43 protein-coding genes, 2 tRNA genes, 3 rRNA genes, 2 pseudogenes and 1 riboswitch are annotated in these 50,843 nt (G+C 50.9%); of the genes and pseudogenes, 28 read left to right on the top strand and 22 right to left on the bottom strand.

Translation table 11 applies throughout. From position 1 onward, the window contains the following. Window positions 1-117: 117 nt before the first annotated feature. The 8 genes and pseudogenes from C7W93_RS25520 (at window position 118) to C7W93_RS20740 (ending at window position 3,778) form a co-directional block, all read left to right on the top strand. The gene (locus tag C7W93_RS25520; RefSeq protein WP_370446496.1) at window positions 118-273 is read left to right on the top strand and encodes an IS66 family transposase zinc-finger binding domain-containing protein; all 156 of its coding nucleotides are present in this window, start codon (window positions 118-120) and stop codon (window positions 271-273) included. Further along, window positions 266-337 (top strand): annotated as a pseudogene (locus tag C7W93_RS25515) (hypothetical protein); the annotation flags it as partial. The gene C7W93_RS25520 and the pseudogene C7W93_RS25515, both read left to right, overlap by 8 nt. After that, window positions 324-464 (top strand): hypothetical protein, encoded by a 141-nt coding sequence (locus C7W93_RS25330; RefSeq protein WP_255419211.1) that lies wholly within the window; start codon window positions 324-326, stop codon window positions 462-464. The pseudogene C7W93_RS25515 and the gene C7W93_RS25330, both read left to right, overlap by 14 nt. A 1-nt stretch (window position 465) precedes the next feature. Next, window positions 466-516 (top strand): annotated as a pseudogene (locus C7W93_RS25325) (hypothetical protein); the annotation flags it as partial. A 35-nt stretch (window positions 517-551) separates the two neighbouring features. Next, the gene (locus tag C7W93_RS25320) at window positions 552-1,286 is read left to right on the top strand and encodes an IS66 family transposase (RefSeq protein ID WP_255419203.1); all 735 of its coding nucleotides are present in this window, start codon (window positions 552-554) and stop codon (window positions 1,284-1,286) included. Between the two features lie 145 nt (window positions 1,287-1,431). Then, window positions 1,432-1,827, top strand: a complete 396-nt coding sequence (locus C7W93_RS20750; RefSeq protein ID WP_161539841.1) for a transposase — start codon at window positions 1,432-1,434, stop codon at window positions 1,825-1,827. Next, window positions 1,824-2,171: an IS66 family insertion sequence element accessory protein TnpB gene (gene tnpB / locus C7W93_RS20745; RefSeq protein ID WP_108438191.1), complete on the top strand. Its 348-nt coding sequence runs from the start codon at window positions 1,824-1,826 to the stop codon at window positions 2,169-2,171. Before C7W93_RS20750 ends, tnpB begins: the two co-directional genes overlap by 4 nt. A gap of 29 nt (window positions 2,172-2,200) precedes the next feature. Then, window positions 2,201-3,778, top strand: coding sequence for an IS66 family transposase (locus C7W93_RS20740; protein WP_108438190.1), 1,578 nt, complete (start codon window positions 2,201-2,203; stop codon window positions 3,776-3,778). A 152-nt stretch (window positions 3,779-3,930) separates the two neighbouring features. Here the strand turns inward: C7W93_RS20740 and rrf are convergent. The 6 genes from rrf to C7W93_RS20710 all read right to left on the bottom strand — a co-directional run bounded on the left by rrf (window position 3,931) and on the right by C7W93_RS20710 (window position 10,767). Next, a 5S ribosomal RNA gene (gene rrf / locus C7W93_RS20735) occupies window positions 3,931-4,043 on the bottom strand. Between the two features lie 177 nt (window positions 4,044-4,220). Then, window positions 4,221-7,096, bottom strand: a 23S ribosomal RNA gene (locus tag C7W93_RS20730). Between the two features lie 355 nt (window positions 7,097-7,451). Beyond that, window positions 7,452-7,527, bottom strand: a tRNA-Ala gene (locus C7W93_RS20725). A gap of 9 nt (window positions 7,528-7,536) precedes the next feature. Then, window positions 7,537-7,613 (bottom strand) — tRNA-Ile (locus tag C7W93_RS20720). Between the two features lie 131 nt (window positions 7,614-7,744). Then, window positions 7,745-9,277, bottom strand: a 16S ribosomal RNA gene (locus tag C7W93_RS20715). Together the 16S, 23S and 5S rRNA genes with 2 tRNA genes alongside form the textbook arrangement of a ribosomal RNA operon. A gap of 527 nt (window positions 9,278-9,804) precedes the next feature. Continuing rightward, window positions 9,805-10,767, bottom strand: coding sequence for a methyltransferase domain-containing protein (locus C7W93_RS20710; RefSeq protein ID WP_108442101.1), 963 nt, complete (start codon window positions 10,765-10,767; stop codon window positions 9,805-9,807). Window positions 10,768-11,169: 402 nt separating this feature from the next. On the opposite strand from C7W93_RS20710, the gene C7W93_RS25180 reads away from it, so the two are divergent. From C7W93_RS25180 to C7W93_RS20695, 3 genes are all read left to right on the top strand, one after another. Further along, window positions 11,170-11,673, top strand: a complete 504-nt coding sequence (locus tag C7W93_RS25180) for a ComF family protein (RefSeq protein ID WP_225869953.1) — start codon at window positions 11,170-11,172, stop codon at window positions 11,671-11,673. A gap of 13 nt (window positions 11,674-11,686) precedes the next feature. Next, complete coding sequence (gene trmL, locus C7W93_RS20700; RefSeq protein WP_108442100.1) at window positions 11,687-12,169, top strand: tRNA (uridine(34)/cytosine(34)/5-carboxymethylaminomethyluridine(34)-2'-O)-methyltransferase TrmL; 483 nt, start codon at window positions 11,687-11,689, stop codon at window positions 12,167-12,169. Window positions 12,170-12,272: 103 nt separating this feature from the next. Then, the gene (locus C7W93_RS20695; protein ID WP_108442099.1) at window positions 12,273-12,746 is read left to right on the top strand and encodes a copper chaperone PCu(A)C; all 474 of its coding nucleotides are present in this window, start codon (window positions 12,273-12,275) and stop codon (window positions 12,744-12,746) included. A 99-nt stretch (window positions 12,747-12,845) separates the two neighbouring features. Here the strand turns inward: C7W93_RS20695 and rfaE2 are convergent, their stop codons facing one another. Then, complete coding sequence (gene rfaE2, locus C7W93_RS20690) at window positions 12,846-13,325, bottom strand: D-glycero-beta-D-manno-heptose 1-phosphate adenylyltransferase (RefSeq protein ID WP_108442098.1); 480 nt, start codon at window positions 13,323-13,325, stop codon at window positions 12,846-12,848. Between the two features lie 146 nt (window positions 13,326-13,471). After that, complete coding sequence (locus C7W93_RS20685; RefSeq protein ID WP_108442097.1) at window positions 13,472-14,338, bottom strand: ferritin; 867 nt, start codon at window positions 14,336-14,338, stop codon at window positions 13,472-13,474. A 355-nt stretch (window positions 14,339-14,693) separates the two neighbouring features. Here C7W93_RS20685 and C7W93_RS20680 point away from each other — a divergent pair, with 355 nt between their 5' ends. From C7W93_RS20680 to C7W93_RS20645, 8 genes are all read left to right on the top strand, one after another. Next, window positions 14,694-16,031, top strand: coding sequence for an NAD(P)/FAD-dependent oxidoreductase (locus tag C7W93_RS20680; RefSeq protein WP_108442096.1), 1,338 nt, complete (start codon window positions 14,694-14,696; stop codon window positions 16,029-16,031). Window positions 16,032-16,046: 15 nt separating this feature from the next. Beyond that, a complete protein-coding gene (locus C7W93_RS20675; protein WP_108442095.1) occupies window positions 16,047-16,886 on the top strand; it encodes a DUF1365 domain-containing protein in 840 nt (279 codons plus the stop codon). Beyond that, window positions 16,883-18,136, top strand: a complete 1,254-nt coding sequence (locus C7W93_RS20670) for a cyclopropane-fatty-acyl-phospholipid synthase family protein (protein ID WP_108442094.1) — start codon at window positions 16,883-16,885, stop codon at window positions 18,134-18,136. Before C7W93_RS20675 ends, C7W93_RS20670 begins: the two co-directional genes overlap by 4 nt. A 77-nt stretch (window positions 18,137-18,213) precedes the next feature. Beyond that, window positions 18,214-18,771, top strand: a complete 558-nt coding sequence (locus tag C7W93_RS20665) for a chalcone isomerase family protein (RefSeq protein ID WP_225869952.1) — start codon at window positions 18,214-18,216, stop codon at window positions 18,769-18,771. After that, complete coding sequence (locus C7W93_RS20660) at window positions 18,768-20,024, top strand: MFS transporter (RefSeq protein ID WP_108442093.1); 1,257 nt, start codon at window positions 18,768-18,770, stop codon at window positions 20,022-20,024. The genes C7W93_RS20665 and C7W93_RS20660 overlap by 4 nt, the downstream gene beginning before the upstream one ends. 56 nt (window positions 20,025-20,080) lie before the next feature. Then, window positions 20,081-20,617 carry a DUF3833 domain-containing protein gene (locus C7W93_RS20655; RefSeq protein ID WP_108442092.1) on the top strand — a complete coding sequence of 179 codons (537 nt, stop codon included), beginning with the start codon at window positions 20,081-20,083 and terminating at the stop codon, window positions 20,615-20,617. A 67-nt stretch (window positions 20,618-20,684) separates the two neighbouring features. Then, the gene (locus C7W93_RS20650) at window positions 20,685-21,452 is read left to right on the top strand and encodes an SDR family oxidoreductase (protein ID WP_108442091.1); all 768 of its coding nucleotides are present in this window, start codon (window positions 20,685-20,687) and stop codon (window positions 21,450-21,452) included. Next, window positions 21,449-21,907 carry a nuclear transport factor 2 family protein gene (locus tag C7W93_RS20645; RefSeq protein WP_108442090.1) on the top strand — a complete coding sequence of 153 codons (459 nt, stop codon included), beginning with the start codon at window positions 21,449-21,451 and terminating at the stop codon, window positions 21,905-21,907. The genes C7W93_RS20650 and C7W93_RS20645 overlap by 4 nt, the downstream gene beginning before the upstream one ends. A 126-nt stretch (window positions 21,908-22,033) precedes the next feature. Here the strand turns inward: C7W93_RS20645 and C7W93_RS20640 are convergent, their stop codons facing one another. After that, the gene (locus C7W93_RS20640; RefSeq protein WP_108442089.1) at window positions 22,034-22,864 is read right to left on the bottom strand and encodes a PhaM family polyhydroxyalkanoate granule multifunctional regulatory protein; all 831 of its coding nucleotides are present in this window, start codon (window positions 22,862-22,864) and stop codon (window positions 22,034-22,036) included. Between the two features lie 328 nt (window positions 22,865-23,192). On the opposite strand from C7W93_RS20640, the gene C7W93_RS20635 reads away from it, so the two are divergent. The 4 genes from C7W93_RS20635 (at window position 23,193) to C7W93_RS20620 (ending at window position 27,465) form a co-directional block, all read left to right on the top strand. Next, window positions 23,193-24,347 (top strand): DUF3108 domain-containing protein, encoded by a 1,155-nt coding sequence (locus tag C7W93_RS20635; protein ID WP_108442088.1) that lies wholly within the window; start codon window positions 23,193-23,195, stop codon window positions 24,345-24,347. Between the two features lie 146 nt (window positions 24,348-24,493). Further along, window positions 24,494-25,207 (top strand): DUF3108 domain-containing protein, encoded by a 714-nt coding sequence (locus tag C7W93_RS20630; RefSeq protein WP_370446495.1) that lies wholly within the window; start codon window positions 24,494-24,496, stop codon window positions 25,205-25,207. A 163-nt stretch (window positions 25,208-25,370) separates the two neighbouring features. After that, window positions 25,371-26,072, top strand: a complete 702-nt coding sequence (gene queC / locus C7W93_RS20625) for a 7-cyano-7-deazaguanine synthase QueC (protein WP_108442086.1) — start codon at window positions 25,371-25,373, stop codon at window positions 26,070-26,072. Between the two features lie 169 nt (window positions 26,073-26,241). Further along, on the top strand, window positions 26,242-27,465 hold the full coding sequence (locus tag C7W93_RS20620; RefSeq protein ID WP_108442085.1) for a hypothetical protein: 1,224 nt from the start codon (window positions 26,242-26,244) through the stop codon (window positions 27,463-27,465). A gap of 99 nt (window positions 27,466-27,564) precedes the next feature. Here the strand turns inward: C7W93_RS20620 and C7W93_RS20615 are convergent, their stop codons facing one another. The 7 genes from C7W93_RS20615 to C7W93_RS20585 form a co-directional block, all read right to left on the bottom strand. Continuing rightward, entirely contained in the window at window positions 27,565-31,218 is a 3,654-nt protein-coding gene (locus C7W93_RS20615; protein ID WP_108442084.1) for an indolepyruvate ferredoxin oxidoreductase family protein, read from the bottom strand. Window positions 31,219-31,380: 162 nt separating this feature from the next. Further along, window positions 31,381-31,566, bottom strand: a complete 186-nt coding sequence (locus C7W93_RS20610) for a hypothetical protein (RefSeq protein ID WP_108442083.1) — start codon at window positions 31,564-31,566, stop codon at window positions 31,381-31,383. A gap of 112 nt (window positions 31,567-31,678) precedes the next feature. Continuing rightward, window positions 31,679-32,587, bottom strand: a complete 909-nt coding sequence (phhA, locus tag C7W93_RS20605; protein ID WP_108442082.1) for a phenylalanine 4-monooxygenase — start codon at window positions 32,585-32,587, stop codon at window positions 31,679-31,681. Between the two features lie 34 nt (window positions 32,588-32,621). Beyond that, complete coding sequence (locus tag C7W93_RS20600) at window positions 32,622-33,287, bottom strand: GNAT family N-acetyltransferase (protein WP_108442266.1); 666 nt, start codon at window positions 33,285-33,287, stop codon at window positions 32,622-32,624. 160 nt (window positions 33,288-33,447) lie between these two features. Beyond that, complete coding sequence (locus C7W93_RS20595; RefSeq protein ID WP_108442265.1) at window positions 33,448-34,737, bottom strand: multifunctional CCA addition/repair protein; 1,290 nt, start codon at window positions 34,735-34,737, stop codon at window positions 33,448-33,450. 88 nt (window positions 34,738-34,825) lie between these two features. Next, on the bottom strand, window positions 34,826-35,527 hold the full coding sequence (locus C7W93_RS20590) for a glutathione S-transferase family protein (protein WP_108442081.1): 702 nt from the start codon (window positions 35,525-35,527) through the stop codon (window positions 34,826-34,828). A 50-nt stretch (window positions 35,528-35,577) separates the two neighbouring features. Then, on the bottom strand, window positions 35,578-37,563 hold the full coding sequence (locus C7W93_RS20585; protein WP_108442080.1) for a lytic transglycosylase domain-containing protein: 1,986 nt from the start codon (window positions 37,561-37,563) through the stop codon (window positions 35,578-35,580). Between the two features lie 96 nt (window positions 37,564-37,659). Between C7W93_RS20585 and C7W93_RS20580 the strand changes: the two genes are divergently transcribed. Further along, a complete protein-coding gene (locus tag C7W93_RS20580) occupies window positions 37,660-38,283 on the top strand; it encodes a 5-formyltetrahydrofolate cyclo-ligase (RefSeq protein WP_225869951.1) in 624 nt (207 codons plus the stop codon). A gap of 113 nt (window positions 38,284-38,396) precedes the next feature. On the opposite strand, the gene metF is transcribed toward C7W93_RS20580, so the two are convergent. From metF to metK, 5 genes are all read right to left on the bottom strand, one after another. Then, window positions 38,397-39,236, bottom strand: a complete 840-nt coding sequence (gene metF, locus C7W93_RS20575; protein WP_108442078.1) for a methylenetetrahydrofolate reductase [NAD(P)H] — start codon at window positions 39,234-39,236, stop codon at window positions 38,397-38,399. Then, window positions 39,237-39,581 (bottom strand): phage holin family protein, encoded by a 345-nt coding sequence (locus C7W93_RS20570; RefSeq protein ID WP_108442077.1) that lies wholly within the window; start codon window positions 39,579-39,581, stop codon window positions 39,237-39,239. It abuts the gene before it with no gap. A 151-nt stretch (window positions 39,582-39,732) separates the two neighbouring features. Next, a complete protein-coding gene (ahcY, locus tag C7W93_RS20565) occupies window positions 39,733-41,196 on the bottom strand; it encodes an adenosylhomocysteinase (RefSeq protein ID WP_201747300.1) in 1,464 nt (487 codons plus the stop codon). Window positions 41,197-41,222: 26 nt separating this feature from the next. Then, a riboswitch (S-adenosyl-L-homocysteine riboswitch) is annotated at window positions 41,223-41,304 on the bottom strand. Window positions 41,305-41,478: 174 nt separating this feature from the next. After that, entirely contained in the window at window positions 41,479-42,474 is a 996-nt protein-coding gene (locus tag C7W93_RS20560) for an AI-2E family transporter (RefSeq protein ID WP_225869950.1), read from the bottom strand. Window positions 42,475-42,864: 390 nt separating this feature from the next. Then, window positions 42,865-44,022, bottom strand: a complete 1,158-nt coding sequence (gene metK / locus C7W93_RS20555; RefSeq protein ID WP_108442075.1) for a methionine adenosyltransferase — start codon at window positions 44,020-44,022, stop codon at window positions 42,865-42,867. A 310-nt stretch (window positions 44,023-44,332) separates the two neighbouring features. Between metK and C7W93_RS20550 the strand changes: the two genes are divergently transcribed. From C7W93_RS20550 to dapF, 3 genes are all read left to right on the top strand, one after another. Next, window positions 44,333-45,199, top strand: a complete 867-nt coding sequence (locus tag C7W93_RS20550) for a lysophospholipid acyltransferase family protein (RefSeq protein ID WP_108442074.1) — start codon at window positions 44,333-44,335, stop codon at window positions 45,197-45,199. Next, window positions 45,196-46,065, top strand: a complete 870-nt coding sequence (locus C7W93_RS20545) for a lipid A biosynthesis acyltransferase (protein WP_108442073.1) — start codon at window positions 45,196-45,198, stop codon at window positions 46,063-46,065. The genes C7W93_RS20550 and C7W93_RS20545 overlap by 4 nt, the downstream gene beginning before the upstream one ends. Before the next feature lie 63 nt (window positions 46,066-46,128). Continuing rightward, window positions 46,129-46,986: a diaminopimelate epimerase gene (dapF, locus tag C7W93_RS20540; RefSeq protein ID WP_108442072.1), complete on the top strand. Its 858-nt coding sequence runs from the start codon at window positions 46,129-46,131 to the stop codon at window positions 46,984-46,986. Between the two features lie 156 nt (window positions 46,987-47,142). On the opposite strand, the gene C7W93_RS20535 is transcribed toward dapF, so the two are convergent. Beyond that, a complete protein-coding gene (locus tag C7W93_RS20535; RefSeq protein ID WP_108442071.1) occupies window positions 47,143-48,843 on the bottom strand; it encodes a tetratricopeptide repeat protein in 1,701 nt (566 codons plus the stop codon). A gap of 647 nt (window positions 48,844-49,490) precedes the next feature. Here C7W93_RS20535 and C7W93_RS20530 point away from each other — a divergent pair. Further along, complete coding sequence (locus tag C7W93_RS20530) at window positions 49,491-50,660, top strand: porin (protein WP_108442070.1); 1,170 nt, start codon at window positions 49,491-49,493, stop codon at window positions 50,658-50,660. Window positions 50,661-50,843: the final 183 nt, after the last annotated feature.

The following is a 50,843-nucleotide window of genomic DNA, read 5'->3' as shown; positions in this document are numbered from 1 at the left end:
AGCTGAGTGCGAACGGGCCCTCCGGCAGGGAGCGCAAACAGCCCAAACGTGCATCGCTTCCACCGCAATTGCCGCGCATTGACATTTGCCATGAGCCAGATAATTTGACCTGTCGCTGTGGCTGCCAGCTGCAACGCATTGGCGAAGACATCAGTGAGAAAACTCGACTCTACGCCAGGCGTGTTCAGCGTCGAACGCCATGTTCGCGGCAAATGGGCTTGCGCGATCTGTGAAACATTGATTCCAGGCACCAGTCCCGGCGCAAGTGATTGACAAGGGTATTCCCACTGCAGCGCTGCTGGCTCAGGTGCTGGTGGCCAAGTATGCCGACCACACCCCTTTATACCGTCAAGTCAGTATCTTCGGACGCACCGGTTTATCGTTGCCACGTTTCGACGCTGGGTGCCTGGGTAGGTATTTTGCGGATTGCGCTTGCAGCCACTGGTGGATGCGCTGCGCGCTGAAATGCTGCGCGAGGAAGTTCTTCATGCCGATGAAACACCGCTGCCCATGTTAAGTCCGGGAAATAAGAAGACCCACCGTGGCTATCTGTGGGCATATGCAAGCACACGTTTCTCTTCCCTGCGGTCGTCGTTTATGACTTTGCCGAGAGTCGGGCAGGAGAACACGCCAGAAATTTCCTCGGGGACTGGAATGGCAGTCTGATTTGCGACGATTATGGTGGTTACAAAAAAGGGTTCCAGCAAGGCATTCTGGAAATTGGCTGCATGGCACACGCACGCCGAAAATTCTTTGATCTGCATATTGCCAATAAAAGCCAGATTGCCGAGCAAGCCTTGAAATTCTTTACGGCCCTCTACGATATTGAGCGGGAGGCTCTCACGTTCACGCCCGAAGAACGGCGGCAAATTCGTATGACGCGCGCAAAACCGATTGCCGACATGTTGCACGCGTGGATGCAGAATCAACGCCACCTGGTACTGGAGGGTTCCGCGATTGCCAAGGCACTGGACTACAATCTCAAACGCTGGAATGCGCTCGTTCGCTTCTTGGACAATGGCCACCTTCCCATCGATAACAATTGGATCGAGAACCAAATAAGACCGGTGGCAATTGGGAGAGGAAACTGGTTATTTGTTGGCTCCCTGCGTGCCGGGAAACGCGCCGCAGCGATCATGAGTTTGATTCAATCCGCCAAGCTCAATGGTCACGATCCGTATCTTTATCTTAAAGACGTGCTCACGCGTTTGCCTACCCAAAAAGCCAGCGACATATCCTCCCTTTTGCCGCACCGCTGGAACCCTGATCGGCCAGCCATCTCATAGCTGACATGATTAAACGTCGTAGCTGTCAAGGTGACTTCGCTGGTCGCTTAGTAAGCGTGCGCTCAAAACCGTCTATACCTAATCCTCAAATGTCCGCATGATTGCGTTGGAGGGTACAAATCGATTGTGCCCACAACTTCAAATTATGGACACAAATATTGAGTCGGTTACTCCCTCTAAGCGCAGTGGTTATCGGCAACATTCGATTGATTTCAAACGCATGGTGGTCGAACAATCCTTGATGGCTGGGGCCTCGGTGTCGCGGGTGGCGCGGGCCCACGATGTGAATGCGAACCAGGTATTTACCTGGCGTAAATTGTTTCGTGCAGGAGCCTATGAGATTGCCTCAGGCAAGTCCGTCAAATTGCTGCCAGTAGTTCTTGGCGACCCTCGGCAACCATCCCCTGCCAAGCCAGTCTTCACCACGGCCGTTACACCGACCGGCGTGATGGTCCTGGAAATAGGTAAGGCGCGACTTCGAGTCGAGGGCGTGGTGGATCCGTCTATGCTTTCCATGGTGCTGGCCCGGTTGCTGGCATGATCGGTTTGCCAGCAGGAACGCGGATCTGGATCGCAGCAGGCGTGACCGATATGCGTTGCGGTTTTAATGGGTTGGCAGCCAAGGTGCAAACGGCATTGGCCGATGACCCGTTTAGCGGTCACGTCTTCGTGTTTCGTGGCCGACGTGGCGATATTTTGAAGATCTTGTGGTGGACCGGCGACGGGCTGTGTCTGCTGGCCAAACGGCTGGAACGCGGCCGCTTCATCTGGCCGCAGGCAAGCGAAGGCGCGGTTTGTCTGTCGCAAGCGCAACTGTCAATGTTGCTGGAAGGGATCGATTGGCGACGTCCCGAGCGCACGCAACGGCCCCTGTCAGGCTTGTAAACATCGACGTCATTCGGTAAACTACGGGCATGTCAACGCCGCCCCACCTTCCCGACGATATCAGCGCTTTAAAAGCGATGATTACCGATCGTGATGCGGTCATTGCGTTGCACGGGGAAACGGTGGCGCAGCTACAGGACGCACTGTCCTCACATCGCATCGAAATCGAACACCTCAAGCTCTTCATCGCCAAACTCAAACGGCTGCAGTTCGGCCGCAAATCCGAGAAGCTGGACCGGCAAATTGAACAACTCGAATTACGGTTAGAAGATTTGCAGACAGAAGAAAGTGACGTTGCCAGCGCTGCCCCGGCAACGAAGCCAGTGCGTCCGAAGATACCACGCAAACCGCTACCGCCCCATTTGCCCCGGGACGAGAAGATCTATACGCCAGAGCATGCCGCCTGCCCCGATTGCGGTGGCGATTTGCGTCATCTCGGCAGTGACGTTGCCGAGCAACTTGAATTCGTCCCGGCCAGCTTTCGGGTCATCCGGCATGTGCGTCCCAAACTCGCTTGCACCTGCTGCGACTGCATCGTCCAGGCGCCGGCACCCAGCCGTCCGATTGCACGCGGTCTGGCGGGGCCCGGATTACTCGCCCATATTCTGGTGAGCAAGTTCGCTGATCATCTTCCGCTCTACCGGCAATCGGTCATCTATGCCCGGGAAGGTGTGGAACTGGATCGGGGATTATTGGCAGACTGGGTCGGTGCTGCCAGCAGCCTGCTGCGACCGCTGGTCGATGCGGTACGCCGTCATGTGATGGCAACGACCAAATTACATGCCGACGACACCCCGATCCCGGTACTGGCACCCGGCAATGGCAAGACCAAAACAGCCAGACTGTGGACGTATGTCCGCGACGACCGGCCATCGGGATCAACCGATGCCCCGGCAGTCTGGTTCGCTTACACGCCGGACCGCAAAGGTATCCATCCTCAGACCCATCTGGCGAAATTCGCCGGCGTTCTGCAGGCCGATGCGTATGCCGGATTCAACGCGATTTATGCAACCGGTCGTGTACAGGAGGCTGCGTGCTGGGCGCACGCGCGACGCAAATTCTTCGACTTGCATGCAGCACGGGCCTCGCCAATCACCACTGAAGCCTTGCGCCGCATCGGCGCATTGTATGAGATCGAAGCAAGCATACGTGGCAAACCGCCACAGGTAAGACAGGCAGTGCGCCAGGCGCAGTCGCGCCCGCTCATTGATGCGTTGGAAAGCTGGCTGCGGGCAAGTTTGTTGACGCTGTCGCGCAAATCCGATACTACTGCGGCGATCCTGTACGCCCTCAATTTATGGCCAGCATTAACCCGCTATTGCGACGATGGCAGCATCGAGATCGATAATTCGGCCGCCGAACGCGCATTGCGCGGTATCGCCATTGGACGACGTAATTATCTGTTTGCAGGCTCCGACAATGGCGGCGAACGTGCCGCCGCTATCTACTCGCTCATTGGGACGGCTAAACTCAATGGCGTCGATCCGGCAGCATGGTTGCGCTACGTCCTGACGCATATTGCCGATCATCCCGTCAATCAAATTGATGACTTCCTGCCTTGGAATCTGGCATCTAGGCTGGCGATCATATCTGCGCCAAAGCAATAGCCGCTGAAATGCGGGGCTGTCAATACGGCCTTTGAACGACGCTTACATATGAAGAATGGTGGTACCGGGACTATCGATCCGATTTCGATTCGATTTCGATTGCCCAAAGCAAAAACCCTCCCAGATTTCTCTGGGAGGGTTTTCTAATAAAAGCCTGACGATGACCTACTTTCACACTGGTTGCAGCACTATCATCGGCGCAAAGTCGTTTCACGGTCCTGTTCGGGATGGGAAGGGGTGGTACCAACTCGCTATGGTCATCAGGCATAAACTGTAGTGTCATATGTTCCCAATCGGGCAACACACAACGCAATCTAGAAGAAGTAAAGTTTTGTTTCATGTGTTGGGGTAACGAGGGTTTCGTTACCCCAACACTGGGTATGATTGCACTTTTCAGGCAAACACATATCTCATTAGCTTATATATAACCTGCTAAGGTTATAGGGACAAGCCGCACGGGCAATTAGTACTGGTTAGCTTAACGTATTACTACGCTTCCACACCCAGCCTATCAACGTCCTGGTCTCGAACGACCCTTTAGGGGAATCTAGTTCCCGGGAAATATCATCTCAAGGCAAGTTTCCCGCTTAGATGCTTTCAGCGGTTATCTCTTCCGAACTTAGCTACCCGGCAATGCCACTGGCGTGACAACCGGTACACCAGAGGTTCGTCCACTCCGGTCCTCTCGTACTAGGAGCAGCCCCCTTCAAATTTCCAACGCCCACGGCAGATAGGGACCAAACTGTCTCACGACGTTTTAAACCCAGCTCACGTACCACTTTAAATGGCGAACAGCCATACCCTTGGGACCGGCTACAGCCCCAGGATGTGATGAGCCGACATCGAGGTGCCAAACTCCCCCGTCGATATGAACTCTTGGGAGGAATCAGCCTGTTATCCCCAGAGTACCTTTTATCCGTTGAGCGATGGCCCTTCCATACAGAACCACCGGATCACTATGTCCTACTTTCGTACCTGCTCGACTTGTCAGTCTCGCAGTTAAGCACGCTTATGCCATTGCACTACCAGCACGATGTCCGACCGTACCTAGCGTACCTTCGAACTCCTCCGTTACACTTTGGGAGGAGACCGCCCCAGTCAAACTGCCTACCATGCACTGTCCCCGATCCGGATAACGGACCAAGGTTAGAATCTCAAACAAACCAGGGTGGTATTTCAAGGTTGGCTCCACGCAAACTAGCGTTCACGCTTCAAAGCCTCCCACCTATCCTACACAGATTGGTTCAAAATTCAATGCAAAGCTACAGTAAAGGTTCATGGGGTCTTTCCGTCTAGCCGCGGGTAGATTGCATCATCACAAACATTTCAACTTCGCTGAGTCTCGGGAGGAGACAGTGTGGCCATCGTTACTCCATTCGTGCAGGTCGGAACTTACCCGACAAGGAATTTCGCTACCTTAGGACCGTTATAGTTACGGCCGCCGTTTACTGGGACTTCAATCAAGAGCTTGCACCCCATCATTTAATCTTCCAGCACCGGGCAGGAGTCACACCATATACGTCCACTTTCGTGTTTGCATAGTGCTGTGTTTTTATTAAACAGTCGCAGCCACCTTTTTATTGCAGCCCTTTCACCCTTCTGGCGCAAGCCAGTCAAGCTACCGGGGCGTACCTTATCCCGAAGTTACGGTACAAATTTGCCGAGTTCCTTCTCCCGAGTTCTCTCAAGCGCCTTAGAATACTCATCTCGCCCACCTGTGTCGGTTTGCGGTACGGTCTCGTGTGACTGAAGCTTAGAGGCTTTTCTTGGAACCACTTCCGATTGCTTCGTGAATAAATTCACTCGTCTCAACCCCTTGAATTACGCTGCCGGATTTGCCTAACAGCCTTCTCTGAGCCAAAAACCGACTATTCCAACAGTCGGACAACCTTCCGCGATCCGTCCCCCCATCGCATCACACGACGGTGCAGGAATATTAACCTGCTTCCCATCAGCTACGCATCTCTGCCTCGCCTTAGGGGCCGACTCACCCTGCTCCGATGAACGTTGAACAGGAAACCTTGGGCTTACGGCGTGGAGGCTTTTCACCCCCATTATCGCTACTCATGTCAGCATTCGCACTTCTGATACCTCCAGCATCCTTTACAAGACACCTTCGCAGGCTTACAGAACGCTCTCCTACCATATCAATAAATTGATATCCGCAGCTTCGGTGACTGGCTTAGCCCCGTTACATCTTCCGCGCAGGACGACTCGATCAGTGAGCTATTACGCTTTCTTTAAAGGATGGCTGCTTCTAAGCCAACCTCCTGACTGTTTTAGCCTTCCCACTTCGTTTGCCACTTAGCCAATCTTTGGGACCTTAGCTGGCGGTCTGGGTTGTTTCCCTCTTGACGTCGGACGTTAGCACCCGGCGTCTGTCTCCCAAGCTCGCACTCATCGGTATTCGGAGTTTGCAATGGGTTGGTAAGTCGCAATGACCCCCTAGCCATAACAGTGCTCTACCCCCGATGGTGATACTTGAGGCACTACCTAAATAGTTTTCGGAGAGAACCAGCTATTTCCAAGTTTGTTTAGCCTTTCACCCCTACCCACAGCTCATCCCCTAATTTTTCAACATTAGTGGGTTCGGACCTCCAGTGCGTGTTACCGCACCTTCATCCTGGCCATGAGTAGATCACTTGGTTTCGGGTCTACACCCAGCGACTGAACGCCCTATTCGGACTCGATTTCTCTACGCCTTCCCTATACGGTTAAGCTTGCCACTGAATGTAAGTCGCTGACCCATTATACAAAAGGTACGCAGTCACGGAACAAGTCCGCTCCTACTGTTTGTATGCACACGGTTTCAGGATCTATTTCACTCCCCTTCCGGGGTTCTTTTCGCCTTTCCCTCACGGTACTGGTTCACTATCGGTCGATTACGAGTATTTAGCCTTGGAGGATGGTCCCCCCATGTTCAGACAGGATTACACGTGTCCCGCCCTACTTGTCGCACACTTAGTTCCACACCACCGATTTCATGTAAGGGGCTATCACCCTCTATGGCCACTATTTCCAGAGTGTTCCATTATCGCTGATGCTAAATCGTGCAGGCTGTTCCCATTTCGCTCGCCACTACTTTGGGAATCTCGGTTGATTTCTTTTCCTGTAGCTACTTAGATGTTTCAGTTCGCCACGTTCGCCTTGCATACCTATGTATTCAGTATGCAATACCCTAAAAGGGTGGGTTTCCCCATTCGGAAATCTGCGGATCAAAGCGTGTTTGCTCGCTCCCCGCAGCTTATCGCAAGCTACTACGTCCTTCATCGCCTGTAATCGCCAAGGCATCCACCATGTGCACTTATTCACTTGTCCCTATAACGTTAGCCTCTAGACGCGTTCACGTCTAAAAACCGGTTATAGGATATTACTTATGAGTATTACTTTAGCGTTTGCCGTATCCAAAGTGTTTTCGCAGTTGCATACTCTCGTATGCTCTTTTGAGAACTCTTTTAATACTTTTTGATTTGATACAATCATACCCATCCACAATGCTGTCGCACTGCGGACGAATCTTTACTTCTTCTAAATTGTTAAAGAACAAACAGCCAATGATCTTAAAAAGATCAAACCTAAATCGCGCCGCATCACGCTGTCTTACCCTGCGTAATACCTGACTTAGGTTTGATATTTCACCACGCTCAACCCCCGCTCTGGGAATCAAACAATATGGTGGAGGCTAACGGGATCGAACCGATGACCCCCTGCTTGCAAAGCAGGTGCTCTCCCAGCTGAGCTAAGCCCCCATAAACTTGTGGTGGGTCTGGTTGGGCTCGAACCAACGACCCCCGCGTTATCAACACGGTGCTCTAACCAACTGAGCTACAGACCCGCTTTGGATCAGTACTTCAGTAGTCAACGATAAACCCTCTATCGCACGCGCACCGCGCTCTACCTATAACTGTTCTTCTTTTAACTAACACACCGATAAGTGTGGACGCTTAATGTCCGTACAAACTCTAGAAAGGAGGTGATCCAGCCGCACCTTCCGATACGGCTACCTTGTTACGACTTCACCCCAGTCACGAATCCCACCGTGGTAAGCGCCCTCCTTACGGTTAGGCTACCTACTTCTGGTGAAACCCGCTCCCATGGTGTGACGGGCGGTGTGTACAAGACCCGGGAACGTATTCACCGCGACATGCTGATCCGCGATTACTAGCGATTCCAACTTCATGTAGTCGAGTTGCAGACTACAATCCGGACTACGATACACTTTCTGGGATTAGCTCCCCCTCGCGGGTTGGCGGCCCTCTGTATGTACCATTGTATGACGTGTGAAGCCCTACCCATAAGGGCCATGAGGACTTGACGTCATCCCCACCTTCCTCCGGTTTGTCACCGGCAGTCTCATTAGAGTGCCCTTTCGTAGCAACTAATGACAAGGGTTGCGCTCGTTGCGGGACTTAACCCAACATCTCACGACACGAGCTGACGACAGCCATGCAGCACCTGTGTTACGGTTCTCTTTCGAGCACCACCTAATCTCTCAGGCGTTCCGTACATGTCAAGGGTAGGTAAGGTTTTTCGCGTTGCATCGAATTAATCCACATCATCCACCGCTTGTGCGGGTCCCCGTCAATTCCTTTGAGTTTTAATCTTGCGACCGTACTCCCCAGGCGGTCTACTTCACGCGTTAGCTGCGTTACCAAGTCAATTAAGACCCGACAACTAGTAGACATCGTTTAGGGCGTGGACTACCAGGGTATCTAATCCTGTTTGCTCCCCACGCTTTCGTGCATGAGCGTCAGTGTTATCCCAGGGGGCTGCCTTCGCCATCGGTATTCCTCCACATCTCTACGCATTTCACTGCTACACGTGGAATTCTACCCCCCTCTGACACACTCTAGCCGTGCAGTCACAAATGCCATTCCCAGGTTAAGCCCGGGGATTTCACACCTGTCTTACACAACCGCCTGCGCACGCTTTACGCCCAGTAATTCCGATTAACGCTTGCACCCTACGTATTACCGCGGCTGCTGGCACGTAGTTAGCCGGTGCTTATTCTTCAGGTACCGTCATTAGCCCCAGGTATTATCCAAGACCGTTTCTTCCCTGACAAAAGAGCTTTACAACCCGAAGGCCTTCTTCACTCACGCGGCATTGCTGGATCAGGCTTGCGCCCATTGTCCAAAATTCCCCACTGCTGCCTCCCGTAGGAGTCTGGGCCGTGTCTCAGTCCCAGTGTGGCTGGTCGTCCTCTCAGACCAGCTACTGATCGAAGCCTTGGTGAGCCTTTACCTCACCAACTAGCTAATCAGATATCGGCCGCTCTTTGAGCATGAGGTTCTTACGAATCCCCCACTTTCATCCGTAGATCGTATGCGGTATTAGCTAATCTTTCGACTAGTTATCCCCCACTCAAAGGCACGTTCCGATATATTACTCACCCGTTCGCCACTCGTCAGCGGAGCAAGCTCCCTGTTACCGTTCGACTTGCATGTGTAAGGCATGCCGCCAGCGTTCAATCTGAGCCAGGATCAAACTCTTCAGTTTAATCTCTGTTTTGTGGCATTGCTGCCTAGCATCGCTGCTATCGCTCACTCAAAATACTGACAGGCTACTCCCCAAGTTTGACCTTGCGAAATATCCTATTTTCTTCTTTTGTGAACATTTAATGTTTTAAGTTATACGCAAACTACCGAAGTAATTTACGCTGCACTTTCATTAAACGCCCACACTTATCGGCTGTTAATTGTTAAAGAACTGTCCTCTGTTTTGCGTCACACCGCAGTGTTCGCAGCACCAACAAATCGTTTTGTTTGTCAGCAGCAGAGAGATGAGATTATGGGGCGCTTCAAGCTTTTCGTCAACTCTTTTTTAAACCGTTTTAACAACAATTTAAATCCGATCCAACTACTTTATGACTACTTAAAATCACCCACATTTACAACCCCGTTCCATCCCCAACTTCGCCCCCAACACCGCTTGCACCGTGTCGTTTATTGCGCGTCGTTTTCAACAGAGGCCGAACTATAGCAACACATTCTTATGCTGGCAAGAAATATCTCGAAATAATTAAATTATCTTTTTTTATCCAGATCCCAACGCACCACGGACTCGCCGCTAGCCGTCTTTCTAGGCGCTGGGCGGAAGGCGTGCCCATAGATAATTTCGAATGTTAGCGGTAATTTTCCATCAGGTCTGCGCGTCGCTTCCAAGGTATCAACCAAACGCCCCCACGCCGCCCGGCCTAGCAAAGCGCGGCTGCGTGTAACTAATGGATTACCGCCGAAAGCCTTCGCCTCGGCAAGCAGCTTCTCTATAGAGTCATAGGTCACGGTGATCGTTTCCATATCCATCACCGGAGTAGAAAAGCCGACATTGACGAGCATGTCGCCAAAATCATGCATATCAACAAAAGGTAACATATGCGGGGCATCGTCGGCGGCAGCAAACCCGCTACGCAATTCTTTAAACGTGTCCGGGCCAAAGCAAGAAAACATCAGCAATCCATCAACGCGCAGTACTCGCCGCCACTCAGCAAAGACACGATCCGGCTGGGGATGCCAATGCAACGCCAGATTTGACCAGACCAGATCAATCGAATCCCGCGCAAACGGTAACGCAGCGAAGTCCCCGCAGAGCAAATCGGAGTCCAGCCCCTTACTCTTAATAGGCAACCACTTCTTTAATAGACGATTTACGGAAGACTGTGCTGCCTTTTGCTGATCCTGCGCGGCAGATAACATACCGAAGGACGCATCCAGCCCGACTATCCGCGCATCGGCGAAGCGCTGCTGCAATGTATATATATCCGGACCATCACCACATCCGGCATCCAACACTCGTTGCGGCAATATCTTCACTAGCGCCAGACGTTCATGCATCCTTGTTGAAATCTCGCGACGCAGAAATTCGGATTCCCTGACGCGCGCAGGCTCTGCGAACAATTCGCGTACCCGTTTAAGGTCTATCGGCGCGCTCAGGGCGGCATCATTGTTACCATTAGACGCAGGCGTATTCGATGAAGATAAGATTGGCATTAAAATTAGACAGTCAAATGAAGTGCGATAATCGGCTAGCTGCGTAGTTTACACCGTTGCTAAATGTACGGCGCGCAAGCCAAGATAACGAATCCGCGCGCAGATATGTCCGCGCCTTCCAACCGTTTCAACCTTATTTACTTTATTTCATTGATCCTCGCCCCTCTATTCCGCTGGTCGCAAAAAATACCTGCTCTATTACTTACAGGTATTCCGTCTTGCTGCGCGTTATGCGGTCATGTTGGTCGACATGCCATTTGTAGCGCATGCGACCAGGCCTATCTTTCCCATGAGAGAACGCGTTGCCAGCAGTGCGCGAACCCATTACTCGCTATCGCAAACGACGCGGCCCTCACATGCGGAGATTGCCTGAAGCAGCGGCGCGCCTTTGACGCATCAATAGTGGCGATTGACTATGCCGCGCCGGTCGATCAATTAGTACTGTCCCTAAAATTTGGTAGTCAGCTGGCGTTGGCGCCCATATTCGCCCGAAAACTGCGCGATGCAGTACTACGAAACCCGATTATTACCAATAACTTGCCCGATATCGTGACGGCAGTGCCACTCGGCCCGGGACGATTAACCGAACGTGGCTTTAATCAGGCCCTGGAAATCGCTAAACCGCTCTCGCGCCTGTTAAATATTCCGCTGCAGCCAACGCTGATAAAGCGCCAGCACGATACGCTCCAACAAGCAAAACTTTCGCCCCAAGAGCGGCGTCAAAATTTAAGAAAGGCTTTTATCGTTCCACCGCAAGCGCTGACCCAGATTCACGGACGTCATATCGGCATCGTCGATGATGTTATGACGACCGGCGAAACACTAAACGAACTCGCACGTACGCTAAAGCGCTGCGGGGCTGCTCGCGTCACCAATTTCGTCTTTGCCCGGACATTACCTAAATAAAAGGAGAGCAACGTTGTTTCACGTCGTATTAGTTGAGCCTGAAATCCCGCCAAACACTGGTAATATTATTCGCCTTTGCGCCAATACCGGTGCCCAATTGCACTTAATCGAGCCGCTCGGCTTTCCGCTGGACGACGCAAAGATGCGCCGTGCGGGGCTCGATTACCATGACTATGCAACTATGAAAGTGCATCCTAATTGGGATGCCTTCATAGAATCGATGAAAAATGAGGCAGCATTTGATCCAGCAAGGATGTTCGCGCTGACGACTCACGGCAGCACGCCATTTGCGACAATCGCCTTTCAACCCGGCGATATATTTGTATTTGGATCGGAGACCAAAGGCCTAGCCCCGGCCTTGCGCGAGTCTTTTCCAACCACACAACGGATCCGACTACCGATGCGCCCAGACAATCGAAGCCTGAATCTGTCCAATACCGTCGCAGTTGTGGTCTATGAAGCATGGCGTCAAAATGGCTTTGCCGGAGGTGCCTGACAGCAAAGCGCCCGCGCCCTATCCGTACCCCTTGTGCCCCGCGTCACATTAATTAATGAGTACACTGTTTCTCAGCTTCTCAGCATTTAATCAAAGGATCATCATGTTTTCACGCATTACCATTTCGCTTTTAACACTGGCACTCAGCGCAACCGCGTACGCTCACGACTATAAAGTCGGCGCGTTAAAAATCGATCATCCCTATGCGCGCGCGACGATGCCCGGCCAACCGAGCGGTGGCGCTTATCTGAGTATAGAAAACACGGGGAAAGAAGCTGATAAATTGTTGAATGTTGCCTCGCCCGCCGCGAAATCAGCAGAAATCCATGACATGAAAATGGACGGCAATATTATGAAAATGCGTGAAGTCGGTGAAATTGAATTGCGGCCAATGAGTACCGTCGTGATGACACCGGGCGGCGGATATCACATTATGCTGATGGGATTGACCAAACCCCTCAAGGCGGGCGACAAATTTCCGATGACCCTGACCTTTCAAAAGGCGGGGAAAATTGAAGTTTCCGTCTCTGTCGATGATATAAAGAACAAGCCGACTGACGCTGCGCATCAACATTAATCGTATTAAAAAGGGGAAGAACAGCAATCGGCTGGCCTTCCCCTTTTTTATCTCAGAGCAACAACTCGCACCAGCAATACAAACGCCCGGCTACGAAAATCAAGATTGCTGACGGACTTTCGATAATAATTTAGTAGTTGAACGATCATGCTCAAACGGGATAGCGACCACTTTCCCGCCATATGCCAGAACGGCCTTTCCTTCCGGAATGGCATCCATCTGGTAATCGCCCCCTTTGACATACACGCCGGGCAAACCTTCTTGCACCACTTCCAGCGCCGTATCTTCATCAAATTCCAGCACCAGACTGACCGCTTCGAGTGCCGCCAATACTGCCATACGATCAGCGCAATTATTGATCGGCCGATCATCGCCCTTGCCCAGGCGTTTGACAGACGCATCGGTATTTACTGCCACTACCAAAGACGCCCCCTGCTCACGCGCTTGCGCCAAATAGGTGACATGGCCGCGATGCAGGATGTCAAAAACACCATTTGTTAGCACTACTGGTTGCGGCAAAGCGGCCATCCTCGACCGTAATTCAGCCCGCGTCGAGATTTTTTGTTCGAATTTGACCATAGTGCGCTTCAGAATGAGGTGTAAAAAAGCCGCAATAAATTGCGGCTTTTAATGGATCTGGTTTAAGTGTTAATTTCAATGAGCGATGCTGCTTTAGTCTTGCACATTCAACAACGGCAACGCCACACTCAACAGAAATAAAACGCTTAACCGATGACGACTGGCGGTACAACAGCCGCGGCAGCTAGTCGTGCAACAATTTCTTTACGATATCGGTTCAATTCCTGCACGGTCCCGAAGCTACGCTCGAACAGCAGCGACATGTTATGCAGAATCCGATCAACTACTTTCTTTTCCCAGACGCCATCAAACTTAATCTGCTCATCCAACCAACGCTCTAACCATTCAGGGTCAGGCAAACGGCTTTGGACCGTGTCGTTCGGGAACAACATTTTGTTTACGTGCAGATTTGTCGGATGCAAGGGTTTCTCGGTACGGCGAGCAGAAGCCATCAAAACACCAATCTTGGCGAATGCAGCTGAAGCGCTATCGCCAACTTCAACCAAAGCCTTTTTCATGTAGCGCAAATAAGCGCCGCCATGACGGGCTTCATCCTGGCTGATGATTTTATAAATATGCTTGATAACAGGCTCGGTATGCCAATCGGATGCGCAGCGATACCAATGATTGAGGCGAATTTCACCGCAAAAGTGCATCGTCAGGGTTTCTAGCGGCGGCGCAGGGTCGAATTCGAAGCGAACATTGTCCAACTCTTCTTCTGTCGGCACCAGTTCTGGACGGAAACGACGCAGATATTCCATCAACACCAGCGAATGCTTTTGCTCTTCAAAAAACCAAACCGACATGAAAGCGCAGAAATCGCTATCGCCATGGTTATCGCGCAAAAACATCTCTGTTGCAGGCAATGCTGACCATTCTGTAATCGCATTCATGCGAATCGTCTGAGCCTGCTCGTCGGAAAGTTGGGAAGCATCGAACTTGTCCCACGGAATGTCAGTCTCCATGTTCCATCGGACTTGTTCCAGCGATTTAAACAATTCTGGATACAGCATACATACCTTACAAGTTGAGTTAAGTCCCTGATTTTACCAAGAATTGCCTTGGCAACCTATTTATAAGCTTTAGGGCAATCAGTTTTCATAAGACATTGAGGAAATATTGCCCGTTCTGGGCCACTTCCGACCATGAATGTCGCTTTTCATCGACTTCTCGTTCTAACTTCTCATTCTATATACGTTGGGACCGCCGTTTTAGATTCGACCCAAAAAAATATTGCCAAAAATATCACTAATTTATTTTTGAATCCAATTGCCTCAACGCTACGTATGACCTTAATCTGCATTACCAATTGTGCAGTCAGGGCGTCTATATAAAAGAATTAACACGGCTCCAGGGAGTACCAAGCAGATGAAAATCGCAATTATCGGTTCCGGCATTTCCGGCCTCTCCAGCGCCTACCGCTTGACGCAAGGCGGTCATCAAGTCTCCCTTTATGAGGCGAATAACTATTTTGGCGGCCATACAAATACCGTTGACGTCACACTTGAGGGACATACCTACGGCGTAGACACGGGGTTTCTCGTGTTCAATCATCGTACTTACCCCAAATTAGTCCATCTATTTGCCGAGTTAGGGGTGGACACTGCCGCCACCGACATGTCATTTTCGGCAAAAATACCTGTCAATGGACGGTTCGGCAAGCGCACGCTGGAATGGTCTGGCACGAATCTGGACAGTGTATTTACGCAACGCCGCAATTTGCTCAGCCCGCAATATCTGTGGATGCTTCGCGACATCCTGCGCTTTAATAAGCAAGCAACCGAGATCGCCAATAACAGTGAATCACCCCTTGCAAACCTGTCGTTAGGCGATTTTTTGTCACGTAACCGCTATAGCGATGCGTTCAAAAACTGGTACTTATTGCCGATGGCCGGTTGCATCTGGTCCTGCCCAACTGCGCAAATGCTGGCTTTTCCTGTCGCCAGCTTCATCCGCTTTTGTCATAACCATGGTCTATTACAAGTCAGCGATCGGCCGCAATGGCGGACCGTAAAAGGCGGAGCTAAGCATTATGTGGACAAATTACTCGCCGGAATTCCTAATAAATACCTGCGAACACCCGTAACGGGCGTGCGTCGCCTTTACTACGAGGGTCGGCGTCAGGTGATGATTCAAACCCTTAACGGCGCGCATCGCTATGATCACGTCGTCATGGCCGGGCATAGTGACCAAAGTTTACAGTTGCTGGATGATCCTACTGAAAAGGAGAAACGGCTATTATCAGCGATTCAGTATCAGCCGAATCATGCCGTACTCCACACCGATTACAGCCTGCTACCAAACAACCGCAAAGCGTGGGCCGCCTGGAATTATCAAAGTCAGAACGGCAGCGATCCGCAGGTGTGCGTGCACTATTTGCTGAATCAATTGCAGCCGTTACCGTTCAAAACGCCGTTGATTGTTTCGCTCAATCCGATCGAACAACCCAAGCCGCACACCGTGATACAGCGCTTCGATTACGCCCATCCGATATTCGATGCCGCCGCGATTGAAGCCCAACCGCAGTTTGCCAACATGCAAGGTAAAAACAATACCTGGTTCGCCGGTGCATGGCTGGGTTATGGATTTCACGAAGACGGTCTGACCTCTGGATTGGCAGTAGCCAATGCGATTCAGAATCTGCCCCATTTCGCCCCACAAACTATGCCGATGCGCGCTTCCGCCATCGAGAGCGTTACAGCTTAAGGCCGGAGCGAAAACATGCCCTCCTCAGCCAATCAAGTCCAGCTATGTTTTGGCACAGTTCGCCATACGCGCTTGCGTCCAATCCACCATGCATTTACGTATGGCGTGTATTACCTGCGCCTGCCGTTACGCACACTGGCGCAATCGGGCTTTAAGAGTCGTTTTTTCTCACGCAATAAACTCAATTTTCTGTCGTTTCATGATCGCGACTATGGCGATGGCCAACAAACCCCTCTGGCCTGGATCGAAGGCATGTTGTTACAACAGGGGATCAGCGACGCCGATGGAGAAATCTGGCTGCAAACATTTCCCCGTGTGCTGGGCTATGTTTTCAATCCTGTCTCGTTTTGGTTTTGTCATCGTCGCGACGGTAGTCTGCGTGCAGTATTGTGCGAAGTTCGAAACACTTTTGGTGAGCATCATAGTTATTTGCTGGACGGCAGCACGCAAGAAAACGGCCAAATCGGCTTCGGCATCGAACTACATGCCGATAAAGTATTTCATGTCTCACCGTTCTGCGAAGTAGCAGGAACGTATCGTTTTCGATTCATGCGCGCGGAAAATAGCAATGGCGAGACACACGGCGCTAACGGTGGCGCGCAACTAGTCGAATGTACGACCGCCCGCATCGAATACGACGATGCCACCGGTCCACTATTACTGACCAGTGTTTCCGGCACCGCCGCGCTACCGCAATCGCTGTCAAATCGTGCTATCGCACGTGCATTTTTTCAGTATCCGATGATGACCGTCGGCATCATTCTTCGTATCCATTGGCAAGCGCTAAAACTATGGCGTAAGCGGCTTCCTTTTTACAGCAAACCTCATCCCCCTTCGAGCGAGATATCAAGATGAATACTAACTCTACCCGCAGCAGTGCGTTCGATTTTGCGCAAGACAATAGTCGCATCTCGACCCAAAATTTTCCTCCTCAGGTACAGTTCATTCTGACGTTGTTGCGCAAGCTGGAGCATGGCATATTGGTCATGCATTTTCCAGACGGACAGTCTGCCACTTACGGCAATGTCAACGATAAGCGAGTACGTCCGATCACCATGACGCTGACGAATTGGGATGTGTTCCACGCTGCGCTAAAATCGGGCGACATCGGCTTTGCCGAAACCTTCATCGACGGACATTGGAGCACCGACAATCTGCCGGGATTAATAGAATTGTTCATTCGCAACCGGCAAGTCATTGAGTCGGTCATTTACGGCACCTGGTGGGGCAATTTGCTGTATCGCGTCAAGCATCTATTCAACCGTAATAGTAAGCACGGCAGTCGTAAAAATATTCACGCGCATTACGATATCGGGAATGACTTTTATCAGCTCTGGCTCGATCCTTCGATGACGTATTCCAGCGCCCTATTTTCAGACGATCATGTCGAAAATTTGCAGCAGGGGCAAGACGCAAAATATCGCCGCATCCTCAATCAGCTACACCTCTCCGATAACGCCCGCGTGTTAGAAATCGGCTGCGGTTGGGGGGGCTTTGCCGAGATTGCCGTGCGCGAAGGAAAAGCCCATGTTACCGGACTGACGCTCTCCACCGAACAACTCAATTTTGCTAACCAACGATTGCAAGAAGTCGGCATCGTTGACCAAGTAGAACTGCTACTGCAAGACTATCGCGACGTCGATGGCAAGTTCGACGGCATAGCTTCTATCGAGATGTTCGAAGCCGTCGGTGAAAAATACTGGCCGAGTTATTTCGCTTGCGTCTCCCGCAATCTGAAAACCGGCGGTCGTGCATGCATTCAGACGATTGTGATTGCCGACGAATTGTTCGAGCGCTATCGTCGCGGCACTGACTTTATCCAGCAATACATTTTCCCCGGCGGCATGCTGCCATCGCCTTCCGCATTTCGCATACAGGCAGAGAAACACGGCTTACGCGTCGTCGATAGTCTGTCGTTCGGTCACGATTATGCACGTACGCTAGTTGAATGGCGTCGCGCTTTTAAAGAGCATTTGCCGCGTGTTCGCGCACAAGGTTTTGACGACCGTTTCTTGCGTACATGGGATTTCTATCTGGCGTATTGCGAAGCCGGATTCCTGGCTGGCAGTATCAATGTCGCGCAAATTACGCTTCAAAAAATATGATACGGGCAAGCGTCCTGCCACACAGTTCATTTCTACAATGGACGCGCTATTTATTAGGCTGCGCGCTGATGTTGGCCATGCTCAATCATGCTCGCGCAGCCGATACAGTAATCAGCGCGCCCCCGCATATTCAGCACGCCATCGCCAACGCGCGCTTAGCGGGGGAAGGACGTTTTCGCTGGTTTGGTTTATCCATTTATGACGCACAACTTTGGGTCGGCGATAAAGGCTATCAAACGTCGACGCCCGATGCCGCCAGTTATGCGCTCGACTTGCGTTATGCCCGCGCATTTGAGGGAGCCAAGATTGCCGAAAGCAGCATCGATCAGATGCGGAAAATCGGCAGCGGCAGTGAAGCCGATTACGGCCCGTGGTTAACGCAAATGAAAGCCATTTTTCCTAACGTCGTCGAAGGATCGCACATTACCGGCGTCTTTCTGCCTGGCATCGGCGCACGTTTCTATTTCAACGGAAAAACGGTGGGAGAAATCGCCGATCCAAAATTCGCCCAAGCCTTTTTCGGTATCTGGTTATCGCCAAAAACAACTGACGCCTCATTGCGCAAAAAATTGTTGACTGATGCGGCACCAACAACGGCACCGGCACCGACATCGACAGCAACACCGCGACAATGACTAAGCTAGCCTTCCCCGCTCTCCTGAAATATGGGCTGTTCGGATTGCCGTTGGCACTCGTCGCGTTGCCGGTATATGTCTACATTCCCGCCTTTTATGCGGATCGATTTGGCATTTCACTGTCGTTAATTGGCCTCGTTTTGCTGGTAACGCGCTTGTTCGACGCCTTCATTGATCCCGCAATTGGTCGCTGCCTTGACCGCGCCACCATCAAGGACAAATACAAAACGGCTATCTGGATTGCAGCACCATTATTAGCCATCGGTTTCAGTGCACTATTTTTGCCGCCCACATTCGTCCAATCGTTACCGATAGTCTGGTTAGTATTGGCACTGCTGGTGGTGTATGTTGGTTTTAGTATTGCCACAATCGCGCATCAAAGTTGGGGCGCAGCATTGACCCAGGCGCAGGACCAACGCGCGCGGCTAACTGCAACACGCGAGGCCTGCGGCTTGCTTGGCGTTGTACTCGCAGCGGTTCTGCCCGGACTGCTAGGGATGCGATTATTGCCACCGGTTTTTATCGTTTTATTGTTTGCTACAGCACTGTTATTACAGATCGCGCCACGGCCAGCAATGGCAACGCAGCAATCTCCAGAACAGGCAAACAAACCCACTGAACACAGCGTGCTGCTGCCGTTTCTTAATCCGCGCTTTTGCTGGCTTTTCATTATCTTTGTGGTCAATGGCATAGCCGCGGCGATCCCCGCTACGTTGTTTCTTTTTTTTGTCGATGATCAGTTGCAACTAGGCAAATACGGCGGCTTGTTTTTGATGCTGTATTTCTTAGCTGGCGCGGTATCCATGCCGGGCTGGGCGGTATTGGCCCGACGCTATGGCGAAGCACGGGTCTGGTTTGGCGCGATGCTGTTGGCGATCGTCGCTTTCGTCTGGGCTTACGGTTTATCTGCGGGCGATATGCTGCCCTTTTCCGTAATCTGCATCATGTCCGGCTTCGCGCTGGGTGCCGACCTTTTATTGCCGCCAGCGCTACTTGCGGCAGTCATCGCAAACGGCGGCCATAGCCATCAAAAAGAAGGCGCTTATTTTGGCATCTGGAACTGGGCGACCAAAATCAATCTGGCGCTTGCCGCAGGTATTTCTTTGCCATTACTGGCCTATCTTGGCTATCACCCGCATCTTGTGAACCAGCAAGGCGCGCAGGCATTGGCAATTGGCTATGCCGTTTTACCCTGTGTGCTGAAACTGGTAGCGGCGGCGATTTTGTGGAAGGCACCTTTGCGGAATATCTAAGGCCATCGACATGCCCTTTTAAACCATCTTAAGCACTCACACTTTCGGAGTCCTACATGAAAACGTTTCTGAAATTTCTACTCATTAGTCTCGCAATTTTGTTAAGTGGATGTAGCACGACATCCGAACCTGACGGTTACGCCGACCAAAAACCGACGCTCAGTTTGCCGGAATATTTCAATGGCACCCTGGATGCGTGGGGCATGTTTCAGGATCGCTCCGGCAAAGTGGTGAAACGCTTCACGGTCGTCATCGACTGTCAATGGCATGGCGACACCGGGACGCTAGATGAAAACTTTACCTATTCGGATGGCACCAAACAACGCCGTATCTGGACCTTGAAAAAAGTCGCGCCAAACAAATTCATCGGCACAGCGGCTGATATCGTCGGTGAAGCAATCGGCATTACCGACGGCAATACGCTGCGCTGGAAATATGTGCTGGCATTGCCGGTCGATGGCCGTATTATCAATGTCAGTCTCGATGACTTAATGGTGCAAATGGATCAGCGCGTAATGCTCAACCATGCCGTAATGAGCAAATTTGGCGTGAAATTGGGCGATATCAGTCTGTCGTTTACTAAACGCCCTTAATGTAAACAGCTTAAAGCCGAAGATACTGGCTCTCTATCGGAAAGATGAATGTCATTCTATGAAGTCAATGAATCCAATGATCGTCAACTGGCAGCAACAACGTGTCTGGATCATCGGTGCCTCCAGCGGCATCGGTGCAGAAACCGCCCGACAACTATTGGCAAAGGGGGCGCGCGTGGCGTTATCCGCGCGCACTGCTGCCGGATTGCACAACATCGCAGCAGGCCTGCCCAACGCCTTGACCTGCGTGCTCGATATTACTGATCACGCGACCGTGATCGCTGCGCGCGACCAAATTCTCGAAGCATGGGAAGGCATCGATCTGATATTGGTCGTCGCCGGTGGTTACGGTGAAATGCGCGCCGATAGCTTTGATCTTAAGCTCGCCAATCGCTTAATCGATCTAAATCTTCGGGGAGTAATGCATTGCCTTGATGCTACATTGCCAATCTTGCTCAAACAGGGTAGCGGTGCCATTGGTATTGTGGCTTCTGTCGCTGGTTATAGCGGCCTGCCAAAAGCGATGGCGTATGGGGCAACCAAGGCGGCGCTGATCAATTTATCAGAATGTCTTTATCTCGACTTACGACCGCGCGGGATCGGCGTTTATCTGATTAACCCCGGCTTTGTCGATACCCCATTGACCGCAGGTAACGACTTTCCGATGCCTGCGCTGATCTCGCCGACCAACGCTGCAGAAAAACTCATCTCGGGTATTGAGCGCGGACATTTCCATATACACTTTCCCAAACGATTCACTAACTGGCTGCGATTCGCCCGCCTACTACCCTATCGTGCCTATTTTGCATTGATACATAAGGTGACCGGGTTATGAGCCGCGATACTCCCCAAAAATTAGAGAATCAGCAACAAGCGCTATTACGTCTGGTCGCCTTCTTTGAAACCTTATCAACCGTCAATCTTGAGTTGATCCCGCTGGTTTACGCGCAAGATGCATGGTTTAAGGATCCGTTCAACGAAGTTACCGGCCTGCCCGCGATCAAGCAACTATTTGCGCACATGTTTGTGCAAGTTGACGGGCCGCGTTTCGTCGTGACGCATCATATGCGACAGGATGATTCAGCTTTTTTGACGTGGGATTTTTACTTTCGCATGAAACGTTTTTCCGCTGCTGAGCAATGCATCCGAGGCGCAACGCACTGTCGCTTCGACAGCGAGGGCTATGTCATTTATCATCGCGATTATTGGGATGCCGCAGAAGAACTGTATGAAAAATTGCCGGTATTAGGCGGTTTCATGAGGATTTTGAAACGCGCAGCCCGAAAATAGGTAAAAAATGGGCAAAAATTATCTTCCCATCCTTCTCTACAAACTGAAGGATGGGAATGCAGAGTACGCAGATAGGTACGCTGAAATCTACGACAACGACGGCAATTAGCCTCGTTAATTACACGATTACTTGGTGACTGCCTTTTTTTTCCGCGTAGTTGGGGTGGTTTTAGCAGCCCCACTAACCCTCGCTTTAGGAGTAGTGCTAGTTTTTGGACTGGCTTTAATACTTGTTTTAGCATCCGCCTTCACCGTGGCGCCTTTACTCTGCGGGCTACTTTTTGGCTTCGGTGCGGCTTTCGCTTCCTCTGCTGCCTCTTTCGCAGTTTTGGCCTCAGCTGCCATCACACCGCTGACTACTTGCTGAAACTGATTTTGCAAGACGTCCCACCAGGCAGTGGTCGGCGAGGCTTGCGGATTAGCGGCATTCTGACCGGCAGCCGAATCGCTCGCTAAAGGTGCGCTCTCAGCGGCGGGACTAACCTCCGCTTGCGGTGGCGGCGGTGGCGAGAAAGTGAACGCAGCCGCCGGTTGTGGCGTACTTTCCTCCGAAGCCTTGGCCTTGTCGGGCATAAACGAGAAAGGGAATTGCGAAGCCATCGCCGCCCACGCAGCTGCGCCGCCGGTTGCACTGTCAGCAGCTGATGTCCCCCCAAAATTTGGCGCTGATTTGGTATCTGCGGTTGGCATGCTAATAGCAACGATCGACTTTAGCGCCGACAATGTGGCGCTTTGCACTTCAAGCCCCTGTATCGTGCCGCGCAGCATATTCAAATTCAAACTGAGCCAGCCTTCAACCGCCTTCAAATCTGCGACTTTTTTATCGATTTCCTCGACTGAAAGAGTCGGTACTACCATCCCCGGCATGCCCGGAATACTCATCCCACCCCACATTTTTTTGATGAAATCAACGCTGTCCGACATTACATTTACCCCGGGAAAATTAGGATTACTCATACAAATCTCCTTAAGAGAGATGCTGCACATTTTTTGGTTACTTCGCATACTATACCCACGCACAATCGCTAGGTGACGGTAGCGCGAGGAATCCGCAATTTATTTTGTAAGCGCGATTGTTAAGAGGCAATGGGCGACGACGATCAGCATCGTTTTTACCAATATGACGCTGTAGATTACTACTCGACATCAATGTTTCACTCACAAAAGATACTATCTGGATTCTGACAAAAGGCAGCTGACAGCCTGAAAATATCCCAATTTTCGTGGGAGGCATCCTACAGAATGGGACGATAACCAGCGTTACGTTTACACTAGCGCCATGACGATGGTTACCTCAAACGCAATCAGAGCCGCGCACGCTCAGCCCACAAAACCTAAACGCGCAGCCTCAAGACGCTGGCTAATTCTGCTCGCGGTCTCGTTTTTACTGCATATTCTGCTGATCAATTGGGGCAGCAACAAGATCGGCATACCCCAGCCAGCCTCGCCGCAACCGACCATTGTCACCGCCGAACTGAAACCACTACCACCGGTAGCGAAGCCCGTTCTGATACCAAAACCCAATAAACCAGCACTCGTTGCCCGCAAAGAGCCACGAAAAATCGCAGCTCCTCCGCCACCGCCGGAACCTGAAGTACTCGATACGCCTATCCGAGAAACGAGAACGCCCATTACACCGATTACGCCCACAGATACCGTCACCAGTCTGGATTCGGATAGCGATAAACCGCCTCAGACTACGACCAGCAGCACGAATACGACAGCGCTCCCGGAGAATGCACCAGTCGCGCCAACAGGCGTCCATTACGAGACTAAACCACCGCCATCGGTGGAATTGAAATATTCGGTAGAAGCACTGAAAAAAGGGCAGACTTTCCATGGCAGTGGAAAAATCACCTGGCAAACTGACGGGCACAACTACACCATCAATGGCGAAGCCGGAGCACTGTTTATTAGCGCGCTCGATTTTAAAAGCGAAGGCGAAATCAATGATTTCGGCGTCTCACCGGCGCTGTATACGGAAAAGAAATTCCGCAAACCGGCTACCAACACGCGCTTTCAACGCACGCCCAGTACGATTACTTTTTCAGCCTCTGCCAATAGCTATCCGCGTACCGGGGGCGAGCAAGATCGCGCCAGTATCGTCTGGCAGTTGGCCAGTATTGCCAGAGGCGATGCCGGAAAAATCGTTCCAGGCGGCGTCATTGATTTATTTGTAGCCGGCGACAAAGACGCAGAAACATGGCGTTTTCAAGTCGTCGGCCAAGAACAAATTACAGTGGGCGCGGGTACTGTAGCAACCTGGCATCTGGCGCGTAAGCCGCAACAAGGCTCTTATGAAAAAACTCTGGATATCTGGTTTGCCCCCCAACAGCAATGGTATCCGGTCAAATTACGCTTTACCGAAAGCGATGGGGACTATTTGGACATGTCGTTGTCCAAGCTTAAACAGCTTGATGCGCCAGCCACTCCCGGTTGAGTATTCGTAAGCAATATCCCCTACCTGAAAAGACTGCAAAGCGCGGTTTTCGCCGGGCATTATTTTAAAATGACAATATGAAAAAAACCTTGCACTCGATTGCACGTATATCTATAGCAGCCCTTCTTTGCGGCGCATGCGTTGGCGTGTCCGCAGCAGCTCCGACGTCAGCAGAACGCCTTACGATTAAACGACAATTTGATTTACCGCCCTCGGCCGAATTAAATTATGCGATCAGAGCGCGACAAAGTGGCCTTTCCATTAATGGCGACGCTGTCGTCAAATGGCAAACGGACGGTCGGGAATTTAGTGTCGAGGCCATCACCCGCGCAATGATATTTGGCAAAATTCTGGAAGCAAAAAGCGATGGAAAGATCGATGATTACGGCTTGGCACCAGCGCAATTCATCGATAAACGCTTTCATAAAAATAGTACGACCACGACCTTCAATCGCGATGCCGGTAAAGGTGCAGGCGGCACCATTACTTTCTCTCAATCCGACGCCTCCTATCCGATAAAAGGCGGCGAACAAGATCGCACTAGCATCGTCTGGCAATTAGTCGCCGTTGCACGTGCGGCAGCGAAACAATTTAAGCCCGGTTCAGACTGGGCGTTCTTCGTAGCAGGCCAACGCGACGCCGAGCCATGGTCGTTTAAAGTCATTAATCAAGAAAAAATCACTACCGGAATGGGTGAAATCGACGCTGTACATGTTTTCAGAGCCCCGCCCCCGGACGATCCCGGACAACGCCTGGATATCTGGCTAGCGCCGTCGCTTGAGTGGTATCCAATCCGCGTGCGTTTCACTGACCCGAATAATGATTTTGTCGATCAGACACTCGACAAAATCATTAAATAAATAGCAGTGATTGGCACCCCTGAAATAAGTTTGTTCGGTAACGACGATGTCATAATTTAAGCGATAGCTATCCCTGTTTTTTGCGGCATTTGGCAGGCCTTACCATTTCTCCTATGAGAAAACCAATGTCGGTTCCATTACTATTTTTATAGAAAATATTTATATGACTATCTCTAGCGGTGCATTAGTTCTTTTTAGCGGCGGACAGGATTCCACGACATGTCTGGCATGGGCTTTGTCCCGCTATGACCGCGTTGAAACGATTGGTTTCGATTATGGTCAACGTCATGCCATCGAATTAACACAACGGCCGATATTATTGGAAAAATTACGGTCCCAGTCCGCCGAATGGGACGAAAAGCTTGATGAAGATCACGTTATTGATTTGTCTATCATTTCGAAAATATCATCGACCGCGATGACAGAAGATGTCGAAATCGTCATGCAAGAGAATGGACTACCAAACACCTTTGTTCCCGGTCGCAATCTGTTATTCATGACCGTAGCAGCCACAGTGGCATACCGACGAGGGCTAGACGTACTGGTCGGCGGGATGTGCGAAACCGACTTTTCCGGTTATCCAGACTGCCGCGACGATACGATGAAAGCGCTCCAAGTCGCGCTCAATCTGGGCATGGCGACGCGCCTCAAGTTAGAAACACCTTTGATGTGGATCGATAAATCGGAAACATGGAAGATGGCGCAAGACTTGGGCGGCGACGCTCTGGTCGATTTGATTCGCGCTGATACGCACACTTGTTATTTAGGTGATCGCGGCATGTTGCATGATTGGGGCTATGGTTGCGGAACCTGTCCGGCTTGCGCATTACGAGCTCGCGGTTATCAACAATTTGCGTCTAGTTAAATTTTAATATTCTCAAATTTTTAGTTGTTTTATAAGCTAATACTATTTTCTTTATTTAAAGAATATTCTGTAGATTATAAAGTTATTGCGCTATTGCATTTCGGCAACCATACTTCTCAATAATTAGCGTATTAACTTCTTTCACACCATCCACATTAACGCAGGATAGTTGGATACATTCCTGGGGTTTCAAATTAACAACTATCCACAAAATAATAATCCTGTCGGCACGGTCGATATTCAGGAAATTGCTAGCGTCATATGGCAAAGCAAACGCATAATTCTGCTCATAGCCACAATCGTGACGTCTCTAGCCGTCTTATTTGGATGGGCAATCAGCAGTTATAAAAGTGAAGGTTATTTCCAAATGGAAATGTCCTTTGCAGATTTCAAACGTCTTCAAACCGCGATTTCAGCGCCCGCACGCTGGCAAGATTTTGCTAAAACGTTAAACAAAGAACAGTTAGCGACTATCCGCGAAGAAAACTTCCGTAGCCCCCGACAATTGGCATCTTTGATTGAGCCGATATATCCAGTCACCCGATCTGAAATGAAAGATATCCCGAATACGGCGCTGAAAAATGAAGGTGCTGACATTTCGGGTTTAAAAATTTCCTACCACGCAGCGACGCCTATGCTGGCACAACAGGGCGTGCTGGTATTGGGTGATTTTCTGCGCGATACCGTAATCCTGCTGAATTACCGAGACGTGGTGCGTAAACGCTATACCGACCATCGTGGCTTTGCGCAAAAGTTCGACAATGACGCCATTACCGCCAGGTATGACCTTGAACAATTAAAAATCAAAAAAGCATCCATGCAGAGCATCTTGCGTGAGTATCCAGATTCGGCGCGCTTGGAAAATCGGCAGCCTGTCACGATCACAGACGGCAATGAACGCTTTCTCTCACCTGTCACACAGTTGGTGGCTATCGAAACTGATATTGCAGATAAAGGACGCGACTTGCCTCGCATTATTCGTGATCAAAAAATTAATACGATTAATTTACGTTATTACGAGCAGCTTCAGGATTTTTTAAATAAGAGCACTTCAGGTAATACTTTCCTGGCCTCCCTGCCGACCATAAAGAAGGCACTCAATTTAAATCAGGAAGATGAAATTGATCGGAGCGTCTATAACAATATTTCGATAGACGATCTCAAAGCGCATGCCTTATACGTTGAAAAAACATCCTTCATTGCATCGCCATTGCTGCCTCAAAAAGCGACACCAGGGTTATTAAAGTCGGGCTCACTCGGGTTAATATTGGGGTTGATCATTGGTTCTGGACTTGCGCTTATCAGATATTTTGTGTCCAAGCCCAAAATACTGCCATCACCTCAGCCAGCCGTTGAGCTGACAATAGAAAAAGTTATTCCTAACTTGATATAAACACATTGATCGCGCTGACCTAGTTAGCATCGAAAAAGAAAAATGGCCGAATATATTCGGCCATTTTTTTCACAAATACGCTTCAAGTAGTACGGAAACTTACGCAGCAATCGAATGCGATACCGGCGATGGATGATCAAATTCGCTTATCAACTGTTTTTCTTTCAGCCGCGCAGCCACCAAATGCCGATCCTTAATGTGGCCATAACCCCGAATTTCCTCCGGAATACTGGCAATAGCGACTGCGCGCGCCACATTTTCAGAAGTTAATCGCGGCAACAAGGCCTCAATCGTTTGACGGTAATGCACGATTAGCTCCCGCTCCTCCTTGCGCTCTGCGGTATAGCCAAAAATATCCAGCTTGCTCCCGCGCAGGAACTTGCCTTTAGCCAGTATCCCAAAAGCGCGCATCATCCACGGCCCAAACTCTTGCTTGATTAAATGTCCTTTAGCATCGCGCTTGGAAAACAACGGTGGTGCCAAATGAAATTTAAGCTTGTAATCGCCTTCAAACATGCCCGCAATTTTGGCGTTGAAAGCACCGTCGGTATATAACCGCGCTACTTCATATTCGTCTTTGTAAGCCATCAACTTAAACAAATACGTTGCCACCGCCATACTTAATCGCGATGGCGCACGCGCCCCATCCTCCGCAGGCAAATGCCGTTTTATCTCTTGCTCAGCATTTTGTACCCGAGTAACAAAAGCGCGATATTGCTCAGCGTAGGCAGCATTCTGATACGCCGTCAAAAAAGCCACACGGCGCTTGATCACCTCATCCAGTGTTGGCGTCCGCTTAAACGTTATCACTTGCGCCGGATTATTGGTCGAACGTGTGCGCTGATCTATGCCGATCGGATCACAGGCTGCCGTGCGTCCCCACGAAAAAGCCTGTTTATTGAAGCTAACTTGCAAAGCATTCAATTCAATTGCGCGCAACAACGACGCTTCGGCCAATGGCACCCAGCCTTTTTGCCATGCATACCCGAGCATGAACATATTGGTAGCAATCCCATCACCCATTAAAGTCGTGGCGATTCTGCCTGCATCAATAAACTCAACCCGATCATTCCCACAGGCCGTGCGGATATCCTTCTCGGCTGCCGCATCCGGCGACTGCCAGTCTGGATTTTTCACAAACGCAGCCGTTGGTGTAGGCGTAGAATTTATTGCCGCAAACGTGCGCCCTTCGCCCATACGGGACAACGCATCGCGACTGGCCGTGACAATTGCATCGCAACCGATCACCAGATCAGCATCGCCCGTACCGACGCGAGTGGAGTAGATATCATCAGGGTGATCCGCCAAGCGTACATGCGACATCACCGGCCCGCCCTTTTGCGCAAGCCCGCTCATGTCGAGCACCGAGCAACCCTTGCCCTCCACATGCGCCGCCATCGCCAGAATCTGTCCAATCGTGACCACGCCAGTGCCACCGATACCAGTCACCAGAATGCCGTAAGGCTTTTCAGTCGTTGGCAAAATCGGTGTTGGTAAGCTTACCGCCGGTTCGCCAGCTGGATTCGTCACATTGGCTGTGCTCGGTTTGCTCGCGATTTTAGGCGGCTTTTTCAGATTGCCCCCCTCCACAGTGACAAAACTCGGACAAAATCCGGTCACGCACGAAAAATCCTTATTACAAGACGATTGATTTATCTGGCGCTTACGACCAAATTCGGTTTCTAACGGCTCCACCGACAGGCAATTCGATTGCACGCTACAGTCGCCACAACCTTCGCAGACAGCCTCATTAATCACTGCACGTTTGGCAGGATCCGGATATTCATTACGTTTCCGACGGCGACGTTTTTCTGACGCACAAGTCTGGTCATAAATCATCGCAGACGTACCAACGATTTCGCGCAGCTCGCGCTGGACGGCATCCAGTTCGCTGCGGTGACGAATCGTCACGCCGGGTGCCCAGTTGGTCGATGATGGATATTTATCCGGCTCATCGGTCACAACAATAATCGGCGATACGCCTTCGGCCGCAATCTGGCGCGAAATCATCGCCGGATCAAGTGGGCCATCAAAAGCCTGGCCGCCGGTCATCGCTACAGCGTCGTTATATAAAATCTTGTAGGTAATATTGACCTTGGCCGCCACCGAAGCGCGAATCGCCAGCAAACCCGAGTGGAAATAAGTACCATCGCCCAGATTAGCAAACACATGTTTTTCGCTGGTGAAAGGCGCCTGACCGATCCAATTCACGCCTTCTCCGCCCATATGCGTGAATGTCGATGTTTCGCGATCCATCCACAGCACCATGTAATGGCAACCGATACCCGCCAGCCCACGGCTGCCTTCAGGCAATTTGGTCGAGGTATTATGCGGACAACCGGAGCAAAAATGCGGCACGCGATCTTTGTTTGGGTCAGGCTTGCTGCTGATATTGAGCAGGGTTTCTTTCGCCTCCAGATAGGCGACGCGCTCCTGCACCCTTTTTGCGACCGGATGGCCTTCAAAATACTTCGAAATCCGCGTCGCTATTGCGCGCGCGATTTGCGCCGGATTCAGTTCATACGTCGCAGGCAACAACCAATCGCCATGACCAGCGCCATGATTGCTCCACTCGCCCGTATCATCAAATTTGCCGACCACACGCGGACGGACGTCATCGCGCCAGTTATATAATTCTTCCTTGAGTTGATACTCCAGAATTTGACGTTTTTCTTCCACCACCAGAATTTCTTCCAAACCTTGTGCAAATTCCCGCACACCTTCAGCTTCCAGCGGCCAGGTCATACCGACTTTGAACAAGCGAATCCCGATATCACGCGCAATCTCTTCATCAATCCCCAGATCGGCCAACGCTTGCCGTGTATCGAGGTACGATTTACCAGCGGTGATGATGCCAATTTTGGCGTGCGGGCTGTCCCAAATAATCTTATTTAACTTGTTGGCCCGCGCATAGGCGAGCGCGGCATACCATTTGTAGTTGTTCATCCGTGCTTCTTGCCCCAGCACAGTATCTGGCAAACGGATATTTAAACCATCCGCAGGCATTTCAAAATCTGTCGGCAAAACAATTTGCACCCGGCCCGGGTCGAGTTCGACCGAAGCGCCGGATTCCACCAAATCGGTTACGCATTTCATCGCCACCCACAAACCGGTATAGCGACTCATCGCCCAGCCATGCATCCCGTAATCCAGATATTCCTGCACCGAAGACGGATACAGCACAGGAATCCCGCAGGCCTTTAAAATATGCTCACTCTGATGCGCGGTGGTCGATGATTTGGCAGCGTGATCATCGCCAGCCAATACCAGAACGCCGCCATGTTTAGACGTGCCGGCCATATTCGCATGCTTAAACACGTCGCCGCAGCGGTCCACGCCGGGGCCTTTGCCGTACCACAACCCGAACACGCCATCGTACTGCGCGCCAGGGAATAAGTTAACCTGCTGCGTACCCCAAACACTGGTCGCGGCCAGATCCTCATTCATGCCGGGATGGAATTTGATATTTTGAGCGTCGAGATATTTTTTTGCCTTGGCCGCCGTCAGATCGACGCTGCCCAATGGCGAACCGCGATAACCGGTAATAAATCCAGCGGTGTTCAATCCCGCCATCACATCGCGCTGATGTTGCAACATCGGCAATCGTATGATCGCCTGCGTGCCGGTCATAAAAGCGCGCCCATGCTCCAACGAAAATTTATCGTCCAGCGAAATAGGGGCAATGTCAGGGGATGTTGCCTCAGAATCAGGCGAGTCGGTTGGCAGCAATTGTGCCGAGAGTGGTGCGTTCATTCAGTCTCCGTGCCAAAAATTATGTTTTTGCATGCACTGCGAGTGGGGTCACCCGCACGATTAAAACGGTGTTACTTTGTGAGTAAATCGTTCTTTTTTGTATGTTCAACGCTACTTTTGCTGCGGTTGTTTCTGAAACTGATATACAGCTGATTCCTGCAACTAATAATAAGCCAATCCTCGCAACAGCGCACGAACCAGACCGCCCATCGCACTCTGCCCAGAATTGCGTTTGCGTAACAACTGTAACAAGGCGTAAGTCAGATGGAAAACCAGCGGCCCAACGGGTGTAATAGAGACTTGCTTGAAGCGGTTGATGACCTCCCCTGGACCAGCTGCTTCATGCATCCCTCCCTCTAGTGTTCCCATTAATCACTAGTTGCGGATTCTGCTCTCCCCGGCAGAATCCGCTTTTTTTTTGCCCGATGCTATGGGCTTTTCCACAAATCTTTACTGCCGATTACAATTCTTGGGCAATTTCATTTGCCGGAAAATTGATCTCGCCGAGCTGTAATTCATTCGCGGGTAAGGGCGTCAATGATGCCAACTTTTGATAAAGCGGCAAAAAGTCTGGCGCAGTATCGGTGAATAATTGCTGAAAATCGCGAATGACAAAATAGGTCTCCTGATAAGAATCAATTTTATACAAGGTGCGCATCACGCGTTCCAGATTAAACGGAATCCGACGCGGCGCAGGACTAGTCAGGCAGTGCTCAATCTCTCCGCCCGAAGACAAAATGCCGGCCCCATACACCCGTAAGCCTTGCGGACTTTCAATCAGCCCGAATTCAATCGTGTACCAATACAGACGTGCCAACAGCGCCAGTCCATCGACTTTCAATGCCTTCAATCCACCTTTGCCATATTCCTGTAAATGGTCCGCAAAAATTGGATTAAATAACAGCGGCACGTGGCCAAAAAAATCGTGAAAAACATCTGGCTCGACGATATAGTCAAACTCTTCCGGCTCGCGTAACCAGACTGTCACCGGAAAGCGGCGATTTGCCAGATGATCAAAAAATGTATGATCCGGCACCAAACCCGGCACAGCAACCAAACGCCAGCCGGTTGCCTTGAATAGCAAGTCAGAACTGCGCTCGAAATGCGGAATGCCATCGGCAATATTCAAGCGTTCCAGACTGTCGATAAAGACATCGCAGGCGCGCCCGGGGATCAACTTGGCCTGCCGCTGATATAAGCGCCGCCACAAAGCATGTTGCTCAGGCGTATAAGCTTCCCATTCCTGCTCCACAACATATTGGGCGTCGATTTTGCTATAGTCGCCGCGCAGCCCGGCCCCGTCCGATTTCTCGGCAACGGTGGCAAAAAAATCATCGATGTTCACTGCACTACTGTCCTGCTTATTCATTCTCATTATCCTAAAAATCAACTACACGGCTCAACTATACGCCGCCTTTATCACGTTTAATTCCTGGCAAATTACTCAACCATTTTAAGGCTGCCCGCACGTTCGCCTTGAGCGTGTAATCCAGCGTAGCCGCTTGTTCCTGCATAGCTTCCTGCATTAGAGTCGCGGCACTGGCAGGCAATAATTTAAGATAGGCGTCGGCCTCGCCATAGTCGCGATGAATCGTCATGCCCGCTTTTTTGGCAATATGCATCATGACCTTATTTGACGATAAACAATGCATGTACAAAGTATCGATATCGGCATTGCGGCAATGAATCCCGGCACGCGCAAACAAACGCGTACCGACACCCATACCACGTGCGATAGCAGAGACCGAAACACCAAATTCGGCGACCCGCTCTTTGGTCGTCGCGGCACGCATCGAAGGTAGCGCCTCACGTGGTGCGAATGCCAGATGGCCCACGCCAAGCAATCGCAATTTTCTGTCGTAAACACCGAAAACGGTATCGCGGGAAAAATCCAAATTCTCAACGTAACGCGCCACCAATTGGTCTGGCAACACCGAACCAAAACGCAATAGCCGATCGCCACTATCCAATGCTAAAAAATGCCGCAACAAGCGCTTGCGCGCATGTCGCGACAATTCTTTGACAAAAATCGTCGGTATCTGGAGCGGCGTGATCGGCTTAATCGGCATACCGCCAATAGATTTGTCGGAGCCGCTGATACTGGAAGGCGTCGCGCCATCGCTCGATGTCATGTTGCATTCTCTCTATAGCAAAAACGTGCATCGCGGACGCCAGACTGGTACGAAAGGCGGACTTTATAAATAAGGTTTAGCGGCGATCAAGCAAGTATTATTCAATTGTTTTATTCTGCGGCTTTTCGGCACTTTTATTAATATCATCAACTTGATTAGCTGCTGCGCGTTGCGCCTGCACCAATACGTCAACCGCAGAAATCCGCGCTGCATAAATGGCCTCCGGTATCCGTTGCGGCTGTTGAGAAAACATCCCTGCAATCACGCCAGCATTGACCGATTGCGCTGCGGCCAGCGTGGCTTCTAAATAAGCACGCTGCGAAAATGCGCGCTCTTCATAGCCAGTTCTGCCGCGATAATCGCATTCGGTCGCTTCCACCATGGCAATAAAGCGCTGCGGTTTGCGAAACGCATCGCAACGTCCAAACAGCGTCACGAGCGTGCTCGCCTTGAGCGCCAACGCACGACCAATATTGCCATGTTCACGCGTCGTCATTAGCGCCAGATCGCGCACTTCGCCAGGTACTTTTAGCCGCTGACAAACCTGCTCAACCAACTTAACGCCCAACGCTTCATGTCCATGATGCGCAGGCCATTCGGCAGTCGGTGTAACGCCCTTGCCAAGGTCATGCATCAATGCGGCAAAGCGTACCGGCAGCGCGAAATTTTCTTTTGCGGCGGTATCGATCACCATCATTGCATGCACGCCGGTATCGATTTCTGGATGATATTCTGCCGGTTGCGGGACGCCCCACAAAACGTCCAGTTCAGGCAAAATTCTCGCCAATGCGCCACAGTTGCGCAACACCTCAAACATGCGTGACGGGTGTGCTTCCATCAAGCCGCGTGACAACTCTTGCCAAACCCGTTCCGGCACTAATGCATCAACTTCGCCCGCCGCCACCATCTGCTGCATCAGCGCGTTGGTTTCCGGCGCGACCGAAAAATCAGTGAAGCGCGCAGCAAATCTGGCGATCCGTAAAACCCGCACAGGATCTTCTGAAAAAGCCGCCGATACGTGCCGAAACACGCGCGCCTGCAAGTCTTGCTGGCCGCCGAACGGATCCACCAGTGTGCCGTCGTCAGCGCGTGCAATCGCGTTAATGGTCAAATCGCGGCGGATTAAATCTTGCTCCAGCGTGACATCGGACGCCGCATGAAACACAAAGCCGCGGTAACCGGGCGCGGTCTTGCGCTCGGTCCGCGCCAATGCATATTCTTCTTGCGTATCGGGATGCAAAAACACCGGAAAATCTTTACCAACAGGCCGAAAACCGCGCGCAAGCATTTCCTCCGGGGTAGCGCCAACCACCACGAAATCACGATCTTTTACGGGCAGACCAAGCAACGCGTCGCGCACCGCACCGCCCACAACGTAGATTTTCATCGGCATAAATTAATCATTTTTGTGGGCTGCAAGAATAGTCCGACGCTATACCCTATACCGATGCAGCACACATTCCAGCAACATACCATTACCCATGATCCGGCAAAATTTCTACCTCTGCGAGTGCTTCGCGTACCCATTTGGCAACCGCCGGATGAGCTTGGACGCGCTCGACATAAGCTTGCAGCGCCGGTGCCAATGAGACACCGAAAATACGGAAGCGCATAACGACTGGCGCGAAGAAGGCATCGGCAATCGAAAAATCGCCGAACAGGAAGCGATGATGACCGAATTCCGACAAGCAATTTTCCCAAATTTCGCTAATCCGTCCGATATCTCCTTGGGCCTGCGGCGTACGCCCCTGCCCCGGATGGCTAGCGCGAATATCCATCGACATCGCCGAACGAATCCCCATAAATCCCGAATGCATTTCGGCGCAAACTGAGCGAGCAATCGCCCGTGCCGCCACATCCTTAGGCCATAGGCCAGCATCTGGGAATTGCTCCGCCAGATATTCACAAATCGCCAGAGAATCCCAAATATGCAGATCGCCGACCAACAGCACCGGCACTTTTCCAGCCGCTGAATAGTGAGAAATATCCGTTGATGTCGTCGGTTGATCGAGCAAAATACGGACTTCATTAAACGGAATACCGAATGCTGTTAAAGCGACCCATGGCCGCATCGACCATGAAGAATAATTCTTATTGCCGATCACCAGGGTCAAGCCTGGTTTGCCTGCATTCTTCAATACCTCTGACAGCGTTGCATCGGGTTCTATAGTTTGCATAAGTTATCTTCTTAAAATGGAATAGTTAAACATTACTATTACGACGCTCCTTATGGCAATGCCGATGCCGTAAAGTTTTTCGGGGCCACGTAACCCAAACGCGCTTTCAATGATTGGGGCCGACCATCAAACAGCGCCGCATAATAGGTCGCATTAGAAAGCACATTTTTAACATAGCCACGGGTTTCATTGAAGGGAATCGACTCCGCAAAAATCGCCCCTTCAACATTGCCCGGTAGCGTTGCGCGCCATGCGCGTGGCCGTCCCGGTCCGGCGTTATACGCGGCGGTTGCCATTGGCAACGAACCATCCAGATCATTGAGCACCATGCTCAAATAATTGGTGCCGAGCAAAATGTTCGTGTTCACGTCATTCACCTGATCGGGCGTGAAACCGCTGAATCCCACTTTCTTCGCAACATACTTTGCCGTCGCAGGCATTAATTGCATCAGCCCGGATGCGCCAACATTTGAGCGCGCAGTTTTAACAAAACGCGATTCTTGACGAATCACACCGTACACCCATGCCATATCCAGCCCAAGCGCCTGCGTATTGTTGCTCATCACGTCGCGATGCGGCGATGGAAAGCGTTGGGTATAGTCGACTTCATACTTGGTCCGATCAGATGTATTAACCATCCGATCCAGCACGTCGCTCTGACGGGCAAATTCGGCCGCGGCCAATAACTGACGATCCGTCATTTTGCGCAGTTCCCAGTTCCATTCACGCGTGCCTTCGAAGCGTAAACCCATATCAAAAAAGCGGAAAGCGCGGCGAAAGCCCTCGTTCTTTTGCATCGGCGCCAATTCAAGCGGTGTAATGACGGATGGCGCTGAGAAGGCGACGATTTTTTGGCCTAGTTCTTCCAATGCCAGCTGACCATAAAAATTAGTCTGTTCGGCAATCGACTGAAATAGCTTATGCGCCTGAGTCTTGCGCCCGTCAGCCAGCAACGACCGGCCCAGCCAATAAATCCAGGTCGGATCGTCCCGCAACGCTGATGGCATGGCCTCGATACTACTCTTCACCATACGCCAATCACCGGCGCGTAACGCAGCGCGTACCCGCCATTCATAGCCATCCGAGGAGAGCATTGCGCCTTGCGCGGCGCGCCAATAATCAGCAGACATCGGATCAAGCTTCAATGACGCCTGCAATGCAATCTGCCCCCAACCTAAAGCACGCTCGGAAGGTTTTAATTGATCAGCCGCCCCGGTTAATGCAGCGGCAGCCTGAGATGGATCATTTTTCGCCAGCCGGCCCAGGGCCACAATAAATAGCTCATGACCGGCCCGATCAGCGCCGGGGCCACGTGCCACCACGATGGATGAACGGTCAATCGCTTGCGCTATCTGGGCGTCAGTCGCATCTAAAAATGGGGCCAGACGACGGCCGACGTTGCCATAGCCGGATTCGACCGCCAGCCGCAACTGAAACCAGACATCTGCCTGCGTGAATTGGTTATTTTGCGCCAGAGTACCAATCAAATCAGTGCAGCCCTGACCGTAATCCTTTGGATTCGTCAGCAACGCCCGCGCATCATCGGCAACATTGCCGCCTTTTAACGCTTTCGATGTCAGCGCGTAGCATTTAAGTTGGGTATCGTCGTCCAGTGCAAACAACGGATATTGTTGGTCGAAAGTGGTCCATATTCCCGCCTTGCCCAGTTCTAACAACCAGTCATTGCGCAAACGGTCTGCAATCGCGGTGCCGTCATAGCGCGTCAGATAATCACGAATTTCGGATTCCGGCGCGATCAGGTCCTTGATCCGCGGCTTCAAGCGGTAGTAATCTACGTAAGAAGGGATATCATAATTGCTCAAAACAGATGCCAGTCCATCGACCATATCCGCCTTGTTAGCACGAGACGCATTGCGCAAGGCCAGGAACGCGTCGTCCTGACCGGCATAATTAACGACATTGCTCGCATTGGTGAGGCGCGTTTGGGCGACCGCTGCGGGCAATGCAATGACCGACGCAGCAACGGAAAACAACATACCAACGGCCAATTTTGTTGCGAATTTTGCTCTATACATACCTTAACAATCCTCTATTTGCGAGTACGAATAATGACGCCTAGCATAGCATGCGACGCCCCCGATTCAAGGCCTGAAAGCGCTATAGAAAGCGGGTTGGAGTCGGGTCTCGATAAGGCACAGAAGAAAGCGCGCGATAAGCCACACGATAAGTCACGTGATCAGCCCCACGATAAATCACAATTACGTAGCGCATTATTACAGGCCCGCAAAGCCATGTCCGATGATGACCGAAGCGCCTTCAATACGGCTATTGGCGACCAAGTGATTGCGTGGGCCACGTCATTGGTGGCGCACCATCCTGAAATAGTGATAGGGGTGTATTGGCCGATACGCAACGAGCCAGATTTACGCCCGACCTATGCCGCGTTGATCGCACAAGGCGTGCAACTGGCGCTGCCTGTGGTGGTAGACAAAGACGTACCGCTGCGCTTTGTCCGCTGGACGCCGGGCGACGCAATGCTGAAAGACAGCTTCGGCGTCGCCATCCCCGCTAATCAGACGATAGTTAATCCGCAAGCATTGCTAATCCCATGCGTCGGCTTTAACCGGGAGCGGCTACGACTGGGCTATGGCGGGGGATTTTATGACCGGACACTGGCGATTGCGCCGCGCCCGACAACAGTCGGAATTGGCTATGCAAACGGATTGGCAGAGTTTGAAGGCGCGGCCCACGATATTGCTTTGGATTTGATATTGACCGAGACGGGGCATCTATAAACCGAAAAAGGATGGGCATCGCCTGACACCTTGCTGCGATGCTGGCAATCCCATCCTTATTCACGTTACGGCTTTCCCTGTAACGGCGATCAAATCTTTTGACAGGCTTTAATTTACTTCAAACGCTGCCAGATCGCGGTCGTCGCAGCAGCATTATTAAGGGTGTAAAAATGCAACCCCGGCGCACCGCCAGCTAACAAGCGTTCACACAATTGCGTCACGACATCTAAACCAAATGCGCGGATTGACTCGGTATCGTCGCCAAAGGCGGCCAGTTTCAGACGTATCCAGCGCGGAATTTCCGTGCCGCACATATCCGAAAAGCGCATTAACTGAGAATAGTTGGTAATCGGCATAATCCCGGCAATTATCGGCACTGCAACGCCCAGTTTTTGGGCTTCCTCGACAAAACGGAAGTACGCGTCGGTATTATAAAAATACTGTGTGATAGCGCCATTGGCACCCGCTTTTATCTTCGCTGCGAAACGCTGTACGTCATCTTGCGGCGATTTTGCCTGCGGATGCATTTCAGGATAAGCGCCGACTTCGATATGAAACCAGTCACCGGTTTCGGTGCGGATAAACTCTACCAATTCGTTCGCATAACGAAACTCACTGGAAGAAAAATCCATCGCACCATAACCACTAGGTGCATCGCCCCGCAATGCGACCAGACGTTTGATACCGTTCTCTTTATATTGGGTGAGGATCTCCCGCAATGACTCGCGTGAACTCCCCAGACAAGATAAATGTGGCGCGGCGTCATGGCCTTCGCGACGAATTTCCAGGACCGTATCCAGCGTACCTTTTTGGGTCGAGCCGCCAGCCCCAAACGTAACCGAAAAATATTTCGGATGCAGCTCAGCCAACTTGGCCCGCGTCACGCGTAATTTTTCGGCGCCTTCCGGCGTCTTTGGCGGGAAAAACTCAATGCTGAAATTTTGTGGAGACATTTAATTTTTTTTCAATAACAAGGTCGATAAAGCCCACGACACAATACTGTACAAAATAGCGCCAAATACGGCTGCCCAGAAGCTGGCAACATGAAAGCCACCGACCAGTTGCGCCACTACCCAGAACATCAGGCCATTAATGATAAAAATGAACAAGCCAAGTGTCAAAACAGTGGCGGGCAACGTCAATACCAGCAATATCGGGCGAATCAGCGTATTCACAAAACCGAGGATTAAAGCAGCAATCAATGCCGCACCAAAACTATCCACGGACACCGAGTGCAACAAATATGGGACTGCCAGCAGCGCCAGCGCATTAATCAACCACGTAACCAGTAACCGCATGCGTTTCTCCCCTTGATCAACTTACAAACTTGTAAAACTTGTTCAGGTAAAACCCGTTAGTTTTATATCGTATTAAGTGCGTCGGATGCATTTACAGCAGCGACATCCGACGCACAATTTACATACTATCTAAACACTATTTTTACGCGTATTAATAACGGTATTGGTCCGGCTTGTAAGGTCCGGTTTGCTTCACACCAATGTACGCGGCCTGCTCTTCTGTCAGCACGCTCAATTGCGCATTCAGTTTTTTCAATTGCAGACGTGCGACTTTCTCGTCCAAATGTTTCGGCAATGTATATACGCCGATTGAATAAGCCTTGGTATTGGCGAACAATTCGATTTGCGCGATGGTTTGATTGGCAAACGATGAGCTCATAACATACGAAGGATGGCCTGTACCGCAACCCAGATTCACCAAGCGACCTTCTGCCAGCAGGATGATGCGTTTGCCATCAGGGAAAATAATATGGTCAACTTGCGGTTTGATGTTTTCCCAAGTGTATTGCTTGAGCGCGGCGACTTCAATTTCATTGTCGAAATGGCCGATATTACAAACAATCGCCTGATCCTTCATCTTCGCCATGTGCGCGTGGGTGATGACATGATAGTTACCGGTACAAGTAACAAAAATATCGCCGTGCTCTGCCGCGTAATCCATCGTCACGACGCGATAACCTTCCATCGCTGCTTGCAAAGCGCAAATTGGATCGACTTCCGTCACCCAAACTTGCGCCGACAATGCGCGCATTGCTTGCGCCGAACCCTTGCCGACATCGCCGTAACCAGCAATAACGGCGACTTTACCAGCGATCATAACGTCGGTAGCACGCTTGATGCCATCGACTAATGATTCACGGCAACCGTACAAATTATCAAACTTGGATTTAGTCACGGAATCGTTGACGTTAATCGCAGGGAAGGCCAATTTTCCTTCTTTGTGCATCTGGTACAAACGATGCACGCCGGTGGTCGTTTCTTCGGTCACGCCTTTGATTTGCGCCAGACGTGTCGAATACCAGTTTGGCGAAGTAGTCAGTTTTTTCTTGATGGCGTTGAACAAGCAAATTTCTTCTTCAGAAGTTGGGTCGTTCAATACCGATGCATCTTTTTCAGCGCGTGTCCCCAGATGCAACAACAACGTGGCATCACCACCGTCATCGAGAATCATGTTGGCTTGCTCTTCACCCGGCCATTCAAAAATCCGATGAGTGAAATCCCAATACTCATCCAGCGATTCGCCTTTAAAAGCAAAAACCGGCGTACCGGCAGCAGCGATTGCAGCGGCAGCGTGATCTTGGGTTGAGTAGATATTGCAGGACGCCCAACGCACTTGGGCGCCTAACGCCTCCAATGTTTGGATCAAGACTGCAGTTTGAATCGTCATGTGAATCGAACCGGTGATGCGCGCACCTTTGAGAGGCTGAGCAGCAGCGAATTCTTGCCGAATAGCAATCAGGCCGGGCATTTCGGTTTCAGCAATACGGATTTCTTTATCGCCCCAACCAGACAAGCTGATATCGGCAACAACATAATCTGAAAATGCAGCGGAGCTAGAGTGAGAAGTTGAGGAAGAACTAGAACTAGAGATGGAAGTCATTACAGCGGCGTTCATCACGCCCTCCTTTCGTTAGAAAAAAAGAAACGTGAGCGCGGTTGCATACTACAGCGATGCCAAGCCTGGCAGACTATGTGGATGTCTGTCGCAACGCTCCTTGGCACGAAGTCAGTATTCTAAATCAAATTGCCATCGCTTTCAGCGCTTTACGATTTGCGCCGTCCAAAACATAAAAAGCGCGATTTTGAGCGGCATTTAGGGCGTTGCCTTGAGGCACTTTTCTCGAATTTGTCTCGAATGTGTCTTTATTTTGTCTCTATTTTGCGACGAAATCAGCCATCAAACCCAACCCATCTCGTAAAGTTCGCTCTTGATATAAGCGTAATACACCGGCGCCGCAACCAAACCGGGTAAGCCAAACGCGGCTTCGGTCAACACCATCGCCAGCAACAATTCCCAGCTACGAGCGTTAATTTGAGAACCGACGATGCGCGCATTCAAAAAATATTCGAGTTTGTGAATCACGATTAAAAATAGCAACGCCCCCAGTGCTACGTATAAAGAGACCGACAGCGCGACTAAAACGATCAGCGAATTTGAAATCAGGTTGCCAATCACCGGCAGTAAACCAGCCAAAAACGTGACGATAATCATGGTTTTGGTCAACGGCAAATGTACGCCCGCCAAACGCAATATCACCAACAGGAATATTGCTGTTAGTGTTGTGTTGAGCAAGGATATTTTGATCTGAGCGAAGACCACGCGACGAAATGCATCGGCCAGCAATTGCACCCGGCCTAGCAACTCTGACGATAATGGCTGCAATATTGGCATCGGATGCTCGGCATTCAACGCCACCATCGCGCCCAATACCATCCCGATCAAAATATGGATAAAGACTTGGATCGCCTCTTTTCCCGCCAGCGTCAATTCACCGTTGTGCGACTCTATCCATTCCGTCACCATCTGCCGGGTGCCAGCGATATCGTCGGGCAAATATCCCTGCAACATCGTTGGCACTTGGGTCCGCGCCTGATCGATGACCTCCATCAGCTTGGTCTGAATGACTAGCATCCGATCCGGTCCACCGTGAAAGAAGGCGACCAATCCCAGAATGATGCCAGTCAACGCCCCAATAATCACCGCCGATAACAGCACCACCGCGATCAGATGTGAGCGCTCGCTTGTTAACCGACGCTGAATTAACGGTGTCAAAGAGCGTACTAATTGATACACCAACAATCCGGCCAATAGCGCCGTCAGCAAATGCAAGGTCAGCACTAACACCAACCCAAGTATCGAAATCAACCATGCAGTAATACGAAATGGGGACACGTTACTCGTCACCGGACGCAGTCTGGGTGGTAACGGACGGCGCGGAACGGACGCCTGACTTGCAGAAGATTTGGACGAGGCCATAGAGGATTAACCGGAGCGCTGAAAACACAATCAGCACAATCAACACCAGAGGAAATACCGGTGCTGCATGTGCCATCAATGTCCGTTGGTAACGGAACAACTCAGTGTAGCAAGTCCTTGCGCGGCAGCAAAGAACGATTTTGAACAGACATTCGGTCTGTGTTCGTATTTTCAACCGATATCAATCGATATGCATCGATAGCGACCGACAGACGTAAAAAAACGTGAGAACAGACTTCACCGATTTACGGTAAAAGTCCGTCTCACGTTTCCTATTTTCAGGCCGTCAAGCAGTTACGCGGGAAATTACAAAGCTGCTTTCAACGCAGCAGCTTTATCGGTCCGCTCCCAGCTAAACTCCGGCTCTTCGCGGCCAAAGTGACCGTATGCAGCAGTTTTTTCATAGATCGGCCGTAACAGATCCAGCATCTGCACAATACCCTTTGGACGCAGGTCGAAATGTTCCAATACCAATTGCGCCAGCTTTTCGTCACTGATTTTGCCTGTGCCGAAAGTAGTCACCATCACCGATGTTGGTTTAGCGATGCCGATCGCGTACGACACTTGAATCTGGCAACGGCTGGCAAGACCGGCGGCAACGATATTCTTGGCGACATAGCGACCAGCGTAAGCGGCAGAACGGTCGACTTTAGACGGGTCTTTACCGGAAAAAGCACCACCGCCGTGGGGCGCAGCACCGCCGTATGTATCCACAATAATTTTACGTCCGGTCAGACCGCAATCGCCTTGCGGACCGCCGATCACAAAACGGCCGGTAGGATTCACCAGATAACGGGTGTTTTGCAGCCATTCCTTCGGCACCACCGGCTTAATGATCTCTTCAATGGCAGCTTCTTCGATCGCCTTGTGCTGCATTTCTGGTGCGTGTTGTGTCGACAATACGATGGTGTCGATACCAACCGGAACGCCATCGACATATTTCAAGGTGATTTGGGATTTTGCATCTGGACGAAGCCAAGGCAAACGGCCATCACGGCGTAATTGAGACTGGCGCTCAACGATGCGGTGCGCGTAATAAATCGCGGCGGGCATTAATTCAGGCGTTTCGTCGCAAGCATAACCGAACATCAAGCCTTGATCGCCAGCGCCCTGATCAAGATCAATCCCTCGACCTTCGTCGACGCCTTGGGCGATATCCGGCGATTGCTTGTCATAGGCCACCAGTACTGCGCAGCTTTTGTAGTCGATGCCATAATCGGCATTGTCGTAGCCGATGCGTTTGATGGTCTCACGTGCGACATTGATGTAATCGACATTGGCGTTGGTGGTAACTTCGCCAGCTAAAACAACCAGACCGGTATTGACTAATGTTTCCGCAGCGACACGCGCAAACGGATCTTGGGCCAAAATAGCATCAAGGATAGCGTCGGAAATTTGATCCGCGACTTTGTCGGGATGGCCCTCAGAAACGGATTCAGAGGTGAAGAGGTATTCGTGTGTCATGACAGGCTCCTGCTAAAAAGAAATACAGTGGTGACCATGCCGCAGTCCTACTGTAGAGCCTGCGACGCTTTAGCGAAATTTGTATACCGCTTCGCAAGTTGTCTATTAACTCGGCGGATGAATATGATGAAACTTGGACCAGCTATAAATAATAATATCGTGAATATTAAATTGCATCCAGCGACACCATCATTATAAAAAATGCATTACAACAGAGGTATTACTTGCCACACAGTCATTTTGACAGTGCAGCGTTGTGGTATTTTACGCCTTTTACAACATTTCGGCAAAACGCCTCCGGTCTCCTCCAATGCTTGTTGCTCTCTTTAAATTGTTATCTGGATTACCGCTATCTGCGTTGCACGCGATTGGCGCTTCGGTCGGCTGGCTGGTGTATCTGCTGTCGCCCTCTTATCGGCGCAAATTAAAAGACAACTTGGGGAGGGCTGGCTATCAGCGCCAGCTATCGCAAGCGATCCGCGAGTCGGGGAAGAGTATGTTCGAGCTTCCCTTCGTCTGGTGTGCCTCGCCAGAAAAAGTGTTGCGCACTGCCCGAATCGAAAACTGGGACTTGGTGCAAGCCGCTCTTGACGCCAATACCGGCGTGATATTACTCACGCCGCACTTAGGATGTTTTGAAATTATTGCGCAGGCCATTGCCGAAAAAACCCCGCTTACAGCACTGTATCGCCCACCCCGTAAAGCTGCGTTAAAACCATTGATTGAAGGCGCCCGCGCACGTCGCAATTTGCATCTTGCGCCTGCGAATCTGACGGGAGTTCGCGCATTGCTAAAAGCGCTCAAAAAAGGTCAGGCTATTGGTTTGTTACCGGATCAGGTACCGCAAAATGGCGAGGGCGTATGGGCTAATTTTTTTGGCAAACCGGCTTACACAATGACCTTATCGGCTAAATTGCACCAAATGAGCGGCGCGCCGATTATTTTGTCGTACGCAGAGCGACTTTCATTTGGCCGCGGTTTCGTGATTCGTTTTGTGCCGTTTGAAGAAGAGTTGGGCACGACGCCGCAACAACAAGCTGAAGCGATCAATATCGCGATGGAAAAACTCATTGCACGTTGCCCGGCCCAATATATATGGAGTTATAACCGCTATAAGACGCCGCCCGGCGTGAGCGCCCCCAACGCGCCCTCTGCCGACAATCAGGGACAAGCATGAAGGCGTTGATTTTTTTATTGTGGCTGACGCATTGGCTGCCGCTGTGGATTCTCGGCCCTCTCGGCGAAGCGCTTGGATCACTGTTGTTCATTATCATGAAACCGCGTCGCAAGATCACGTTGACCAATCTGCGGCTGTGCTTTCCTGACATGCCCGAAACAGAGCGTATCGCACTGGCACGACGTCATTTCCAAGCCTATTCGCGCAGCGCGCTTGAACGGAGCGTGCTGTGGTGGGCATCCGAGGCGCGTCTCAAAAGATTGATCAAAATCGATTCCGCGTTGCCGCTTGAGACGCTTAGCGCAGGTCCGACCATTTTGTTATGCCCGCATTTCGTTTGCCTGGAAATCCCCGGTATTGCGTTAGTGCTGAATTCATCGTTGTCAATTTGCACTATTTACTCAAGGCAGCAAGATCAAGTCGTGGATGCCGCTTTATTAAAAGGCCGTTCGCGCTTTCGCCCGGTAAAACTATTCACGCGTGAACAGGGCGTGAAACCGATCATCCGCGCCATGCGTGAAGGTTTTCCATTCATCATGCTGCCGGATATGGATTTCGGCACCAAAGATGCCGAGTTCGTGCCTTTTTTTGGTATTCCCGCAGCAACACTGACAGCGACCGCCAGAATTGCCGCCGCCACCAAAGCCAGCGTAGTGCCGATGATCGCCACCTTTTTGCCACGCTACCAAGGCTGGAAAGTCACCTTTTATCCTGCTTGGGAAAACTATCCCGGCGATGACATCTCCGAAGCCACGCGACGCATGAATGCCTTCATCGAAGCGCGTGTCTTAGAAGCACCGGCAGAGTATTTCTGGGCACATAAACGCTTCAAGACCAGGCCAGAGGGCGAACCTAGTCCTTACTAGTTCGCAAATTGACAGGTTGAAATTCACAATACCCATTTGTTCTGGCAGTTCTATAATCACGCAATGAAACTCAAATTTACCAAAATGCACGGCGCCGGCAACGATTTCATCGTGATTGATGCGATCAGCCAGCATATCGATTTCACCTCAGCGCAATGGCAGGCATTGGCTGACCGTCGCTTTGGCATAGGCGCGGATCAAATGTTGGTGGTCGAAAAACCACAAGCGGCAGGCGTCGATTTTCGCTATCGGATTTATAACGCAGATGGCGGCGAAGTTGAGCAATGCGGCAACGGCGCACGCGCGTTCGTCAAGTTCGTGACCGAAAAAAGGCTGACCGACAAACGCACCATCAAAGTCGAAACCATGTGCGGCGTGATCGAGCCTATGCTGGAAGCCGATGGCAGCATCAGCGTTGATATGGGCGCGCCGGTTTTGACGCCCGCATCGGTGCCGTTCGACGCCAGCGGATTGCAAGCCACGCAAGAAGGGGCGGACAATTTATGGCCTCTCGATATTAACGGCAAGCGTGCTTTGTTTTCAGTGGTATCAATGGGCAATCCGCATGCGATTCAAATCGTCAGCGATGCCGAAGCAGCACCGGTAAACGTAGATGGTCCGCTTATTGAGCATCATCCGCGCTTCCCTAGACGGGTAAATGCCGGATTTATGCAAATTGTTGACCGCCATCAAATTAAGTTGCGGGTATTTGAACGCGGTGCTGGCGAAACACTGGCCTGCGGAACTGGCGCGTGTGCCGCTGTCGTCGCAGGTATCCAACGCGGCTTGTTAGATTCCCCGGTAAAAGTGGAAACCCATGGCGGCGCGTTATCGATAACGTGGAATGGTATTGATCAGCCAGTCAAACTCACCGGTCCTGCGGTGACAGTGTTTGAGGGCGAAATTGAGATGGGTGCTTAGTGCTTAGTGCTTAGTGCTTAGTTAACACTACTGCTTAGTCAGTTGATTTAGTACTAATAGAGTATGAAGCTGCCGAAAAATAGCCGTTTTGCCGGCAACAACTTAAGCAACGGTGTGAACTCTGCTTAAGCTTGCCCTTAAAATCCCAGGCATGCGCTAGCTACTCAACTCAGCAGCATCTTCATCTTCATCAGTCCCGACGTCGGTCAACGCCGCTGCCGGTAGCGCGGTCTTAAAACGATACAGGCGCTGGCGATAATTTCCCTCGGGACCGTGCGGACCACAATCCACATCTTCAAACAATCTCGCCAGACGATTCAATGCCTGCCGTTCGTCGCCAGTTTCAATCAATACCAACCGACGTTTGCTGCGCGCGTAAGACATACGAATATCCACCACCAGACAATGGCCGCAATCCGCCTGATTCAAATCCAGCAGTAACGCTTCGGGGCGGCTTAAACCAAATAGCAGCGCAAGTTCGATCCGCGCCGCCAAAAATGGATGGCTGGCCACCAACTCGCGCGTTAATTGCTCTTTCGCGGCCAATGCCCAAGTCTTCGGACGGGCCCTATCGGCAATTTTTGACAATAATGTCTGCGCAACATCACTTCCCTGAATCGCGGCTTTTTGCAGCCAATACACCGCTTGTACATCGTTGGTCAGTTTTTCACGTCGATTGCGCCAGGCACTGACGCCGCATTCCAGCTGAGCGGCGCGATGGCCCATTTCAGCGGCGTGCTCCAGATGGCGCTGCATATCGTTCAAATTACGCTGAGAAAATTCGGACTTTAAATATATTCGCGACAACGCATACCAGGCTTCAGACAAACCACGCTCACCCGCCTGCGTCAGCCAGCGGATCGCTTTTTTATAATTGGCGGAACCTGCACCAACAACAATCCGCTCTCCGTCGCTATCCATGCGGGCGTACCATAATCCCAAATCCAGCTGAGCCGATTTGTCATCAGCGGACGCTGCCAGCTCTAAAAATTGCTGAACTTCGTTGACGTCAAAGTCCGTGGTCATCATCAAGGCGCGGGCACAACGCGTTAGCAGCAACAGATTTGCCTCACCCAAGCGCCGTGCCAATGCCTCTGAAGGGGCATGCAATTGCGCTAAATCTCCACCGTATTGTTGCGCTACTGCACGTGCGAGCGGCAAACCGCGCTCTAAAAATACAGGCCAGTCCTGATTATCCCAGGCGATTTGCGCCAACGCATGTTGGGCTTGCATGACGCCAGCATCAGCCGCCCTTGCCGTCCACTCAAGCGTCATGCCGCTGGTATCGCTCTCAACTGACATCGTCTGAGGCTGGAATAGCCCCCGCGCAGCGCTATTACTTCCAACAAGTTCATCCTTACTCTTATTAACAGCATTGCCGTTGTATTCTGCCGGATGTAGCGACGTCGCCACCTTGGATCTCGCAGCATATTGGGCCAGCAACCACTGCGCTTCCGGAATGCCAGCATGCGCCGCCGTTTCCAGCGCTTTTAATGCCTTCGCGCCAAAGTCACGGAACGCCGCGCTTTGAAGTGCCTCGCTATCGCGTAATACTAATTGGGCCAGAATCAACCCCGCTTGCATCACGCCAGCGTCAAACGCGCGCTCATACCATGCGCAGATATCGTGTTGATTACTTGCACCAAGTGCAACATCCAACGGGATATGACTGCCAATTAATATCCATGCATCCGCTTCCTGCTGCTGTGCGGCGCGATCCAGCCAGTGCAAAGCAGTAGGAAAGCTCTGCGGCAATCCGTTGCCACCAAACAGGTAACGCTTTCCCAGCGCAAGCTGAGCTGCGCCCTGCCCAGCCCGCGCAGCACGAATAATCGCCAAGTCTTCCCGTTTAGCCATAAACACCCATCACGCAAAAGCGTAAATTATCTCCGATAAATTAAGAATCCTTTATTTGATACTGAATTCCAATTAAGTTCGCATCTTTAATACAACATATTGTATTTTTTTGACATTCTTAAAGATTCACCATTTTGGCGCGCCAGAAATAGTGAGAAACACGGCATAGTTCGCCGAAAATGCACCAAAAAATCTTATCTATCGCCAACGCATTCCAACTAGAAACAAAATTTAGGCAACTTATTACTTTTCCTCAAAAAACCTTTTAAGGAATTGCCGCAGAAACTAATAGGTCCACTTTTATTTTTGCGACGCGTTCATGGAGTTTGACGTCCAGCACATGCCAACACTTTAATAAATGACAACATATTCGATCTACATCTAAAGCGCTGACTTCCCCGCGATTTAACACCGATCTGCGCCAGAAGTCTGATTCGAATGTGGGCAGAAAATGAACAACTCAAACGGTCCTGAGCCTGCTTTGTGTCACAAAAATACAACAGAATCATCAACCCGACCCAATTTCGACCAATTTATAGCGCGACAGAAGACCAAACCACCGGCGCACGCAGCCGGACCTATTACTGTTCTCCCATCCGACAGATGTACGGATCCTTAAAGCAGGCTTTCCAAATAAAGGACGTCAAATGAAGAAATCACTAATCGCACTGGCCGTACTAGGCGCAATCGCAGGTGCAGCACAAGCTCAAAGCTCTGTAACAATCTACGGTATCGTTGATACTGGCGTTACTTATACAAACAAAGCACTGAACGCTACAACTGGCAAAACTGGCAGCAAATTTGCTCTGACTTCGGGCAACATCCAAGGTTCACGTCTGGGTTTCAAAGGCGTTGAAGATCTGGGCGGCGGTTTGAAAGCAGTGTTCCAATTGGAAGCCGGTTTTGCAAATGACACAGGTGCATTGCAAGGCGACAAAGGTTCGACAAATCTTTTCCGTCGTAAATCAGTTGTTGGTCTGAGCGGTGACAACTTCGGTACAGTCCTGCTAGGTCGTCAAACTGACATCACTGATGACGTAAGCCAATGGACTTCGGTTCAAGATTTCGGTGGCGTAACTGGTGCAGTTGGCCACAATCTGGACCGTTTGGAAGGTACACGTACCCAAAATTCGATCCGTTACAACACACCAAGCTTGTCTGGCTTCACAGCTAGCGCGATCTACGGTTTCGGCGAAACAGCTGGTCAAACTACAGCTGGCCAATCGTTCGGTCTGGGTGGTCAATATGCTAACGGTCCATTGGGCTTGTTCGCTACTTACTACCAATCGAAAAAAGGCGCTACACCTAGCGATGTATCCCTGACTAACGCTACAGTATTTACTGCTGGCAACCCAGGCGACACAGCTCTGAAGACATTTAGTCTTGGTGCTAGCTATCAAGTTGGTCCAGCCCGTCTGTACGGTAACTGGTCACGTGTTAAACAGCCATTGGCAACTACTACAGGCGCTGTTCCTGGCGGCCTAGTACCAGCTGGCACATTCACTATTGGTAGTATCAACAATAGCAAAGCTGACATCTTCGAATTGGGTACTAACTACGCTTTGACAGCACCTTTGCATTTGCTGGCTAGTGTTCAGTACAGCAAATTGACTTTCGTTGATGCTGGTTCACAAAAAGGTAAGCTGACTCAATTCAACTTGGGTACTGACTACTTCTTGTCGAAGCGTACTGACTTGTATGCTTTTGCTTCGTACCTGCGTGCTAAAGATGCTATCAACCCAGGCATATTGGGCGACACTACTGGTGGCAGCAACAACCAAACTGCTGTTACTGTTGGTATCCGTCACAAGTTCTAATTTAAGTTAGTCAGTTCTGCGGTAACGCAGAATTGCCTACTTAGCTAGAAATCCGAAAGGCCCACATGATTCTTCATGTGGGCCTTTTGTTTTTCAGCGCCAAAATGTCGATGCCCAATATCGGCAATAGTTGTCATTGAATGTCATAGCGGTGATACTCTCGGTCATTCATTCTCACTCGTC

The sequence above is a fragment of the Glaciimonas sp. PCH181 genome, from assembly GCF_003056055.1.
Classification (GTDB): domain Bacteria; phylum Pseudomonadota; class Gammaproteobacteria; order Burkholderiales; family Burkholderiaceae_D; genus Glaciimonas.
The sequence above is the reverse complement of the archived record's forward strand: the minus strand, read 5'-3'. Positions and strand labels throughout refer to the sequence as shown.

Coding starts and splice junctions, on each gene's coding strand:
- C7W93_RS25330 (WP_255419211.1), top strand. CDS start 324: ATGCCGACCACACCCCTTTATACCGTCAAGTCAGTATCTTCGGACGCA.
- C7W93_RS20750 (WP_161539841.1), top strand. CDS start 1,432: ATGGACACAAATATTGAGTCGGTTACTCCCTCTAAGCGCAGTGGTTAT.
- tnpB (WP_108438191.1), top strand. CDS start 1,824: ATGATCGGTTTGCCAGCAGGAACGCGGATCTGGATCGCAGCAGGCGTG.
- C7W93_RS20740 (WP_108438190.1), top strand. CDS start 2,201: ATGTCAACGCCGCCCCACCTTCCCGACGATATCAGCGCTTTAAAAGCG.
- C7W93_RS20710 (WP_108442101.1), bottom strand. CDS start 10,767: ATGCCAATCTTATCTTCATCGAATACGCCTGCGTCTAATGGTAACAAT.
- C7W93_RS20695 (WP_108442099.1), top strand. CDS start 12,273: ATGTTTTCACGCATTACCATTTCGCTTTTAACACTGGCACTCAGCGCA.
- rfaE2 (WP_108442098.1), bottom strand. CDS start 13,325: ATGGTCAAATTCGAACAAAAAATCTCGACGCGGGCTGAATTACGGTCG.
- C7W93_RS20685 (WP_108442097.1), bottom strand. CDS start 14,338: ATGCTGTATCCAGAATTGTTTAAATCGCTGGAACAAGTCCGATGGAAC.
- C7W93_RS20680 (WP_108442096.1), top strand. CDS start 14,694: ATGAAAATCGCAATTATCGGTTCCGGCATTTCCGGCCTCTCCAGCGCC.
- C7W93_RS20675 (WP_108442095.1), top strand. CDS start 16,047: ATGCCCTCCTCAGCCAATCAAGTCCAGCTATGTTTTGGCACAGTTCGC.
- C7W93_RS20670 (WP_108442094.1), top strand. CDS start 16,883: ATGAATACTAACTCTACCCGCAGCAGTGCGTTCGATTTTGCGCAAGAC.
- C7W93_RS20665 (WP_225869952.1), top strand. CDS start 18,214: ATGCTCAATCATGCTCGCGCAGCCGATACAGTAATCAGCGCGCCCCCG.
- C7W93_RS20660 (WP_108442093.1), top strand. CDS start 18,768: ATGACTAAGCTAGCCTTCCCCGCTCTCCTGAAATATGGGCTGTTCGGA.
- C7W93_RS20655 (WP_108442092.1), top strand. CDS start 20,081: ATGAAAACGTTTCTGAAATTTCTACTCATTAGTCTCGCAATTTTGTTA.
- C7W93_RS20650 (WP_108442091.1), top strand. CDS start 20,685: ATGAATCCAATGATCGTCAACTGGCAGCAACAACGTGTCTGGATCATC.
- C7W93_RS20645 (WP_108442090.1), top strand. CDS start 21,449: ATGAGCCGCGATACTCCCCAAAAATTAGAGAATCAGCAACAAGCGCTA.
- C7W93_RS20640 (WP_108442089.1), bottom strand. CDS start 22,864: ATGAGTAATCCTAATTTTCCCGGGGTAAATGTAATGTCGGACAGCGTT.
- C7W93_RS20635 (WP_108442088.1), top strand. CDS start 23,193: ATGGTTACCTCAAACGCAATCAGAGCCGCGCACGCTCAGCCCACAAAA.
- queC (WP_108442086.1), top strand. CDS start 25,371: ATGACTATCTCTAGCGGTGCATTAGTTCTTTTTAGCGGCGGACAGGAT.
- C7W93_RS20615 (WP_108442084.1), bottom strand. CDS start 31,218: ATGAACGCACCACTCTCGGCACAATTGCTGCCAACCGACTCGCCTGAT.
- C7W93_RS20610 (WP_108442083.1), bottom strand. CDS start 31,566: ATGCATGAAGCAGCTGGTCCAGGGGAGGTCATCAACCGCTTCAAGCAA.
- phhA (WP_108442082.1), bottom strand. CDS start 32,587: ATGAATAAGCAGGACAGTAGTGCAGTGAACATCGATGATTTTTTTGCC.
- C7W93_RS20600 (WP_108442266.1), bottom strand. CDS start 33,287: ATGCCGATTAAGCCGATCACGCCGCTCCAGATACCGACGATTTTTGTC.
- C7W93_RS20595 (WP_108442265.1), bottom strand. CDS start 34,737: ATGAAAATCTACGTTGTGGGCGGTGCGGTGCGCGACGCGTTGCTTGGT.
- C7W93_RS20590 (WP_108442081.1), bottom strand. CDS start 35,527: ATGCAAACTATAGAACCCGATGCAACGCTGTCAGAGGTATTGAAGAAT.
- C7W93_RS20585 (WP_108442080.1), bottom strand. CDS start 37,563: ATGTATAGAGCAAAATTCGCAACAAAATTGGCCGTTGGTATGTTGTTT.
- metF (WP_108442078.1), bottom strand. CDS start 39,236: ATGTCTCCACAAAATTTCAGCATTGAGTTTTTCCCGCCAAAGACGCCG.
- C7W93_RS20570 (WP_108442077.1), bottom strand. CDS start 39,581: ATGCGGTTACTGGTTACGTGGTTGATTAATGCGCTGGCGCTGCTGGCA.
- ahcY (WP_201747300.1), bottom strand. CDS start 41,196: ATGAACGCCGCTGTAATGACTTCCATCTCTAGTTCTAGTTCTTCCTCA.
- metK (WP_108442075.1), bottom strand. CDS start 44,022: ATGACACACGAATACCTCTTCACCTCTGAATCCGTTTCTGAGGGCCAT.
- C7W93_RS20550 (WP_108442074.1), top strand. CDS start 44,333: ATGCTTGTTGCTCTCTTTAAATTGTTATCTGGATTACCGCTATCTGCG.
- C7W93_RS20545 (WP_108442073.1), top strand. CDS start 45,196: ATGAAGGCGTTGATTTTTTTATTGTGGCTGACGCATTGGCTGCCGCTG.
- dapF (WP_108442072.1), top strand. CDS start 46,129: ATGAAACTCAAATTTACCAAAATGCACGGCGCCGGCAACGATTTCATC.
- C7W93_RS20535 (WP_108442071.1), bottom strand. CDS start 48,843: ATGGCTAAACGGGAAGACTTGGCGATTATTCGTGCTGCGCGGGCTGGG.
- C7W93_RS20530 (WP_108442070.1), top strand. CDS start 49,491: ATGAAGAAATCACTAATCGCACTGGCCGTACTAGGCGCAATCGCAGGT.